The organism is Intrasporangium mesophilum, from assembly GCF_054783095.1.
In genome coordinates this window covers 114,097-171,767 of the sequence record NZ_BAAGRF010000015.1, presented here as the reverse complement: position 1 = coordinate 171,767, position 57,671 = coordinate 114,097, and the positions used below count along the sequence as shown (strand labels likewise).

Here is a 57,671-nt window from a genome sequence, read left to right as displayed (position 1 = left end):
ACCCTGGACCTAGGCCGCACCGAACGCCTCTTCACCCCCGCCCAACGCCACGCCCTGGCCCGCCGCGACCACGGCTGCTCCTACCCCGGCTGCACCATCCCACCCCAATGGACCGAAGCCCACCACATCACCCACTGGGCCGACGGCGGCCCCACCAACCTGACCAACGGCGCCCTCCTCTGCGGCCGCCACCACACCCTCGTGCACCAACGCAACCTCACCGCCACCGTCACCGACACCGGCATCACCTGGCACCTCTAGCTGCACCGCCCCACACCCCGCCCACCGCCGGCGGGGCCCCAGGGCTGCACACCGAGTCGCTACGGTCAAGATGCGCGAGGCCCAAGGTTTCACAGGGATCGGCGACATCACTATCGCCGAGTTGGCCGGCGCGCCCCGGCAACCAAGATCGGGCAGGAAGCCGCGCATCGTGCGCGCCGGCGCCAGCGCCGACGAGGTAGATCGCGCCAAGGGGGCGCGGTTCCGCGCCACGGGTAGCGGCACTCCCTGGCGTAGTTGGTTCGTAGGACGACCGCGCGAGCGACGTCATCGGCGGTCCGGACAGCCAGAACACACCCCGGACGTGTTGCTGCGTGACACAAGGGCTTCGGGGGCGGCGGCTGGTTACGATCCTCGGGTGAGCGCGAAGCCCGCCGTCGTCGAAGCGCCCGGCCCCGATGGGGTCCGCGAGGTCAAGGTGTCGAGCCCCGATCGCGAGCTGTGGCCCGCTTCCGGGATGGCCGACGGCAGGCCCGTCACCAAGCTGGACATGGCCGAATACCTTGTGGCCGTGCGAGATCCGCTCCTGCATGCCCTCGGCGACCGACCTGTGACGTTGCAGCGGTTCCCTGAGGGGATCGAGGGCGAGGAGTTCTTCTCCAAGAACCCGCCCAAGGGCGTGCCCGAGTGGACCCGCACCGTGATGTGCACCTACCCGTCCGGACGACGGCACCCGCAGCTGGTCATCGACGAGGTCGCGAGCGCCGTCTGGGCGGCCCAGATGAACACGATCACCTTCCATCCGTGGCCCGTGCGCACCGGCAACGTCGACAACCCCGACGAGCTGCGGATCGACCTCGACCCCCAGCCGGGGCGCGGTTTCCGCGACGCGGTCGAGGCGGCATACGCGCTCCGGGAGGTGATGGCCGAGATCGGGCTCACCGCGTGGGCGAAGACCTCAGGCAACCGGGGCGTGCACGTCTATGCCCGGGTGGCACCGACGCACGAGTTCCTCGCGGTCCGGCACGGCGTCATCGGGATCGCCCGCGAGCTGGAGCGCCGGCTGCCCGACCTGGTCACCACCTCGTGGTGGAAGGAGGAGCGCGGCGAGCGTATCTTCGTCGACTTCAACCAGGCCTGTCGCGACCGGACGATCGCGTCGGCCTACTCGCCCCGCCCGCTCCCGGGCGCACCGGTGTCGACACCGGTGACCTGGGACGAGCTGCGCGACGTCGACCCTCGCGAGCTGACGGTGCGCACCGTCCCCGCTCTCGTGGCGACCCGTGACGCCTGGGCCGGCATGGACGACGCCGTCGGTGACGTCGCCGCTGCGATCGCCTTGTGGGACAAGGACATCAACGAGCGAGGCCTGGGTGAGCTGAACTTCCCGCCGGACTACCCGAAGATGCCGGGTGAGCCACCCCGCGTGCAGCCGAGCAAGCGCCGCCAGGACAAGTCGGACGAGGAGTACATGGCACCCAAGGCAGAGCGCGACGCGGAGCTCCGCGACGTGTGGGGCCCCGTGGTCCCGCCCGTGCCCCCGATGCTGGCCAAGCCGGTCAAGGACTTCGGGGCCGTGAAGGGCGAGGTGCTCTACGAGCCGAAGTGGGACGGCTTCCGGTCGATCATCTTCCGGTCGGGCGACCTCGTCGAGATCGGCTCGCGCAACGAGAAGCCGATGACGCGGTACTTCCCCGACATCGTCGAGGCGGTCAAGGCGAACTTCCCCGACCGGGCCGTGATCGACGGTGAGATCGTGCTCGTCTCGCCGGAGTCCGGCGACCGGCTCGACTTCGACCTGCTTCAGCAGCGCATCCACCCGGCCGCTTCACGGGTGAAGAAGCTCGCGGCCGAGACCCCGGCGTCGTTCGTGGCCTTCGACCTGCTCTCCCTGGACGGTGAGTCGTACGTCGAGCGGCCGTTCGCCGAGCGGCGGGCAGCCTTGGAGCGGGCGCTCGCGAACGCGAAGGACCCCATCCATCTCACCCCGGCGACGAGCGACCGGACGGTCGCCCGCGACTGGTTCACCCAGTTCGAGGGGGCCGGGCTCGACGGCGTCATCGCCAAGCCGGTCGACGTGCTCTACGAGCCGGACAAGCGCCTCATGTACAAGATCAAGCACGAGCGCACGGCCGACTGCGTCGTCGCCGGCTACCGGGTGCACAAGAGCGGGCCCGACGCGATCGGATCGCTGCTGCTCGGCCTCTACGGCGAGGACGGCCGCCTCGCCTCGGTCGGAGTGATCGGCGCGTTCCCGATGGCGCGCCGCAAGGAGCTCCTCGACGAGCTCCAGCCCCTCGTCGCCGAATGGGACGAGCACCCGTGGAACTGGGCGCAGCCGGAGACCGAGGGTGGCGTGCGCACGCCGCGGTCGTCTGAGTACTCCCGGTGGAACAACCAGAAGGACCTGTCGTTCGTGCCGCTGCGGCCCGAGCGGGTCGTCGAGGTGCGCTACGACCACATGGAGGGCGCGCGGTTCCGCCACACGGCGCAGTTCGTGCGGTGGCGTCCGGACCGCGAGCCGGAGTCGTGCACGTTCGCCCAGCTCGAGGAGCCGGTGAACTACGACCTCGCCGACGTGCTGTCCGCGGGACGCTGAGCATCGCGTCGGGGGACGGCGCTGGAGGCACTGCACGCACATCCCGCCGGACGGCATACAGTGCGGGCAAAGGCGCCCGGACCCGGAGGACGATCCATGCAGAGCAGCACGTTCACCCTCGTCGCCCCCGACGGCACTCCGCTGTTCGTCAACCGCTGGCTGCCGGACTCGACGCCCAAGGCGGTCGTCCAGCTCGCGCACGGGATGGCCGAGCACTCGACGCGCTATGCGCGCTTCGCCGAGCGCCTCACCGCCGGCGGGTACGCCGTGTACGCCGCCGACCACCGGGGGCACGGGCAGACCGAGGGCACCCGCGGCAACTTCGGCGAGCAGGAGGGCTGGCAGGCGGTCATCGACGACCTGCATGCCGTGACCGAGCGGGCACGCGAGGAGCAGCCGGGGCTGCCGGTCTTCCTCGTGGGGCACAGCATGGGCTCGTTCCTCGCCAGGGGGTATGCCGCCCAGTTCGGCACCGAGCTCGCCGGCCTCGTGCTGTCGGGCACCGCGGGCAGCGCCGGGCCGCTGGGCAGCGCGGGCGTCCTCGTCGCGACGACACAGGCGCGGCTGCGCGGGCACGAGCACACGAGCGGGCTGATGGACAAGCTGACGTTCGGTCAGTACAACGCCGCGTTCAAACCGACCCGCACCGACTTCGACTGGCTCTCGCGGGACCCGGCCGAGGTCGACGCCTACATCGCCGACCCCGACTGCGGGTTCGTCTTCACCGCGGGCGGGTTCGTCGACCTGCTCAAGGGCCTCGCCGCGGTGAACAGCGACCGGGTCGTCTCGCGCGTGCCCAAGGACCTGCCGATCCACCTCGCGTCAGGCGACGCCGACCCGGTCGGAAACAAGGGCAAGGGCGTGCACGAGGTCGCCGACCAGCTGCGGCGGCACGGCGTCAGCGACGTGACCGTGACGCTGTGGCCTGGAGCGCGGCACGAGATCCTCAACGAGACGAACCGCGACGAGGTCGAGACCGAGATCGTCGACTGGCTGGACGCCCACCTGCCCTCCTCCTGATCCGCCGGGGCGGGTCGGGTCAGAGGACGTCTGCCGTCCGCCCGGGCGCTCGGGCGAGAGGACCTATGCCGTCCGGCCGGGCTCGGTGGGCCGAGGCGGGCCTACGTGCTGTCACTCGACCCGTGTGACATGACGACCGCGTCTGCCGGTGGTTCTGCCGACGCACCGCCAGCCGCCGGGCCCGGCGGCTGGTGGTGTGTCGTCTCCAGTCCGCCCCCGTCGTAGCGGAACGGCGGGTACACGTCCGTCATGAGGGCGGCATACGCCAGTACTCGGAAGACCCAGCGGTTGAGACCGACGAGGACGTCGAAGAGGCCAGCAGCATACGACCCGGTCACGAGCAGGACGACGCCCGCGACGAAGGCGAGCAGCGAGAGCAGACCGGGCCAGCCGCCGACCACGACACCGTTGTCGTTGACGTGCGACTGGGTGCCGGCGAGCACGGCGAGCACGATCCAGTGGGGCACGAGGAGCAGCCACTTGACGAAGATCAGGCCGCGCGACAGCCGCTCCGGGTAGGCCACGTCGAGGTGGGCGTCGTCGTCAGTCAGTGCCCGGAGGGTGAACGGCGGATACCGGTCGGTGCCGAGGCCACCCCAGCCGACGTAGTAGCCGACCCGCCACGTCCACCGCAGCACCCCGACATTGAAGTCGAACAGGCTGCGCGGGAAGTGGCCGGTGAACAGGATCGCGAACCAGGCGCACAGCGTGGTCACGGCGAACGCGAGCCACAGGAAGGTGAGCACCAGGTAGTGCGGGATGGCGAGGAACCACTTCACGAGCCACTTCCACCGGGACAGGTCCGGCGCCAGCCGTGCCTCGAGGACGAGCGGCCGGTCCGGCGACGGGAGGATGCCGATGTGCGCGGCTGCAGTGGGTGGCCCGCCCGAGGGCGTCTGGCCGGCGCGGCGCTCACCGCGTGCGGCGACGACCACGAGGACGGTCCCCCCGGCGAGGAAGAGGAGCCCGCCGACGAAAGTGGCCACACCGATCGGGAGCAGTGAGCCCGCCCGCACCGCGGCGACGGCGCTGACCGTCACGCCGCTGGTGCCGGACGCGTTGAGGACCGCGAGCGTCCAGCTGCCGGGCTTGAGGGTCCACGTCAGCTCGCGCGCCGAGGCGCCCGTCGTCGAGGCGTCCCAGAAGGGCTGCGTGGCGGGCGGGGCGACGGTGGCCGCTCCGGCCACGTGCCGGTACGTCGGCACACCCTGAAGGCTGAGGTTCGTCACCCGGTCGTGGGCTGCGCCCGAGAGGTAGGAGGCGACGTCGGCCATGGGTCCGACCCCGACGAAGACCGGCTCGGCCGGGTTCGACGAGGTGACGCGCAGCCGCAGCTGCAGGTCGAGGCGGTCCATGACGGTGCTGGGTGCGTCGATCTGCACCATCGCGCCCTCGGACGTGACGGCCACACCCGAGGACGCCAGCCGGTCGATGTCGACCGAGTGCCACCCACCGTCGTCGCGGGCAGCGAGCTCGATCACCCCGATCGCACCACCGCCGACGACCATCCCCAGCCCCAGGAGCAGGAGAAGCGAACCGACAACAAGGGCGACGACGTGACGCGGTTTCATGGTGTGCTCCAGCCAGAACCCCTGACATCTTCGACGCTAGCCAGATGGGTCTGCCCCGGCGGCGCTCTGTGAGCCAGCAGTCATGTGACCTGCCAGACACCGCCCAGCCACGGCCCGGCCCTCGGCCACGGCCACGGCCACAGCCACGGCCACAGCCACGGCCCCAACGCGAAGTTCGTTGGTGCCAGGCCTTCCTGACCGGCCGCGGGGCCGCTACGGTCTCATGATCGGGAGTTCGCCACTGCTTGGGGACACAGATGCCCAGGACACTGAGGTCCGCACGACTACGGCACGGCATACCGTTCGCCGTCGTATGCCGGCCGGTCGCGTCCGCGACCCAGCTCGGTCCGGTGCCCCGCGGATCGGGGTCGCCCTTGGCTGCCTGACGCACGCACCCACCTGGCTAACAATTCCGCTTTCGCCGGACGGAGTTGACGTCCGGCGCGTGACCTTCGGAAGAGAGCAACTCACACATGAACCTCCGAATGCCTCGCCCTGCCGTCGCCGCTGCCGCGGCGGCTGCACTCGTCGGAACGGGCGGTCTCAGCACCTTGGCCGCGTCCGCCGCACCCTCACCCGCCTGTGGCGTGAGGGTCAACAGCACGTCTGCGCTCCTGCAGGAGTGCGTCACGCTCGAGGGCGTGCGTGAGCACCAGGCCGCACTCCAGGCGATCGCCGACGCCAACGGCCACACCCGGGTGTCCGGGTCGCCCGGTTATGACGAGTCGGTCGACTATGTCGTCGGCAAGCTCCAGGCCGCCGGCTGGCAGGTGACCAGGCAGCCGTTCCAGTTCCAGACCTTCGTCTCGCTGTCGCCGTCGGTACTGCAGGAGGTGACACCGTTCCCGGGCGTGCTGGAGCACAACATCATGTCCTACTCGGGCAGCGCTGACGTGACAGCACCGGTCGGCACGCCGTCCGGCGACTCACGAGGGTGCAGCCCCGGCGACTGGGCCGGCTTCGTGCCCGGGAACATCGCCCTGGTGTCGCGGGGGACACCGACCGGCTTCCCGGTCGCATGCACCTTCGCCCTCAAGGCGGGCAACGCGATGGCCGCCGGCGCGGCCGGCCTCATCGTCTACAACAACATCCCGGGTGCGCTCAACGGGACTCTCGGAGCGGACTTCACGGCGGACTTCCCGGCCGTCGGCATCACGCAGGACCTCGGCTTCACGCTCGTCTCGACGCCGAGCCTGGTCGTGCGGCTCAAGACGGACACGCTTCGCGGCATCGCGACGACCGAGAACGTCATCGCGGAGCTGCCCGGCAAGAACCGCAACAACGTCGTCATGGCGGGCTCGCACCTCGACTCCGTCAATGCCGGCCCCGGCATCAACGACAACGGAAGCGGTTCGGCAGCCCTGCTCGAGGTCGCAGAGAACCTCGGCAAGGTGAGACCGCAGAACACGGTCCGGCTCGCTTGGTGGGCGGCGGAGGAGTCGAACCTCGTCGGCTCGACCTACTACGTCGGCCACCTCGCTGTGGCGGAGCTGAACAAGATCGCCCTCTACCTCAACTTCGACATGATCGGCTCCCCGAACCACGCCTTCTTCATCTACGACGGCGACGACTCCGACGCCACGGGTGCCGGTCCTGGCCCAGCCGGGTCGGCGCAGATCGAGAAGACGTTCGAACAGTTCTTCACGGCAAGGGGACTGCCGTTCAAGGGGACTGACTTCAGCGGACGGTCCGACTACGGACCGTTCATCGCCAACGGGGTGCCGTCCGGTGGCCTGTTCACGGGCGCCGAGGGCATCAAGACGGCCGAGGAGGCCGCACTCTTCGGTGGGACCGCGGGGATCGCGTACGACCCCTGCTACCACCAGGCGTGCGACACCTACGCCAACAACAACGACAGGGCACTCGACGCGAACAGCGACGCGGTCGCCCACGCGGTCCTGTCCTACGCGATGAGCACCGCGCTCATCAACGGGACGAAGTCGAAGGGCAACTTCCGCCCGCCCGCCGACGAGCACGCCCCCGCGACGAGCTGATCCCGGTCCCCCGGGCAGCGACTCGTATCCCGACGACCACTCGACCGGCCCTGCCGGTTGAGTGGTCGTTCTCATCCAGGGCGTGCGCACGGGTCGAGAATGGTGGTGACGTTCACGAGGAGGAGATATGGCCAAGCAGAAGTGGTCGGACCTGTCCCCGGCCCGGCAGCGGGCTGTAGTGGTCAGTGGCGTCATCCAGGCGTCGCTGGCCGTGGCGGCCTGGGTCGACCTGGCGCGCAGGGACGCGAGCGAGGTGAACGGCAGCAAGGGCAAGTGGGCGGCCGTGATCGCCATCAACTGGATCGGCCCGATCGCGTACTTCGCGCGCGGCCGACGGCGACCCGCTGACGGGTAGCGGCGGCCCAGCTCGGTCGGATACTGGAGCCCGGCTCGCGCGGCGAGTCCGGGCTCCCAGGACGGTTCACGTACCACAACGGGCCAACCGTCAAAGTCGATGTCGTGCTTCGAGTCTTCACCCGACCACTGACAGTCCAGCGCCGACACGCCGTGCTCGGACGGGCTGACCGCGGTCGGCTACGGGATCCGGTCGAGTGGCCAGAGCCGTCCGTCCGAGGTGTCGATCAGCGCCGCGCGGTCGACCCCGAGCACGAGCGGCAGCATGTCGGAGACCGCGCTCACGACCGCTGCCAGGTCGTCGGCGCGGACCCCGGTCGAGACGGACACGTGCGGCGTCCAGTGCCCGGGATCGTAGTGCCGGTGCAGCGTCGCGCCGGTCTCGGCAAGCGCGGAGGCCACCCGCTCCTGACGGGTCGTCACGTCCGAGGTCACCGAGCACGCCATCGCGGCGCGTCCCCGGGGGAACAGCACCGTCCCCTGCACCGCGACCTCGACCGGTCCGACGTCGGGCAGACCGGCCACGGCCTCTCGGACCGCGGCCTCGTCCCAGTCGAGCAGGACGGCGTACGACAGATGGGGATGATGGTGCCCGTGCGTGTGGGACAGCAGGGTCCGTATGCCGTTCGCCTCCAGCCGCGCCCACAGCTCGCGCACGAGTCGCTCCGTACGTGGGTCGAACAGGAGGCAGAGCGCGAGCGCCATGGCCACATTGTCGCCGGTCGCCTGCACACTCGCTCCGGCCCACAGAACACCTAGGCTGGCGAGGTGGACTCCATCCCGACCGACCTCGACGTCGTCGCCGCGCACCAGTACGTCTCGCTGACGACCTTCAGGCGCAGCGGGGAGCCGGTGGCGACACCGGTGTGGATCGCGCGCGACGGTGACGACCTGGTCGTCATCACCGTCGACCATCAGGGCAAGACAAAGCGGCTGGCCCACACGGCGCGAGTCGAGCTGCGGCCGTGCGACATTCGTGGTGTCGTTCCCGCGGACGCACCCGTCTACTCCGGCACCGGCCGGCTCGACCGCACCCCGGAGGGTGTTGCGGCCGTCAAGCGCGCAATGTCGGCCAAGTACGTCACCGCCCGTCTCGGGAACGGCCTCGAGCGCCTGCTGGGACCGCTGATGCGCCGCAAGCCGCGAGCCGGCATACGGATCACCCTGGACGGGGAGCCCCGGTCGACGTCATGAGCGCGGGCGCGGCGCTGCGAGGAGTGCAGCGGCACCTGGGAATGACCTTGCGCAGCAAGGTCGCCGGTGAGGACGCCTCCGCCCGCGCACAGCGGATCTGGGGTGCCGAAGGCGAACGGTGGTTCGGGCCGAGCGACCCGATCTGGCGGGTGCACGCCGACGCGGCAATGTTCTCGGGGGGTGTGGCCTCGCTCCTGATGCAGTCCCTGCACCCGCTCGCCATGGCCGGGGTCGTGGGTCACAGCGGCTACAAGGGCGACCCCTGGGGCCGGCTGCAGCGCACGAGCAACTACCTCGCGACGACGACCTACGGCACCGTCGAGCAGGCCGAGGAAGCCATCGCCGCGGTCCAGGCCATCCACGAACGCGTGCGAGGTCGGGACCCCGTCGGCCGGCCGTACCGGGCGAGCGACCCGCACCTGCTGCTCTGGGTCCATGTCGCCGAGGTCGACTCCTTCCTGCGGGCATACCGCGCATTCGGGGCCTCGCCCCTGTCCGACGCCGAGGCGGACCGCTATGTCGAGCAGGCCGGGACCCCTGCGCGCCTGCTCGGCGTCGTCGAGCCGCCGCGCACGGTCGCCGGGCTGGCCGAGATCCTCGACCGCTACCGTCCGGAGCTCGAGGCGACTGGCGGCGCGCGAGAGGCGGCCCGGTTCCTGCTGCTCGACCCGCCTCTTCCGGTGTGGGCGCGCCCGGGCTACGGAGTCATCGCGGCGGGCGGCGTCTCGCTGTTGCCCGGCTGGGCGCGGTCGATGCTGAGACTGCCCGTCCCCGAGGTCGTGGCGCGCTGCGTCGGGCGACCGCTCGGGCGACTCGGGGCTGGCACGGTGCGGTGGGGTCTGGCCGGGCTGGAGACTCGGCGACCGTCGGACCCGCATGCGGCCTGACCCGGCGACCGGCCAGCCCGGTGCCGAGCCGGCGACTACCAGCGCGGGTGGATCGCCTCGCGCAGGTGCGTGTCGTAGATCCGAGTGACGCCGGCGTCGAAGGCCGGGCCGAGTGGCGGGACCTTCCCGGCCGCCGCGTTGGATCGTGCCTGGTCGACGTTGCGCGCGCCCGGGATGACGGTCGTGACTGCCGGGTGCTGCCACAGCCAGGCGATCGCGGCCTGTGCCGGCGTGACGCCGTCGGGGGCGTCGCTGGCGACCAGCGTCGAGAACTCTTGCGCCGCAGTCAGACCCGTTGCGTAGTCGACCCCCGAGAACGTCTCGCCGACGTCGAATGCCTCACCGTGGCGGTTGTAGGAACGATGGTCGTCGGCCGCGAAGGAGGTGTCCTTCGTGTAGCGGCCGGAGAGCAGGCCGGAGGCCAGCGGGACACGGGCGATGATGCCGACCCCGGCTTCGGACGCCGCGGGCAGGACCTCGTCGAAAGGCTTGAGCCGGAAGGCGTTCAGGATGATCTGCACCGAGGCGCCGTGGGGTCGACGGATGGCCGCGAGCGCCTCGCCGACCGTCTCGACGCTGACGCCGTAGCTCGCGATGACGTCCTCGTCGACGAGTGTGTCGAGGGCGTCGAACACGGCGTCGTCGGAGTAGACCGCCGTGGGAGGGCAGTGCAGCTGGACGAGGTCGAGCCGGTCTACGCCGAGGTTGCGTCGCGACCGGTCGGTCCACTGGCGGAAGCTGTCGAGGACGAAGTGCTCCGGCTGCTGCTCGACCCGCCGCCCCATCTTCGTCGCGACCGTGATGCGGGGCAGGTCGGCGACTCGCTCACGGAGGAACTCGCCGATGAGCTGCTCGCTCCGGCCGTCGCCGTACACGTCCGCGGTGTCGAAGAACGTGACGCCCGCGTCGGCTGACGCCTGCAGGACGGCGAACGCGTCGTCGCGGCTCACGTTGCCCCAGTCGGCGCCGAGCTGCCACGTCCCGAGACCGACGACCGACACCTCGAACCCGGTTCGCCCGAGCTTGCGCTGTTCCATGACCTCTCCTTCGCCGCTGTCCTCGGGCGCGCCGTCCGCGTCGAGGACCCGTCCCCATCGTGCCGCCCACTTCTCCCCGGCAACACACCGGGCAGCTGCACGGTGCTGCGGTTACTACCGTCGAAGTGTGCAGCTGCTCGGTGTGTTGCGGGGTCAGGATCCCTCGGGCGGGGTGTCGGGCGGGGTGTCGGTGGTGGTCCGGGGACGGCCGCGCTGGGGCAGGGGGCCGGCGTTGCGCGGCATACGGCCCGCGTCCGTGAGCGCGCGACGGAGCAGCACCTCGACCTGGGCGTTGAGGCTGCGGAGCTCGTCGCCCGCCCACCGCATCAGCGCGTCGTGCACCGCGGGGTCGAGGCGCAGCAGCACCTGCCGACGGTCCGTCACGTGTAGAGCGATCCTGCGTTGACGATCGGCGAGGGCGGTTGGTCGCCGCACAGCACGACCATGAGGTTGCTGACCATGCTCGCCTTGCGCTCCTCGTCGAGCTCCACGACGTCGTGCTCGGCGAGCTGGGCCAGCGCCATCTCGACCATGCCGACGGCACCCTCGACGATCCGGCTCCGCGCCGCGACGACGGCGTTCGCCTGCTGGCGTCGCAACATGGCCTGCGCGATCTCCGGTGCGTAGGCCAGGTGCGAGATCCGGACCTCGACGATCTCGACGCCGGCGATCGCGACGCGTTCGGCGACCTCTTCGGCGAGCTGGCCGGCGACGATGTCGGTGGAGCCTCGCAGCGAGGTGCCCCGTCCGGTCGTGTCGTCGTAGGGGTGGCTGGTCGCGACGTGCCGGAGCGCGGACTCGGCCTGGACCGAGACGAAGTTCGTGTAGTCGTCGACGGCGTAGGTCGAGCGGGCCGTGTCGGCGACCTGCCAGACGACGATAGACGCGATCTCGACCGGGTTGCCGTCGGCGTCGTTGACCTTGAGCCGGTTGGTCTCGAAGTTGCGGACCCGGACGCTGACCGAGCGGCGAATGGTCAACGGCAGCACCCACCAGAAGCCCGACCTGAGGACGGTGCCGACGTAGATGCCGAAGAACTGGACGACGGAGGTCTGGCCCGGCGGCACCACGACGAGGGCTGTGGCGACGAGGACGCCGACGAGGATCGGCAGCCAGAGCCAGCCTGAGTGGCTGTCGTAGATCAGGAACCCGACGGCGACACAGATGGCGATGAGGAGGACGCCGAGCCAGCCGTTGACGGCAAGGGCGGGGCGCTGGGCGATCTCGACTCGGGCGCCCTGGTGTCCCACGGGGCCTTCGTTGACGGGGGACTGCATGGCGTTCATGCGCACTCCTTGAGGGAAAAACTGATATCAAATAGATAGCACTTTTCGAACACCGTGGCAACGGTGGTGACCGACTGGCCGAGACCGGCCTGGCGACCCTTGCCGCCGCCGGCTGACGGACGTCGTTGTGACGGAACGCTCAGACGACTTGGGCGACTGGGCGTGCCATCGACGGGCTTCCGGGTGTGCAATCGAGGCAGGTGCCGAACGCTCGAACAACAGAGAGGACGAGGCGATGAAGGCCCTGCAGTACGTGGAGATCGGCAAGCCGCCGCAGCTGACGGAGGTCGACAAGCCCAGCCCCGGACCCGGTCAGGTCCTGCTCGAGGTGACGGCCGCGGGCGCGTGCCACTCGGACGAGTTCGTCATGAGCCTGCCGGCGGAGGCGTACAGCTACGGTCTGCCCCTCACCCTCGGGCACGAGGGGGCCGGAGTCGTCGCCGAGCTCGGCGCCGGAGTGACCTCGGTCAAGGAGGGCGACTCGGTGGCGGTCTACGGGCCGTGGGGCTGCGGCGTCTGCCCGACGTGCGCGACCGGCGCCGAGAACTACTGTCAGGTCGCCGCCGAGCGTGGCATCGTGCCGCCCGGGCTCGGAGCGCCCGGCTCTATGGCCGAGTACCTGCTCGTCGACGACCCCCGGCACCTGGTGCCGCTCGGTGACCTCGACCCCGTCGCGAACGTCGCGCTCACCGACGCCGGCCTCACGCCGTACCACGCGATCAAGCCCAGCCTGCCCGCACTGATCCCGGGCTCCATCGCCGTCGTGATCGGAGCGGGTGGCCTCGGACACATAGCGATCCAGATCCTGCGGGCGATGTCTGCGGCGACCGTCGTCGCGCTCGACGTCTCTGACGACAAGCTCCAGCTGGCCAAGGATGTCGGCGCCCACCACGTCTTCCACTCGGACGACTCGGCGGTCGAGCAGGTGCGGGCGCTCAACGGCGGCCGGGGTGCGACGGCGGTGTTCGACATCGTCGGCATCGAGTCCACGACGTCGCTCGCAGCCAAGCTGACCCACTTCGACTCCGAGATCGTCGTCGTCGGTGTCGGGCCGGGGGCGGTACCGGTCGGCATCTTCACGCTGCCCTACGAGACCAAGGTCCGCGCGCCGTACTGGGGCTCTCGCAGCGAGCTCTTCGAGGTGCTTGACCTGGCCCGCGACGGCCTGATCCACGTCGCGACCGAGCAGTTCTCGCTCGACGACGCCCCCACGGCATACGAGCGGCTGCACGCGGGCACCCTCCGCGGGCGGGCAGTCGTCGTCCCCTGACCCAGCGCCTTCTGCGCCTCGCTTCGCTGCGGCGCGTGCCGCGGCATGCTGTTGGCGCCTCGCTTCGCTGCGGCGCGTGCCGCGCCGCCTTTGAGGCGTTGCCTTCCTCCGCTCCGCTCGCTCGTCCCTCACTCGCTGCGCTACGTCCAGGCAACGCCGGCGGCGCGTCAGGTTTTTGGCGCCTCGCTTCGCTGCGGCGCGTCAGCCGACCGGATCGGCCACGGCTACAACGGTCCACGGCGGGGCGCCGGGCGCGGTGTCCAGCTGGCTGTTGACGACGAGATAGCGGTCGCCGGACCGCGCCACCGTCGTCGGCGTGCTGAACCCCGCGTCCGTCACCCGAGCGACGACTGACCCCGAGCGCCAGTCCTCACTCAGCCGGGCCGCATACAGCCCCTGCCCCGTCTCGGGAGCGCCGTAGTTGAGCACGCCGCGCACGACGTCTCCCGTGAGCAGCATCCCGTCGGGGCCGAAGTTCCCGAAGATGCTGCCGTCCGTCACAACGAAGCTCGCGTCCCCGGTCGCGACTTCGACGCGGATGAGCGCTCCGAGACCCTGGGCCGAGACCAGCAGTCGCCGCCCGTCGGGCGATGCGACGATGCCGTTGAGATAGAACCAGCCGGGCTGGAAGTCGGGGCGAAGGGCGCCCGCGTCAAGCCAGGGCTCCAGCTCACCGATCCTGTTGCCCACCAACGACGCCCGCCACACGATGGCCTGGTTGGAGTCAGTGACGTAGACCGCGTCGTGGGTGATCGCAAGGTCGTTCAGGTATGCCGCACCGACCCGGTCCGCTGGCACGGTGCGGCGTGCGACCAGCGCACCGCTCGCGTCGAGCACGTCGAGCCCGTCCGGGTGGGCGACGAACACCCGCCCGCGCGAGTCCACATGCACACCAAGGGCGCTCGTTCGGCCTTGCTCCGACCCCGATGCCAGGATGCTCAGGGTCGGGGTGGCGACGTTGCCCACGAAGACGTCGCCGTTTGCCGATGACGTGACCAGGATGCGCCCGGCAGGCGTGACGTCGATTCCCTCGGGCAGCACGCCTTCAGACGTGCTCACGACATACGTCCCTGGCAGGTCGGACCGTCCTTTGCCCCCGTCAGCCCATGCGGCCTGCGAACCCAGCGTCGCCACCGTCACCAGCGCCGCGACCGATGCACGGCGACCCCCGCCTGTGCGAACTCTCACGCCACGCCTCCCTGTACGAAATACTTCGGGCCCGAACCACTATGACCGGTCGCGGCCGTCCTGAAAATAGTTCGGATCCGAAATATCCGTGATCGCGTCCCAATCGTGACCTGACGGCACGCCAGTCCCGCGGAGGAGCCTGGGACCAAGCGCTCACCCAACCCGGTCCGCTGTCCCGAACTGGTCGAGTGAGCGCTTGGTCCCAGGGGTCATTCGTTGCCGAGGCGTGTCAGGCGGGGTCGACGCCAGACTCCAGTGCAGCGATCACCTCGGCGAGGACCTCGCGCGCGTGCGGGATGTCGACGTTCCGCGACAGGCGTCGCCACATCTTCCTGACCTCACGCACTGCCGCCTCGTGCATCCGCCGTCCGTCGACCGTGAGCTCGAGATTCACCGACCGTCCGTCCCGGCCCGGCGTTCGGGCCAGGACACCGTCCTTGACCAGGGTGGCCAGGTGCGCCGTGAGCGTGGACGGCTTCGAGCCGATCATCTCCGCGAGCTCGGTAGGGGTCGTCGTGCCGAGCGCGTAGACGAGGCTCGTCACGGCATAACCGGTGGGCGTGATGCCCGTCCCGCTCAGCGCTTGCCGCAGCACCGCCGACATGAGCTCGTTCGCGCGCAGCAGGTCGAACAGGAGCCCCAGCTCGGGGGTCGGACGCGTCGGCATGGAGCCAAGAATGCACCAGGGAGCCACCCGGCGACCGGGGCGCGACCAGAGCGCGGCCGAGTCGCGAGTCAGGCCCGACCGGCTCACCTGGCGCGGCGGCATACGCGTGCGGTTGGTGCTCGCCGGGGCCGACGCTGATCAGGGGACGAGGCTGTGCGTTGCTCCACGCGATGGAGCAACGCACAGGCTGACAGCCGTCCTCAACGAGCCAGCGAGGTCAGATCCTCGACGTCCTGGGCGAGCGGCGACGCGAGCACGAGCCGGTCGCCCTCCCAGGTGGCGACCACGGGGTCGGAGATCGCACCGACGAAGCGCCCCTCCACCACGTTGACGAAAGCCATGAACTTCGACTCCCCTGTCTTGCGGTCGTCGATGAACTTGCCCACATACCAGCGGTCGTCGGCCACCAGCTGCGCCTCCGCGAGGTCGTAGGGTCCCAGGGGCGAGGCCACCTCGGTCACCCAGACCCCGCCCGTCGTCCCGGAAGCCCGGGCCGCAGGCGACATATCGCCGGCCATGCAGTTGAAGACCAGGACGAGACGCCCGTCGACGACCGCAGTCTGCAGCACCTCGAGCTGGCCGAAACCCGTGCCCGGCGCCGAAAGGGGCGGCCGCAGCTCCCACCGCTCCAGGTCAGGCGACCACGCGTGCCCGACGACCGCCCGGTCCACCGAGTCGTCCGGGTCGGTCGCCGGGCCGACGTTCGAGCGCGCTGTGATCAGCATGTGCCACCCGTTGCCCGTCGGGTCCGCGAACACCCACGGGTCCCGGAACGCCTCGTCATGCCAGTGACCCGCTGGGCCCGGCTCGTACTTCTCGTACCACCGCGGGTCGGCTTCCAGCACCGGGCCGGGCGCCTTGTCCCAAACCATGAGGTCGGACGACGTCGCATAGCCGACCGACTGGATGTTGGCCCCGGACGCATCGAGCGAGGCCCCGGTATAGAACATGAACCAGCGCCCGTCCGGATGCCGCACCACCGACCCGGTCCAGGTCGCGAGGTCGTCGAAGGCCGGCGCGTCCGAGTGCACCAGCGCATCCGAGACCCGTTGCCAGGTGACGAGATCCGGCGACACAGCGTGCCCGATCGACGCCCGGTTGTGCCGGGTGTCCGGGTCGTGCAGCGCCCGCGAGGCGTAGAGAAAGAAGAGGTGGTAGTCCGTCCCGTCGTCGACGAGCCAGAAGTCCCACACCCAGGCCTCGGGCAGAGAGAACACAGTCAGCCTTTCACGCCGGATGAGGCGATGGAGTTGATGAACGCGCGCTGGAACGCGATGAACAGGACGAGCACGGGAGCGGTGATCATCGAGGCATACGCCATGATCTGCCCCCACGAGGTGTTGAGCTGCTTGAAGTAGTCGATCCCGACCATGACCGGCCGTAGCTCCTCCGTCTGCACCGCCATGAGCGGCCACAGGTACTGGTTCCATGTCGGCAGGAAGGTGAGGATCGCGACCGTGGCGACCGCCGGTCCCGACAGCGGCATGACGATGCTGCGGTAGATCCGGAACCATCCCGCCCCGTCGACCTTCGCCGCCTCGTCCAGCTCCTTCGGGATGCTGTCGAAGTACTGGTAGAAGAGGAAGATCGAGAAGGCGTTCGCGATGAACGGGATGATCTGGACCTGGTATGTGTCGAGCCAGCCTTCGCTGATGCCGTCCGGGCCGACGAAGGGCAGCTTGTTCGACCACCACAGCAGCGGCAGTGCGAGCGTCTCGAAAGGCACGATGAGCGTCGCGAGGATCACGCCGAGGACCGCGCCGCTGCCCCGGAACTTGATGCGCGCCAGGGCGAACGCCGCCATCGAGTTGACCACGATGCCGAGCACGACGGTCACCACAGAGATCACTACCGAGTTGATCATGAACTGCGAGAACGGGACCCGGTCGAAGACCCCGGTGTAGTTGTCGAGGGAGAGGTTGCCACTGGGCAGGAACGCATCGATGCTGCTCAGGTCGGAGAAGATCTGCAGGTCCGGCTTGAAGCTCGACACCAACATGAACAGCAGCGGCAGCCCGAACACCAGGCAGAGTGCAGCCCGCAGGAGGATGCCGAGGACGCGACGGAGACGATGCCTGCCCTGGTTGGCCCGGTGCGCCTCGGGCTGGGCGGTCTCCGCGACATGGGCAAGCGTGTCGATGGCGCTTCCCGGGTCGCGTGCGGCGCCGCTGCCGAGTCCGGTGGTGGTGGCGGTCATCGCGTGGCCTCCTTGTCTCGAGTGAGGTAGCGCTGCACGAGCGTCACGATGAGGACGAGCACGAAGAAGACGAGGGAGATCGCCGACGCGTAGCCCGTCTGCTGTTGCTGGAATCCGGTGCGCACGGCCATCAGCACGACCGTCGACGTCGAGTCGAGCGGGCCGCCCTGGGTCATGATGTTCACCTGCGTGAAGAGCGCGAACGCGGCGATGGTGATGGTGATCAGGATGAACGTCCGCGTCTGCCGCAGGCCGGGCCACGTCACGAAGCGGAACCTCTGCCACCGCCCCGCGCCGTCGAGCTCCGCCGCCTCGTAGAGCTCCGCCGGGATGGTCTGGAGCCCGGACAGCCAGATGACCATGTGGAAGCCCATGGCCTGCCACGCCGACATGAGGATGATCGCGATCAGCGCCGTGTGCGGGTCACCGAGCCAGTCGGGCCCCTGGATGCCGAACCGGGCCAGCACCTGGTTGATCAGACCGTTCGGCTGGTACATGAACATCCAGAGCATCGACACGACGACCATCGAGGTGACGACCGGCAGGAAGTAGACCGTGCGGAAGAAGTTCGTCCCGCGCAGCTTGACGTTGACGAGCACCGCCAGCCCGAGCGCACACGCCGACTGCACGGGCACGATGACGATCGCGAAGACGATCGTGTTGCGCAGCGACGCCCAGAACGTGTCGTCCTGGAAGAGGCGCACGAAGTTGTCGACGCCGATGAGCTCCGCCGGCCGGGGCGAGATCAGCCGGGCGTTCGTGAACGCGAGGCCGAACGTGAGGCCGATCGGGATGATCAGGAACGTCACGAGCAGCACGGCCGCCGGCAGCAGCATGAGCAGAGCGACCGTCGTCGACGAGCGGGAGGTCTTGGGAGTGCTGGGAGTTCGCACCCGCGTCGCCGAGGTGTCCTCGGCAGCAATGATGGTCGTCATGTCACTGGAAGTAGCCGTTGGACTTCTGGTTGGCGTCGATGTCCTTGACGGCCTGGTCCAGAGCGGTCTTCGGGTCCGCGCCGTTGATGATGTCCTGCGCCGTCTTGGTGAACTCCGTTGCGATGAAGGGGTATCCGGGCGTCACCGGACGCAGGACGGCGAACTTCTCGGAGTAGTCGCGGAAGATCTGGTTCGGCTGTCCGGGGCCGTAGCCGTCGACCGTGGCGGCGGCGGCCTTCGTCGCGGGGATGTTCTTCGTGTCACGCGAGACGCTGGCGACGTACTTGTCCTGGGCGGCGAACTTCATGTAGTCGGCGGCCCCGGCGGGGTCCGAGCAGTTGGTCGACATGCCCCACTGCCACGACGCGCCACCGATCTTCGGGCCCGTTCCGAGGTCCGGCGGAGGGAGGAAGAGGGTGTCCTTGCCGAAGGCGTTGCGCGTGTCGGTGGCGGTCCACGTGCCGTTGTACAGCATGGCGGTCTTGCCGTTGATGAAGTCCTTGGCCGGGTCGGCGCCTGACTTGAGCGGGACGAGCTTGTCGGTCACGAGGCCGCGGAGCCACGTTGCCCACTGGACTGCCTTGTCGCCGTTGAGGACTCCCTCGGCGGACTTGTAGTCGGTGCGGTTGATCAGGTCGCCGCCGAAGCTCTGCAGGAAGGGCGAGTAGGCGTACGGCCACCACTCACCGGTGAAGCTGGTCGCGAGGTCGAGGGGGTACTGGTAGCTGCCCGACGCCTTGATCTTCTCGAGCGCGCTGGTGAACTCGTCCTTCGTCCACGGCTTGTCGGCGGTCGGGACGCGGATGCCGAACTTGTCGAGGATCGACTTGCGGGACACGACGACGAGCGCGACGTCGTAGTAGCCGTAGGAGTACGTCTTGCCGTCGAACTTGCCCACGGTGCTCGGCAGGTAGGCGGCAAGAGTGTCGTCCATCCCCTCGAGCGGCGCGAGGTATCCGGCCCAGGCCCAGTTCGGCACGTTCGGGCCGTCGATGTCCAGGATGCACGGGAGCTTCTTCGAGGCCGCAGCCGCCACGACGGACTGGTTGTAGGAGTCCTGCGGGAAGGCCTGGATCTTGACCTTGTACTTCTTCTGGCTCGCGTTGTAGTCGTTCACGATCTGGGTGATCGCGGCGAGCTCAGCCTTGTTGCCGGCGTTGTGGGTCCACATCGTCAGCTCGCCGCCGGCGCCGCCGGACGACCCGCCGCTACCGCCCTTGGTGCAGGCGGCCATGGACAGGGCGAGGGCTGGCGCGAGCAGGCCGACGGCGAGGCGCTTGGTCGAGGTGAGCTTCATTGGTTCCTCCGGGTGATCTGGTCTCAACGGGATGCTAAAACCATTCAGCACGAGACGGTAGCGGCTCACCACGAGCGCAGGCAATAGCTTGCTAAAACCTTTTTACCTGCGGATATGCTCCACCAGCCCGGCTACTGTGCGGTACGCTGACGCCGGGCCGGGCTCGACGGGGCGCGGACCCGCCGAAAGGGGTAGCAGTGGACAAGCGACCGACGCTCGCCGACGTCGCCGCGCGCGCCGGCCTGTCGAAGACCGCCGTCAGCCTCGTGCTGAACAACCGGCCAGGCTCGCGACTGTCCGCAGACGCGGTCGCGCGGATCCACGAGGCAGCGCGCGAGCTGGAATACCGCCCCAACCCGGCCGCCAGGTCCCTGCGGCTCGGACGCACCGGCACGTATGGCTTCATCTCCGACGAGGTCACCGTCACCCGGTATGCGTCCGCGATGATCCGCGGCCTGCTCGACGTCGCCGACGAGCAGGACCATGGCGTTCTCATCGCCGAGACCGGCAACCACCCCAAGCAGCTCGCCAAGGCGCTCGCGTTCATGGTGGACCGTCAGGTCGACGGCCTCATCTTCGGCGCACTCACGGCCCGCCGGTTCACCATCCCGAAGCTGCCTGGGTCCATCCGCATGGTCACCGCCAACTGCGTGATCCCGAGGACGTATGCCGCCGTGCTGCCCTCCGAGGAGGAGGCGGGCTACCGCGTGGCGCGGTCGCTGCTCGACGCCGGGCACCGCGACGGCATCGCCGTGATCGGCCATGCCCCGAAAGCCATTGCCGACCAACGGATCTCGGTCACCATCGGACGGCGGTTCCACGGCATACATCGGGCACTGGACGAGGCCGGGGCGAGGCCGGTGGCGGTTGCGGAGTTCGAGATCTGGGAGCCGTGGAACGGCTATGACGGCACGATGGAGGTGCTCGAGTCGGGTGCGCCCGTGACCGCGCTGATCTGCCTCAACGACCGCGTCGCCCTTGGTGCCCAGCAGGCCTTGGCGGAGAAGGGTCTGCGCGTGCCGGACGACGTGTCGATCGCGTCGTTCGACGACGACGAGATCGCGGCCTACCTCCGGCCCGGGCTGACCACCGCGCGACTGCCCTACGAGGAGATGGGGCGTCGTGCGATGGAGCTGCTCATCGACACCGACGCACCAGGCGGCGAGCAGCTCGTCGAGATGCCGCTCCAGGTGCGCGGCTCGATCGCTCCCCTCCCCTGATCACGCCCACCATCCGGACGTACATCGTCCGCAACGCCGCGTACGGTGCGGTCCATGGCTATCGCACGCTTTCCCAGCTTCGTCATCGACTGCCCCGACCCCATCACCCTCGCCACGTTCTACGGGACCATGCTCGACTGGAAGGTCGAGTCCACGCCGGACTGGGCCGACATCCGCGCGGAGAACGGGAACTGCATCTCCTTCCAGCAGGTGCAGGACTACACCCCGCCCCAGTGGCCCAGCCAGTCCGTGCCCCAGCAGATGCACCTCGATGTCATCGTCGATGACCTCGATGCCGGCGAGGCAGCCGTGCTCGAGCTGGGCGCGACCAAGCACGAGCACCAGCCGGGGACGACCTTCCGCGTGTTCCTCGACCCGGCCGGGCACCCGTTCTGCCTCTGCGTCGAGTGATCCGAGACGCGGCCGGCCCGCGAGTGGCGGCCTCCCGGCGTGCCACCCCCGCACGAAGGCGAGGGTAGGCGCTAGGGAGCCGGCACTAGCGAGCCGGCACTAGCGAGCCGGCACTAGCGAGCCGGCACTAGCGAGCCGGCACTAGCGAGCCGGCACTAGGGAGCCGGCACCGTGGTCGCGGGCTCGCGGCGCCCGAGCACGAACTGCAAGGCGGCCTCCAACCCGCCCGGGACCTGTTCGCGCAGGTCGTAGCGTGCCCGCACCACCGGCACCGGCACCGAGAGCACCTGCGTGAGGTCGATGGGTGTGCCGGCGACGACGGCCTCGCACTCGCCGGCGTCGACCGCGGCTCGGATCGTCGCCTCGAGGTCGCTCACCTGAGCCGCACCGTAGCCCATTGCCGGAAGCACTCCCCGGGCGTTCGGGTACTTCGCGTACGTCTGCGCGAGGGACCCGACGGCATACGGGGACGGGTCCACGATGGCGGCGGCACCGGACGCGCGGGCGCCGACCACCCCGGCGCCGTATGTCATCGAACCGTGCGTCAGCGTCGGCCCGTCCTCGACCGCGATCACCCTGCGCCCGCGCAGCGCCCCCGGATCCTCAACCGTCACAGGGCTGTCGGCCCGGAGCAGGAGAGCCGACGGGTTGAGCCGACGGACCGCCTCCTCCACGGACTCGATGTCCTCCGCCCTCGCGGAGTCGCACTTGGCGACGATGACGAGGTCCGCCATGCGGACATTCGCCTCCCCGGGGAAGTAGGTCGACTCGTCTCCGGGCCGCAGCGGGTCGGCAAGGACCAGGTGCAGGTCCGGTGCATAGAACGGCAGGTCGTTGTTGCCGCCGTCCCACAAGATGACGTCGGCCTCCTGCTCCGCCTCGCGCAGGATGCGCTCGTAGTCGATCCCCGCGTAGACGACGCCCCCGGCGTCGATGTGCGGCTCGTACTCCTCGCGCTCCTCGATCGTGCAGTCGTGCGCGTCGAGGTCCGCAAGGGTGGCGAACCGCTGGCAGGCCTGCCGGCCGAGGTCGCCGTACGGCATCGGATGCCGCACCGCGACGACGCGCAGCCCCATCCCGCGCAGCAGACCGGCGACGTAGCGCGTCGTCTGGCTCTTGCCGACGCCCGTGCGCACCGCCGTCACGGCCACGACGGGCTTCGAGCTGCGCACCATCGTGTTTCGGGCAGAGAGCAGCCAGAAGTCGGCGCCCGCGGCGACACACGTCGACCCGAGGTTCATGACCCTCTCGTGCGGAACGTCGGAGTACGCGAAGACCACGACATCGACCTCGTCCCGGATCACCAGGTCGACCAGCTCGCTCTCATCGAGAATCGGAATCCCTTGGGGATAAAGGGGGCCCGAGAGCTCCGGCGGATACCGGCGCCCCGCGATGTCAGGAATCTGCGTGGCCGTGAACGCCAGCACCTCGTATGCCGGGTCGTCGCGGAACACGACGTTGAAGTCGTGGAAGTCGCGTCCAGCGGCTCCGAGGATGACGACGCGTCGGGTGTGACGCGGCAGGTTCGTGGTCATGTCAGACTCCACGGCTGAGGTCGACCGCGGGGACCGACACACCCTGCTGCGGGTAGTCCTGGCTGCGGGACCCGCCACTGACATTCTGCCGCGGCCACCCGGCATACCGGGCGGCTGTGTCGTCGATCTCTCATGACGCCCGGCGTGCCGCTCCACGCGTGTCACCATCGAGGTGTGAGCGACACCGCAGCACGCCCGCGCCCGGACGGCCACGCCACCGACGCCACCGACGCCACCGGAACCAACGGAACCACCGGCACCGAGCAGCACCTCGCGCTCGCCGAGCAGTGGCTCGCGCAGAACTACCATCCGCTCCCCGTCGTCATCGCCTCGGCAGACGGCGCCTGGGTCACCGACGTCGACGGCCACAGGTACATCGATGCGCTTGCCGGCTACTCCGCCCTCAACTTCGGGCACCGCCACCCCGTCCTGGTGGCGGCCGCCCGCGAGCAGCTCGACCGCCTCACCCTGACCAGCCGGGCTTTCCACAGCGACCGGCTCGGGCCGTTCTGTCGCGACCTGGCACGCCTCGCCGGGAAAGAGCTCGTGCTGCCCATGAACACCGGCGCCGAGGCGGTCGAGACGGCGATCAAGACGGCCCGCAAGTGGGGGTACGAGGTCAAGGGCGTCCCCGACGGGAATGCCCGGATCATCGTGATGGCCGGCAACTTCCACGGCCGCACCACGACGATCGTCGGGTTCTCAGACGACCCGGTGGCCCATGACCACTACGGCCCGTACGCACCCGGCTTCGACCTCGTGCCGTACGGCGACCTCGCCGCCCTCGAGGCCGCGATCACCCCGGACACCGTGGCCGTGCTGGTCGAGCCGATCCAGGGCGAGGGTGGCGTCATCATCCCTCCGGACGGGTGGCTCGCCGGCGTGCGGGAGCTCACCCGGCGCCGCGATGTGCTCCTGCTCGCCGACGAGATCCAGTCGGGCCTCGGCCGGACGGGGAGCACCTTCGCGTGCGACCTCGAGGGAGTCGTGCCCGATCTCTACATCCTCGGCAAGGCGCTCGGCGGCGGGATCGTCCCGGTCTCCGCCGTGGTGGGTGACCGTGACGTGCTCGGTGTGTTCACCCCGGGCAGCCACGGCTCGACGTTCGGAGGCAACCCGCTGGGCGCGGCCGTCGGCCAGGCTGTGGTCGGGCTGCTCGAGACGGGCGAGTTCCAGGAGCGGGCCCGCCTGCTCGGCGAGGTCCTCGCCGACGGCCTCCGTTCCCTCGTCGGGCGCGGTGTCGACGCGGTGCGGTGTCGTGGGCTGTGGGCCGGAGTGGACATCGACCCCGGTCTGATGACCGGGCGGGAGGCGTGCGAGCGGATGCTCGAGCGGGGTGTGCTCATGAAGGACACCCACGGCTCGACGGTCCGCCTCGCCCCGCCTCTCGTCGCGGACCATGCCGACATCGAGCAGATCGTCGCGGCCTTCGGCGCCATCCTGCGCTGACGACGGGGAGGGTCGCGTCAGGGCGTCGAGCGCGCCGGTGGCGGGGCGTCCGGGGTGAGCGTGGGTGCGTCGGTGCTCGACAGGGTGATCATCGCCCGCTCGATGACGTCGGACTCCTCGAAGTGCCGGCCGAGTGCCGCGAGACGGTTCGCGACCGTCGCCTCGTCCTCGTTGCCCACCAGGTCGACCGCAGCCACGAGGAAGACGCGCCCGGGCCCGACGAACTCCAGGTGAAGGAACGTCACGCGCTCCACCTCCGGGCTCGAGACCAGCTCGTCGTACGCCCGCCGCCACGCCTCCGGGTGCGCCGCCTGCCCGACGAGGAAGTCGCTGTTGCGGCGGATGAGGAAGATCGCCACGACGCCGAGCAGCAGCCCGACCGCGATGGATCCGGCGGCGTCCCAGACGGCGTTGCCGGTCACCTCGTGCAACGCGATTCCGGTCCCGGCGAACACCAGCCCGACGAGTGCCGCGGAGTCCTCGAACCACACCGCCCGGAGTGTCGGGTTGGACGTGTTGGCGATGAACCACAGCGAGTGCATGCCCCGCTGACGGGCGGCCGCACGCGTCTGACGGCTCGCCTGGAGGAAGGACACGCCCTCGAGCACGAAGGCGATGCCGAGCACGGCATACGCCCAGCCGTACGAGGTCTCGCTCTCACCCGAGCTGAGCGCGGTGATGCCGTGCCACACGGACACGACGGCACCTGCGCCGAACAGGCCGAAGGCGGCGAACATCGACCAGACGTAGGCCTCGCGGCCGTAGCCGAACGGGTGTGCGGCGTCTCGCGGCTTGGCCGACTTCCGCTCGGCGATGAGCAGGAACACCTCGTTGCCCGCGTCCGCCCACGAATGTGCGGCCTCGGCGACCATCGACGCCGATCCGGTGATGACCGCGACGACCGACTTCGCCACCGCGATGAGGGCGTTCGCCAGCAGCGCGACGATGACGGTCAGCAGGCTCTCGCTCCCAGGCTGCTGCTCGCCCTGCTGCTCGCCCTGCTGCTCGCCCTGCTGCTCGCCCTGCTGCTCCGCGTCACCCTGGGTCCCGTCGCCTCCGTCTCGAGCCGTCACACCCGCCAGTCTTGCCGCGCGCGGGAGGACCCACAAGGAGAGCCGGGAGCCAGGCGTGCCAGGTGCGTATGCCGTCAGGCCGGGTGCTGCACCACCGTGAAGTCCGTGCGCCGGTGCCCGTCGTATGCCGTCCCGGACGTCTCGTGCGCCACCGCGGTCTCGCCCGCGGTGCGCGTGAGCGCGAGCGTCGTCGTCAGGCGTCCGGGCGCAGCCGCACCGGCAGGTGCGGGGCTGGACGTGAGACCGTCGTCCTCGACGAGGATCGACTCCCACCGGCCGTCGGAGGCCGGCGCGAAGGCGTGCAGCTCGATGCTCTCGGGGGCATAGCCGTCGGTGGACAGCGGCGCCTCGGGCCACATCGGGATGACGGCGCCGGCCCGCACGAAGATCGGGATCCGGTCGAGCGGTGTGTCGACGGTGACGGTCTGCCGTCCGGACAGCACCTCTCCGGTGTGCCAGTCGTGCCAGTCCCCCTCCGGGAGGTAGACCTCGCGCGCCCTCGTGCCGGGCTCGGTGACCGGGGCCACGAGCAGGTCGCGGCCGAAGAGGTACTGGTCGTCGAGATCGACGACGGCCGGGTCGTGCTGGTAGTCGAAGACGAGCGGACGTTGGACAGGCTCGCCCGTCTCGGACGCGCGGACGAAGGCTGTGTAGAGGTAGGGCATGAGGCGGTAGCGCAGCCGGATCGCGTCCCGGGCGAGGGCGTGCATCTCGTCGCCGAACGACCACGGGTACTGCTCGATGCGTCCGATCTCGGAATGGTTGCGGCAGAAGGGCGTCAGGGCCCCCATCTGCATCCAGCGCACGAAGAGCTCGGGGTTGGTGTCTCCCTGGAACCCGCCGATGTCGGCTCCGACGAAGGGCTGGCCGGACAGGCCGAAGCCGCAGGCCATCGGGACGCTGACCCAGAGGTGGTCCCAGCGGGCCTGGTTGTCACCCATCCAGTTGGCGGCATAGCGCTGGATGCCGGCGAAGCCTGCGCGGGAGAGGATGAAGGTGCGCAGCTCCGGCCTGGCCTGGCGCAGACCCTCCATCGTGCCCATCGCCATGAGCAGCGCGTACTGGTTGTGCAGCCGCTCGTGCGACACCCTCCCCCGATCGAACAGCATGTCGTGCCAGGGGATCTCACCCGTCGCAGGCTCGTTCATGTCGTTCCAGATCCCGGCGAGGCCCGACTCGACGTGGCGGGCGTTGAGGTCGCCCCACCAGGCTCTCGCCTCGGGGGTGGCGAAGTCGGGAAAGGCGGTGTTGCCCGGCCAGACCTGGCCGATGTACGTGTCGCCGCCTTCGGTGCGGCAGAAGACGTTGCGAGCGACACCGTCGTCGTAGACCTCGTAGCCGGGGTCGTGCTTGACGCCGGGGTCGACGATCGAGATCGTCCGGAAACCATTGGCGGACAGCGACTTCAGCATGCGCTCCGGGTCGGGGAAGCGGGCCGGGTCCCAGGTGAACACCCGATAGCCGTCCATGTGGTCGATGTCGAGCCACATTCCGTCGCAGGGGAACTCGTCATCGCGGTAGCGCTGGCCGATGCGTTCGACATCGTCCTGGGAGTACGCGTGCCACCGGCACTGGTGGTAGCCAAGGGCCCAGATCGGGGGCAGCTGCGCGCGACCTGTGAGCCACGTGTACCGCTCGAGGACGGTCGGCATCGACGGGCCTGCGAAGACGTACTCGGTCCACTGCCCACCCTGGAACGACACGCGGTGCTCGTGCGTGTGGCTGAGCTCGTACTCGCCCCGGTACCCGTTGTCGGTGAAGAAGCCGGCGACGTCTCCGGTCTCGCTGTCGCGGCGGTAGAAGAAGGGAATGTTGACGTAGTACGGGTCGAACTCGACGCTCGTCAGGTCAGCGCGCGGGTCGTCCTCCGCGCGGCCCGCCCGGAACTCCGCCGTGGCGTGCTCGTTGAGGACGTCGACGTTCCACATGGTGAAGTCGCGCCCTCGCCGGTTGTGCCGACCGCCCTTCTCACCCAGCCCGTAGATCGCGTCAGCTGCGCCGATCCGCCGCCGGGTGGTCCAGGCGTCGTTGAGGGTCGCATACGTCCAGTAGCGCCCCTCCTCGTCGGCTGCCGACTCGAGCACCACGGAGCCGTCCGTGCGGTGCACGTCGAGCCGGAACGGGTCCAGCCAGAGGGTGACGACCAGGTCGGCCGTCCTGAGCCGCCACGCGGCGGCGGCCTCTGCCGCCTCTGCCACCCACTCGACCGGACGCTGGAACGGATCGACGCAGACGGCATACGTGGGCTGGTCGTCGAAGGCTCCGCCGCGGCTCAGCTGGATCCGCACGACGTCGTCGGCGACCGGCTCGACCCGCAGGCTCTCGCCGTGGAGCGTGGCCAGCAGGCCACGCCCCGTGCGCTCCACGGAGTCGACACGCTCGAACCGGATGAAGTGGTCGGTCCTCATGCGTCCACCCTGCCAGTTCCGGCCGGGCGCCCGGCCGCCTCGAAGACGGGAGCGAGTGACGTCCACGACTCGGCGCGGCACCAGACGGGCACGATGTCGATCGGCACGTCGCGCTGGACGACCCGGCCACCCGCCTGCACCTCGCCGGTCCAGACGTCGACCCAGTCACCCGGTGGCAGCCACACCGGCCAGGTCGTGACGCCGGGCGCGGTCACCGGACTGACGAGCAGGTCGTCTCCGAGCATCCAGTCATGCGGATGCTCCCAGGCCGCAGGCTCCCCCGCGTGGTCGAAGAAGAGAGGGCGCATCAGCGGCCGGTCGGTGCTCACCGTGACGGCCGCGGATCGGGCCAGGTACTCGACGAGTCGCTCCCGCAGCAGGGCGAGCTCGCGGAAGACCGGCACCACCCGCTCGTCGCCCGTGAGCTCCGCGACGTGCCACGGCGTGCGGTCCCGGAGGGGCTTCTGGTGGTGGTTGAACTCCGAGTGGTACTGCATGATCGGCATGAAGGCGGACGCCCCGGCGGCCCGCAGGTAGAGCTCGGCGTCCGGACCGGGTCCGGAGAATCCGGCGAGGTCCCAACCCCAGTAGACGATGCCGCACGACGCCGCCGTCAGCCCCGCCGTCACCGAGCTGCGGAACGCCTCCCAGGTGGAGTCCTCGTCGCCCGCCCAGAAGATGCCATGAGCCTGGGAGCCGGTGAATCCGCTGCGAGAGAACGTGATCGGTGCCTTGCCGTGCTTGCGCAGAAGGTCGCCGAAGGCGCGCGCATAGTGCACGGGGTAGAGGTTGTTTCCCTCGTCCCCGCGTCTGCCGTCGCCGTAGCGCAGGTCGTGTCCCCACGCGTGCTCGCCCCCGTCGGTCTTGAACCCGTCGACGTCGAGGTCGCGCACGAGGTAGTCGCGCTTGGCCGTCCACCAGTCGCGGGACCGCTGCGTCGACAGGTCCGGCATCAGCGACTTCGGGAACCACCACCCACGGTTGAGGTATGCCGTCCCGTCGGCTTCGCGGACCGCGTGCCCTTCGCGGACCATCGCCTCGCCCTCGTGAAGGACCTGCTCGTGAAGTCCGTCCTCTGAGAGGGCGGTCTTGAGGAGTGGGATCTGCCAGAGCACCACCTTGATGCCACGCTCGTGCAGGTCATCCACCATTGCCTTGGGGTCAGGCCACGCGCCTTCCGCCGAGAACGCGAAGTCGTCCAGGCGGAAGGGAGACCCGTCGGGTCGGGGCGCGTAGGCCGCGTCGCGGAAGAGCATGATGCCCTCCTCGTCGCTCCAGGCCTCGATGACGACGACACCGACCGGGATGTCCAGGTCGCGATGCGAGTCCATCCGCTCCGTGACGAGCGCCTGAGTGTTCCACTCGTTGCCGGACGCCCAGAGCCTGAACACCCAGGACGGCAGCCCCTCCGCCCGGCCCGCCTCGTCGAGAAAGGCGGACAGGACCTGCGTCGGCGACCCTTCGTAGATGCCCACGTCGACCGCCTCGCTCGTGGTGCCGCCGAGGGCCACCTCTACGCCGAGGCGACCGGGTTCACCTGCGCCACAGTCGAACCAGGTGCGACGTGACGTGCGGACATGGAAGCCCCAGCCATCGCCACCCGTACCGACGACGTGCGCGAACGGCATGGGCAGGTACGTGCGTCCGTGCGCGCCCTGGGACTTGTACTGCTCGAAGACCACTGCGTCGAGCCTGCGTCCCGCTTGGTCCAGCCGGTCATAGCGCTCACCGAACCCGACGACGTGGTCGCCCTCCGCGAACGCGAGGGCGAAACCCGCGCGGTGGATGCCGTCCGCGGACACCAGCCACCGCACCGACCCGTCCACGAGACGCCCCTTCAGCCCGTCCACCGACGCGGACATCCCGGACGGGAGCTCGGTCGTCCAACGCACGGGAGCGACCTCGAACCACTCGGTCGCCTCGCTGCGCCCGCCGACGGTGGTCGCGACGAAGCGGTAGGCGTAACCAGCCGGGTCCTCGAGCGCGGGCGACTCGACCGCCCAGCCGCCGTCGCCGCCCACGGACGCTGCCTGAGCCTCAGCGAGATGCCCTTCGCCGCCGGCCAGCGCGGCCGTGTCGGCCGCGCTGGACTCCACCCGCGCCAGGTCCAGGACCGCGACATCGGAACCCACTGCGCGGGAACGCCATTCGCAGACGATCGCCTCGACGGCAGGTCCGGCCTGCACGCCCAGCGTCGTCGTCCCGCCCACCTCGGGCAGGACGGGGACGCGCTGGTCGGGCGACACGGCATACGGGTGCTCGATGCCGTAGGGACGGTGGCTGACAAGGCTGCTGGTGGTCACGGGATCTCTCGTTCGGGGCTCTGTGCGACGGGTGGGGCCGGGCGCTCACTCGACAGGAGGTCGAGTGAGTCGCCCGTCCCACTGGTCACGCGACGTGCAGGGGATCTGCTACTTCAGGAGTGCGTCGACGGACTGCTGCGCGTCGGCAAGGGCCTGGTCGACGGTCTTGCGGCCGGCCGCGGCGGCGGTGAGCTCCTTGGTCACGGCGTCCTGCATCTCCTGCTGACGCTCGATGACCGGCGGCAGGACCGTCGCGTCGAGCGAGTCGAAGACGGCCTGGCGGTTCTGCGGCTTGCCCGCCGTGAGGTAGCTGCTCAGCTTGCTCTCGTCGGAGATGGGCGGCAGCTCCCAGCTGGTCTTGAGCCGGATGTCGGTCATGACGTCAGAGCTCGTGAGGTAGCTGACCCACTTCTGGGCGGCCTCCTTGTTCTTGCTCGTGGACGACACCACGGCGCCGTTGGTGAACATCGCGGACGCCTTGGCCGTGTTGCCCGGCTCGACGACGACGTCCCAGCCGAACGGGGCGTCAGCCATGCCGGAGAACATCCAGATCCCGGTGTGCCACATCGCGAGCTTGCCGCTCTTGAAGAGCTTGGAGTCGAAGTCGGGCGTGCCGGCGCCGTCGGCCTCGGTGGGCATCGTCTTGCCGGACTTGCTCACGAGGAAGGCGGCCGCCTGCTTGCCGGCGTCGGAGTTGAACGCCGACGCGGTCTTGTCGGCGTTGAAGAACTCGCCGCCCGACTGCGCCAGGGTCTTGTAGAACTCGAAGAAGGAGATCGGCTGGTAGTCGCCCCAGGCCCCGGAGCCCTTGTTCGTCAGCTTCGTGGCGGCGTCCTGCTCCTGCTTCCACGTCCAGTCCGCCGTGGGCGCCGCGACGCCCGCCTTGGTGAAGAGGTCCTTGTTGTAGAACAGCACGACGTTGCTGAACGACTCGGGTAGCCCATACTGCTTCCCACCCGCCTGGAAGGCGTCCAGCAGGGACTTCTTGTAGGCGGAGCCGTCGACGCCGCTCAGCTCGGCGAGGGACCCGCTCTTCTGGTAGGTCACGAAGTTTTCGTAGTTGAGCTCGAAGGCATCGCCCGCGGTGCCACCGGCGACAGCGGTCTGCAGCTTGGTGAAGTAGTTGTCGTAGGGCGTCGTCTCGATCTGCACCTTGATCGTCGGGTTCGCCTTCTCGAAGGCGGCCTTGATCGAGTCGAGGTCCTTCTCGTGACCACCGTTGGCCGAGAAGTTCATGTAGCGGATCGTGACGGGACCACCCGGGGTGGCGGCGGCGTTGTCGGTCTTCGTGGCGGACCCCTGCGCGCAGGCGCCGAGGGCCAGCACGACGCCGGCGATGACAGGCGCAACGCTGCGCCTGGCGGTGATCTTCATGTGTGTGCCTTTCGGTGCCTGCCGAGACCGGGTGTGGCGCTCGGACGGAGGTGATGGATCGCGTTGTGACAGAAGGATGTTCAGTTGCCCGCGGCGAGGGCCGCGGTCACTTGAGGCCGGAGTGGGCGACGCCGGCGATGATGTGGCGCTGGGCCAGCAGATAGACGATGGCGATGGGGATGACCGAGAAGACCGACCCAGCCATGACGACGTCCCACTCGGTGGTGAACTGTCCATGGAGGGTGGACAGACCGAGCGGCAGCGTCATGAACTCCGGGGAGCGGATGACGACGAGCGGCCAGAGGAAGCTGTTCCACGAGCCCATGAAGGCGAAGACCGCGACCGTCGCGAGCCCCGGGCGGATGAGGGGGACGATGATCGTCGCGAAGATCCGCAGGTGCCCTGCGCCGTCGATCGTCGCCGCCTCGTCGAGCTCGCGCGGGACGCCCTCGATCGCCTGCTTGAGCAGGAAGACCCCGAACGCCGAGGCGATCGACGGCGCGAGCAGCGCCATGTAGGTGTCCTGCAGGTTGAGCGCCTTCATCTCGATGAACAGCGGCACGACGAGCACCTGCATGGGCACCATGAGGGTCGCGAGGTAGAGCCCGAAGACGATGTTGCGTCCCCGGAAGGTGAGCCGGGCGAAGCCGTATGCCGCCATGGAACCCGTGATCAGCTGCAGCAGTGTCGACACGATGGCGATCCAGAAGGAGTTGAGCAGGATCCGCCACATCGGCAGCGTCTCGAGCAGCTTCGTGTATGCCGCACCGGTCGGGTTGTCGACCCACAGCGTCGGTCCACCGGCGAGCGAGCCCTCGGGAGTGATGCTCGTGACCACCGTCCAGAGGAACGGGAAGAGCATGACGACGGCACCCAGGGCGACGGCGGCATACCGGAGCCAGGTCAGCCAGCCGGAGCGGCCGCGAGCGGACGGGACGGACTGAGCCGCAGCGGCATACGGACGCTCGTCGCCGGCTCCGGCGCTGGTGGGCGGGGTGAGGGTCAGCTGGTCAGGCATAGTGCACCCACCGCTTCTGGCCGCGGATCTGGACCGCGGTGATGATCAGGATGACGGCGAAGAGGATCCAGGAGAGCGCGCTCGCCTCGCCGGCGCGCCCGTAGCGGAACGTCAGGTCGTAGACCTGCCCGACCACGACCTGGCTCGCGCCCTGCGGGCCGCCGCCGGTCATGACGTAGACCTGGTCGAAGACCTGGAAGCCGTTGATGAGCGAGATCACGACGACGAAGAACGTCGACGGGGTGAGCAGCGGCAACGTGATCCGCCAGAAGCGCTGCCACGTCGAGGCGCCGTCGACGGTCGCCGCCTCGAGGATGTCGCCCGGGATGGCCTGCAGGCCGGCGAGCATGATGACCATGACGAAGCCGAGGTCCTTCCAGGCCGAGCTGAGGATGACGGCTGGCAGCGCCCACGTCGGGTCGGTCCACCAGCCCGGCTGAGGGAGCCCGACCGCACCGAGGATGGAGTTGACCAGGCCGTTGGACGGGTTGAGGAGCCACTTCCACACGAGGGCCACCACGACCCAGCTGGTCACGACCGGAAGGAAGTAGGCGGCGCGGAAGAACGAGCGACCCGGCATGCGCTGGTTCAGGGCGAGGGCCAGGCCCAGGCCACCGACGAAGACGAGCGGGAGGTAGCCGGCGCAGTAGATCACGGTGTGGAGGAAGACGTCCCGCGTCTGGTCGTCGGTGAGCAGGTCCTTGTAGTTGTCGAGGCCGACCCACTTCATCGCCGAGATGAGGTTCCACTCGTGCAGGCTCACCCAGACCGAGCTGACCATGGGCGCGACAGTGAACAGCAGCAACGGGATGGCGCTCGGGGCGAGAAAGAGCAGCACCCACGCCCGGTTGCGCCAGCGTCGGGACCAGGGGCGCGAGGACGTCGGCCGGCTCGAGCCGGGGCTCATGCCGCCGGGCCGAGCGACTCCGGCTGGTTTCGGGGCGACACCGGTGCCTCGTGCGCCTGACCGCGGCTGCGTGAGGGCGCTCATGACCCGCCACCTGCGACCGACTGAAGGCGGGCCCGGACCAGCTCGCCCTGCTCTCCGCCGAGGGCCGCGTCGAACGGCGTAGCGAGCACCAGCGAGGCAGCTCCGACCGCCCACTGGTCCTCGGTCCACGGCTCGACGATGCAGCGGATGTCGCGCCGCGTCGGCATGAGGTGGCGCCGGAAGGCCTCCTCGAACCCGTCGTGCCAGTGCTGCCAGTCGCTCATGCCCTCGCCCATGAGGACCACGCATTCCGGGTCGAGGGTGTGAACGACTCCGGCGAGCGCCCGTCCGAGGAAACGGCCCGCCTGCTCGTAGACGGCGAGCGCCTGCTCGTCACCGTCGGCAGCCGCGCGCGACACCGCCTTGATGGAGCCGCGGCGGCCGACGACCCCCCGGCGGACTGCTTCGGCGACGAGGCCCGACTCACCGACATAGGCCTCGAGGCAACCGACGTTGCCGCAGCCGCAGGTCGGTCCGTCGTCGGTGACCGGGACGTGCCCGATCTCGCCGGCGCCGCCGTGGGCACCCCGGTTGACGACGCCGTGCTGGACGATTCCGCAGCCGACGCCGCGCCCGATCGTGACGACGATGTAGGAGTCGTGCTCGCGGCCGACGCCGTAGACGCTCTCGGCGGCAGCGAGCGTGTTGACGTCGTTGTCGACGAGGACCGGCACGCCCAGACGCTCGCGCAGCCGCGGCCCGACCGGCGCCCGCTGCCAGCCGATCGTCGGGGCGTCGACGATGCCGGACGCCTGGGAGTCGACCGCGCCGGGGATCCCGACACCGACGCCGAGCAGGTTGCCTTCGTGCCGCGGGACGGCGCCTGCGACGACGTCGCACAGGACGTCGAGGGCGTTGCGCGGGCTCGGGTCGAACGGCACGGACTCCGATGAGAGAGCCGTGCCGTCGAGGCCGACGGAGACGATGGCGATGTGGTCGGCTGTCACCTTCGCGCCGATCGCGTAACCCGCGGCCTGGTCGAGCCCGAGGAGCCGAGCCGGGCGTCCGCCCGCGCTCGGGACCGAGTCGAGCTCGGTGATGAGCCGGCGCGCGAGCAGCTCTTTCGTGGTCTGGGTGACCGTCGCGGGGCTCACGCCCAGGATGCGGGCGATGTCGGCACGGGACGACGGTCCCCGGGTGCCGAGCAGGCCGAGCACGCTGGCTCGCACGAGGTCGCCGCGTCCGGCAGCGTGACCGTTGGTCGTCATCGTCGACTCACCCATCGTCAGGGTCCCGACTCCTCGGTTCGTTCAGGAGTAAATTCAGGACTAAATTTAGGGTGAAAGGTAGCCCCGTCGCCGCCGCCCGTCAACCCCCTTTCTCTCCTTCAGTTCGAGTGAGCGCCCAACCCCACCAGCCCCACCAGGCCACCCCCCGCCCCCAGTCGAGTGAGCGCCCAACCCCACCAACCCCACCCGCCCCACCCGCGCATCTGGAATCTCCGGGACGAGTGAGCGCTCGACCTCAGCAGTCCCACCAGCCCCGAGGCGCCAGACAGCTGGTGGGACTGGTGGGACTGGTGGGACGGGGCGCTCATTCGACCGTGGTGGGCGGCGGCCCGACTGGCGGGGCTGCAGGGACGGGGCGCTCACTCGATCCGTGGGGTGCTCGTGGCGCTCAGGCGGGCGGGGGGTCTCCGACGCGAGGATGCCGGATCACCTCACCGGTGACGACGGGTGAGCGACGCGCGCTCACCAGCACACGCGCCACGGTCGACGGACGCGCCAGCGCGGCCGGCCGGTCGGCGAGCTGGACGACCCGGTTGAAGGCCCGCGCCACCTCGACCGACGAGTGGGTTGCGCGGATGACGCGCTGCACGTAGCCGTTGAGCTGAGCCGTGCCGAGTGGCCTCGGTCCCACCGTCGCAGGGTGGCTGAAGTCACCTCCGACAGCGATCCGCCATGGCGCGTCAATGACGCGAGCTGCCATGCGGTGGAAGCGAACCGGGAGTGTCGGATCTCGCAGTGAGCTGTTGCGGACGGCATACTCGAGGGCGGCCGCCTGAAGGGCGGACGACGTCATACCCTGCCCGTAGATCGGGTCGAAGCTGCTGGACGCGTCGCCCAGCGTGACCAGCCCGACCGGCAGGCGCCGGAGCCGCTCGTAGTGCCGCCGCTGGCTCGAGGGGAAACGGTAGGTCGCCACTGGCGAGACGCGCTCGCAGTGCTCGACGAGGTCGGCCACCGTGGGCGACGGCAGCCCCCTGGCGAACTCCACCAAGTCACGGTCGTCGGCCGGCGGCACATCCCCATGCACGCCGGCGATCGTCACCTGCCAGCGGTCCGCCTCGACCGGAAGGACCGCACCGGCCCGCAGGGTGCGCTGGTCCTGCACCACGACGAACGATCCGTCCAGGTCGCCCGGCGACCGCCGCAGGAAGCAGGAGGCGTAGCCGATGTCGATCGCCACCCGCGACATCGGCGGCACGAGGAGGTGGCGCTCGGCAAGGTCGTGGGCGATGCGCGAGCTGCGGCCGGACGCGTCGACGACGAGGTCGGCCGGCACCACCTGGCCGTCGACGAACACGCCCGTGACGGCGCCGTCCGACAGGGCAACACCCTCGACCGTGACGCCCGAGCGCACGGTGACCTGAGGCAGCTGCGCGACCCGGCGCCGCACGACCTGCTCGAGAAGCGGCCGCGTCATCGACAGGACCCAGCGCCCCCAGTTGCCCTGCTGCCGGTACGCGCCGCCCTGGTGCACCCACGCGCGCTGCCCGTCGAGACGGACGGCACCTCGACCTTCCAGCTCGTCGGCGACGCCAGGGAACCAGTCGACCAGCCGGTCCAGTCCTGCCGACAGGAGCAGGTGCAGATGGCGAGCCTGGGGGACCCGGCCCCGCGGCTCCGCCCGGTCGACCAGTCCCTCGCGCTCGAACACGACGATCTCCTCGACGTGATCCGCGAGCGCCCGCGCGGAGAGCAGCCCGGCCATGCTCGCACCGACGACCACCACCCGCCGGCGGTCCTCGCGTCGCGACCCCATCCGTCGCTCCGTTCCCGGGGCGTCGCCCCGTTTTGTGCGGTTCTCCCGTGAAGCCAGGCTAGGACCGCGGCGCACCCCGGTTCCGACGTATGCCGCATAAAGCCTTCGGGACGGCCCCACCAGGGACTCCGCACCGGCCACCAACGGCCCGCGCCCCTCCAGTCGAGTGAGCGCCCCACCTCAGGAGCCCCACCAGCCCCTCTGGGTCCTCCTGCGTCCCATCTGTCCGCGCGGCTGCACCTGTGACGGGTGGGACGGAGCGCCCACTCGACTGTTTGGCTGGCGCGAAGGTCGCGGGGCCCGTGGGGCTGGTGGGACGGAGCGCGCACTCGACTGTTTGGCGGGCACCAGGATCCGAGGCGCCAGTCGGTGCTCGTGGGACGGAGCGCCCACTCGACTTGGGGACGTCGCTCGCGGGCGGGTCACCAGGCCCTCGACGTCCAGTGGCGGGCGCAGTTTGATGAGACATGCCTTTCGCCCCCGATCCCGCCCAGCCCTGTACCCGTGTCGGAGGCGACGAGCTCGCCCCAGCCGACCCGACCCCCGGCATGAGCCGGCAGGTCGCCCTGCAGACCGAGACGATGTGGTCCGGCACCGTCGACACCGAGGCCGGCGCGGTCTCCGGCTGGCATCACCACGGTGACCACGACACGACCCTCTACATCGTGTCGGGCCGGATGCGGCTCGAGTCGGGGCCGAATGGGCAAGAGGTGGTCGAGGCCGGACCTGGCGACTTCCTTCGGGTGCCGGCGGGGGCCATCCACCGCGAGTCGAACCCGGGTGCCCAGGCATCCCGCGCCGTCATCGTCCGGTGTGGCAGCGGGACCCCGACGGTCAACGTCGAGGGCCCAGCCCCTGCGTCCGCCGACGGACTCCCCGGCTGAGACCCCCACCGGTACACCCGACCCACCGGATCCGCGCCGTCACCCGACAGCCGTCACCCGGCCAGCCGTCATCCGACTGGCGCCTCACCCGGCGGGCCCGACCCGCCCGACCCGCCCGACCGGCCCGGCGGGCCCGGCGGGCCCGGCTGGGACGGCGGGGACGGCGCGGACGGCGGGGACGGCGGAGGTGCCATCGCTGTCCGACAGGCCGCGACGATCTCGCGGAGGGTGCCGTCGACGTCGGCGGCCCGGTCCAGCGCGGTCACCTCACGCTCTGGTCCGTTGATGCGGAGCCCGTGCGGCGCGGCCGATTTGGCCACGAGCGGCAGCGGATCTGCGTCGGGGTGTCGCAGCGACACGTCCTCGCGGTCGAGCGTGCCGACATAGACCGGCTCGACCGACCTGCCGTTGCGGCTCGGGCGGACGACGACGACGTTGACATCGTCCGCGGCGGGGGCGACGCAGTCGACCTGCTTGGCGGCGGCGAGGATCGCAGATGCGAGCCCGGCGGCATACAGCCCGTTCCGCTCGAAAGGGGTCCGCGCGCGCCAGACAGGACGGCCGGAGGCGCTCTCCTCGACCCCGTCGTCGGCGATGACGATCATGGGTGCGAACCGGACGAGCACGGTGACGTAGGCCCGCTGGTTGGTCGGGTTCACGCCGGCGTCGAGGCACGTGACGTCGCTCCCCGAGAGCCGCAGTGCCTCGTCGACGACGGCCACGACGGTGGCCGGGTCGTGTCCGGCGAGCAGCAGCCAGCCGCCCTCGGCCAGCGCCTTGCGGCGGCCGGCGAACACGGTCCGCGCCACGGTCATCGCGCGGACGAGCGCCTCGACCCGGTCGGCGGCCGCCGTTCGGCGGGCCGCCAGCTCCGGCTTCGACAGGCCCGGCTCGTTGGCCCCGACCGCCTCGAGGGCCTTGCGATGGATCGGGGCCTGCTCCTCGGCGGTGACCAGCTGCAGCGGTGCGGGCGTCGGTGGCCGCAAGGGCGTGAAGGGGTAGCGATGCATCGTGCACAGCGCCGCCTCGACCGAGGCCGCCTCGGCGAGATCGTTCGAGCGCCGCGCAGCGACGGACCGCTGGACGAGGTCCGTGATCGACAGTGGGCTCGACGACGCGCGCCCCAGCGGGCCGCCGGCATCGCCGGCCTCGTCGCCGCGCCGGCCCATGCGCAGGAACCCCAGGCGCCCGGCCCGGCCACCGCGACCGCGGGACTGCTCGGCGACCCGTCCAGCCTGGAGCACCGAGGCCTCGATGGCCGGGATCATCACCTCGGCCAGCGCTGCTGCGACCGGCCCGCCGACCCGGAACTGCGCGCGCAGGCCCGATGTGTGCGGGACCAGCCGCAGGATGGGCGACAGCCGGATGCCGTGCGCGCCCCGGTCCGAGGTGACGTCGATCTCGGCACCCGGCCCATCGGGCTCGGGCAGCACGGTGGGGTCGATCGCGGTGCCCGCGACACCGAGGTCCGGCACGGGAGTGCCGTCCTGGTCGCGCATCGGCCCGGACCCGTTGAGGACGGACCCGATGCGCGCCTGTCCGGGCCCCCCGGCGCCGCTCCGGTCAGCCGCGCCGCGTCCAGCATCGCCTCCAGCACCGCCTCCAGCACCGCCTCCAGCACCGCCTCCAGCACCGCGTCCAGCATCGCCTCCAGCATCGCCGGACCCACGGTCGGCGCCCTCGCCGTCGCCGTGCTGGGATCCCCAGCCTCGCGGCCGGTAGTACGCACGGCCGGCCTTGGTGGGGACGCCCTCCGGCGGCGAGTCGGGCACTCCGGTGGTGCCGTAGCCGCCGAACGTGGGGCTCTCGTAGCGCCCGCGCTCGGGAAATAGGGCAGCGAGCGAGACGGTCGACTGGGCGGCGGCCGTCGCCACGGGGAACGACACCTTGGTGCCCTTGCCGGACTTTCCGGAGGGGTCCGACCTGGTCGGGCGCACCGTGACGGTCCAGAAGCTCCAGCCCGCGGGCGGGTCCGGCCACGAGGGGTCGGGCAGCCACTCGTCCTGCGGCACCCACGTTGCGGGCGGCGTCGGCCAGCCCGGCGGTGGATTGAATCGAATGGTCACGGTCAGCCCCCTCGGCCACCTCTCGTGGCCCTCCCCGCGGGGCATCATCGCTCATTGACGGGGCCCGCGGAAGAGAGATGGCGATAACCACCCGCGAGCCGTTGACGCAGCGTAGCGGCACTCGGCGCCCGAGGCGCCCCGAGCCGATCCGCAGATTCGCCGGCGCCCTGTCCGGAGCTGGCCCCGGGTCTCCGGCAACCCTGCCGAGGCGTATGCCGCGGACGCCGCCTCAGTCGTCTCCCCGGAGACCCGACCGGCGGGCTACCGTCGCGAGGCCGGTGGCCAGGATGACGCACACCGGCACGGCCACGAGCGCGACGGCTCCGGCCCTCGCCTGGTCGGTCGCGAGGTCGTGGTCCCAGCCAAGCGCCATCCGCGCGAAGAGGTCACCGGCCAACAGGCTCGTGGTCCGGCTCAGCCAGTAGGCCGCAGCGAACGCCGCGAGCACGACGACGACCAGGCACGCGAGCACGGCGCGGGACCACCCGCGGCCGGGGACAGCGGCATACCCGTCGGCCGGCGCACGCGCCGTCGAGGTCACCCGCGCCGAGGGTCGCGCCGAGCCGATGATCGCGCTGGACCAGAGCACGCCCACTGCGAGGGTGACCACGACCATGACGAGGTGGCCCGGATGGGTCGTGAGCGCCAGGTCGAGCAGTCCCGAGCCGTGGAACCCCACGAAACCACCGACCAGCAGCACCGTCGCCACCCATGGTCGGGTCAGCGCCCGGATCGTCCGGGAGTCGGCGACGCCGAGCACCAGCTCCCGCGGCCCCAGGGTGCCATCGGCTCGCGGACGCAGCGCTCGCCGGGCCAGCTCGACCGGAGCACCGAGCACGACCAGAGGCGCGACGACGAATGCGAGCACCAGCTGCAGCGCGAGGTGCCACGAGATCGCGACCCGCCCGTAGATGCCGATCGCGCCGCAGGTCGCCCACACGAAGACGAGCCAGCCGAGCACCCAGGACACGACGCGCCAAGCGGGCCAGTGCCGCATCGAGCGGGCCACCGGCCGCGCCACCGGTCGCGGGCGGTGACGCGTCGGACCCGCGTCGCCCGGTCGCTCGCGATCGGCCTCCGCGGCGCCGTGTGCAGCGACGAGGCTCTGGGCATCGGCCACGCGCGCGCCGACGATCCCTGCGGCATACGTCAGCAGGGCTACGACGGCCACCGCGAGCATGAGCCAGTCGACCCGCCACTGCGTCCACAGCGATGCCAAGGTCGGCGCCGGCGGTGCCGGAAAGCCCGTGATCGACAGGGTAGGCGTGGGGTCGGGGAAGTCCTCGGGCTCGGGCGGAGCGCTGCGCGACAGCGCCGTGGCGACCCCGAAGGTCACCCCCATGACGATCGCCTCGCCCACGGCGAGCCGGAAGAACGGCCGTCCGCTGATGCCGGCCTGAAGGTCCGAGATCGTCGATCGGCGATGCCACCACCCCGCCGCACCGAGCGCGACGAACGCGGCGATCTTGACCACGATGAGCAGGCCGTACGGCGTGCCGAAGTCGCTCCACGTGACCAGGCGCGTGGTGGTCGCGAGGCCCCCCGAGAGACCGACGGTGACGAACGAGACAAGCGCGAGAGTCGAGTAGCGGGTCGCGACGACGGCGAGGCTCCGGGCGAACGTCCGGTGGAGGACGATCAGGGTGAGGAGGCCGCCGACCCACATCATCGCCCCGATCAGGTGCAGCCCCATGGCGTTGACCGACGTCTCGTGCTCGTCGGACGTGCCCGTGTGGCTCGCCAGGCCGAGGACGACGATGCCGAAGCCGGCCAGAGCCGCCAGCCACGCCGCCGCAGCGCGACGCCGGGCGAGCGCCGCACCGGTCGTCACGACCACCGCACAAGCCGCGCTGATGAGGCCGACTCGCGTGCTGTCCAGCTCCCAGACAAGCGCCCCGAACTGCCCGGCGAGGGCCGGGCTGGTGAGCGGCAGCCCGGCGGCTTCGGCGAACGACAGCACGACCCCCACGAGCGCGGTCAGCGTCCACGCGAGGCCCGCGATCGTGGCCAGGCGCAGGGCGCGCCCAGGGCCCAGCCCCGGCTCGTCGTATGCCGTCCGGCCGGGATCCCGGGGCGCACCGCCGGCCGCGCGGGCCGCGCGGGCTGGGCGGGCCGGGTCGGGCACGAGCGACGCGGCGAACACGAGCGCCGCGAAAGTCATCGACGCGGCGACGTCGTGCCCGACCCGCAGCAGCGGCGCGGCCCAGCGGACCAGTGGTCCGGCATCCTCGACGAAGACGAGGGGGTTCATGGCACCGGTCGACCAGGCGGCGATGGCCGACGCGAGCACACCGGCCAGCACGGCCAGCCATGGCACGGCCCCGGGCGGGACCGCGACCCGTCGACGGGTCGGGGGCGGCGTCATGCCGGCATCATGTCTGCATCATGCCCGCATCGGACAAGCCCAGGGACGAGGCAGGGCCAGGCAGAGCTACGAGGCAGGGCCACAGGCCGGGTCACGAGGCAGGGCCAGCGGCCAGGGTCGCCGGGTGCGCCTCGACGTCACGTCGAGGAGTTGATGAAGCCGATGATGATCGCACCCCACCAGCCGATCTGCGAGATGACGGTGGCCGTCATGAGCATGGCCCAGTCACGGACCGGCAGGTCGGTGGGTTTGATGTAGGGCGGCAGCTGAGCCATGCGCCGACGCAAGGTGGACATGGCGGCGCCGTTCCAGGCCACCATGAGCACGAGCAGCATCTTCACGACGGTCAGCGGTGACGAGATGTTCGGATGGAGCAGCGCACCGGAGGCGATGAGGCCGAACAGCCCGCCCCAGATGAGCGGGCCCGCGGCAGCCGCGAGCCGCGTCGACTCCGTGAGCCCGCGCCGGCCGAAGAGCCACAGCAGCCCGTGCCAGTCGATGACGAGGACCGCCCCGAAGGCGATGACGAGCGAGATGATGTGGAGCGCCAGGGCAACCGGGCGCAGCGGATAGTCGACCGGCACGAACCGTGACACTCCGATGGCACCGAGCAGGAACGCCAGGATGATCGGGAAGCGGTATGCCGGGACCAGCGCCGACAGACCGGGAAAGATGTCGTCGCCGGGGTGCAGCGGGATCCGGTTCGACGGGGGTTCGGCCGCCCGATGGGCCGCTGGGGACGGCTCCGTGAAGTCCGTGGCCTGCTGCGCGGCCAGGTGCTTGGGGAACATCTCCAGGATCGCGTCGAGCATCGCGAGGACGTTCGGGTCCTCGGGCCGCACGGCGGCTTGCTTCTCTGGACCGTCGTCCCAGACGCCGTCGTCACCGTCGGCCTTCTCCTTCTGGTCGCCCCCTCGCGGGCCACCGGCTGCGGCGCTCGTGTCGGCCTTCTGGGGGCCTGCCGGGTCTGCGGGGGCGCCTGCACGGGGGGTCTGACGCGGCCGGCGGGGCTTCGGGTCGGAACTGTGGTCGGTGGAGAGAACGTCGCCCGTCGGGTCGGAGGCCAGCGGGTCGCGGGTGGGTGCGGCTCCGGACCCTTCCATCGATGGTTCGTCGAACAAGGGGTTGCGTCTGTCGGCGTCGCTCACGGTCGGCTCGCGTCCTTCTACGAGAGACCCGGTCTCGACGTCGGACGGCGGGGTCGTGCCGTCTTCGCTGGGAGGGCCGGATGGAGGGGATGCTGGGGGCGGCTTCGACGACACCGGCTGAGCCTGCGAAGCCACGGGGGGCTCGGGGTTGGGACGCTCGGTCTCGGGCGGCTCGGTCTCGGGCGGCTCTGGTTCGCGCGACGGCTCGGGCCGGCTCGCGTCGGGCCGCTCTGTCTCGGTTCGTTTCGTATCGCGTCGGTTCGCGTCGGCGCGCACCCAGCGGCGCAGCGTACTCGCACTGATCTCGAGCTCGGCGGCGATGTCCGCGATGCGCGCACCGTCCGCTGTTGCCCGCTGCACGGCTTCCCGGCGAAAGGAGGCGTCGTACGACCGACGGCGCGGCTCCGGGTCGTTGACGGCAGGGCTGTTCGGCTCCGACCCGCCCCGCACCGCCGATGAGGCAGGAGTGCCCGGAGCTTCCGGTGGGGCCTTCGGTGCGGGTGTGGCGGGTGTGCGGGGTGTGCCGTTCGCGCCACTAGAGCCCTCGTCAGGCGGCAGCACACGCAGAGCACTCACCCCGCCCTCACTCCCATCGTGTCGTCGACGAACCATGGTCAGAACAGGATTCGCAGGGAGGATATCGCCGATATCGGTGCTCGCATCACCCCATGGGACGACCCGGACCCAATCGGCGCGCATACGGATGTAGGTCGCTTCACCCGTTATGCCCGTATCACCCAGCGCCGACGGAACGTTTACGCTCGAGTAGCCGTTATCGTTTCTCCCGAAGTCATCTGGTCGATGGGGGTCGACCTGTTTCAGTCCGTGGGGGACACAGTCAATGGGCGATCAGCCGCAGACACGACGCGAAGCGCGCGAGGCACAGCGCACGTCGCGCTCAGCCATGCCCTTCGTGATCGGCGCTCTCGCGATCATCGTGCTCGGGGCCGCCGTGTGGTTCGGCAAAGGGCTGTTCACCGGCTCGCCGACCGGCTCACCCTCGGTGATCCAGGGCGCGGCCGGCTCGAGCGCTCCACCCAGCACCCCGTCCGCCACCGACCCCAGCACCCAGCCGACCGACACCGCGACGACCGAGGCCGACCCCATGGCCGCCGCGCTGGCATCGTGCCGCACCAAGTGGGGCCTGCAGATTGCCGCACGTGACGACGCGGCACGCTCGCTGGCGCAGTGGGACCACCACCTGGCCATCATGAACGACCTCCAGGCGGGCAAGATCGACCTGGCGACCGCCAAGCAGCAGTGGCCGATCACGACAGAGAAGGCCGCGGACAACATCGTGGCGTTCCGCCAGGCCGACGCAGCGCTGCAGGCCTCCAAGGATGCCTGCGCCGTCGACGCGGCCGCGACCGGAGCCAACGCCGACGCGATCCGCCAGTGCGCCGCGTCGATGAAGACGATCGACGAGGTCCTCGTCCCGGCGCGCACCGCGATCACGCCGTGGGAGACGCACCTGAAGGACCAGTCGCACTTCAAGGCCGGTGAGATGACTCCGGCCTCGGCCGAGTCCAAGTGGCGGGCGCTGTGGCAGAAGGGCCTGCAGACGTTGCCGGCCTACAAGGCGGTCGCGCCCAAGGGCCAGTCGGCCGCCTGCAACCTTCCCGCCTGACCCGCGGCAGCTTGCTGCGGACAGTCGGTCGCCCGCGTCTCCCCGGGTGGCCTCAGGGTCAGTGAGGGGTTCCCTGAGGGTGCGTTCGGGGTCGTCCCCGATGTGCCGCCGAGCCTGCGGCGACGACCCTGGACGCTATGACGAGCACCCTCAGCCCACACCCCGGCCGCGTTGCTCCTCGACCGCGCGCCATCGCACCCGCCCTCACCGACGTCACCAGGCCCACGGGCCCCAACCTCACCGACCCGACCCGCGCCGGCGCCGGCAGCACGGTGAGCAGTGTCGACGCGGCCGATGCTGCCGGTCGTGGGCGCATCCTGGCCTTCGCGGCGCCGATGGCCCTCTTCGCCTACGGGATCCTGCGCTGGGTCGACAGCCTCGACAGCCGGTCCGGCTCGGGTCCCCTCGCGGTCGCCGCGGGAGCGATGCTCGTCGTCGCCGTGGCGGGGCTCGCCTGGCTCACTACCGCTCTCGCATCGCGTGCCGAGCACCTGCCGGTCGCGGTGCCCGCTGGGCTCCTGGCCGCATTCGGCGCCGGAGCGACCGGTGCGGTCTGGCTGGGTCACACCGTCGGCCTCTTCGACGACGCCATCCCGTCCGCCCTTGCCGCAGGCGGCCCGGTGCTCGTCGGCATCGCCCTCGCGGCCGTTCTCGGCGCTCTGACCATCGAGGCCCGTATGCCGGTCGGCTCCCTCGCGCTCGCCGGCGCGGCCGCCGCCGTGCTGATGCTGCCGTTCGACCTGCTGCCCCTCGGCGCCCTGCTCCTGCTCATCGCCCTCGCACCCCTCGGCCGCCAGACAAATCCCGGTTCGATGTAATTCGGCGTCACATAGAACACGCAGATACATCGACCGGCGAACGGATCCGGAGAATTTCTCCGGTCGTTTGCCCCACAACCGGCCCTTCCCGAGGTCAGGATGGGGATTCGTGTGCCCGACACGGGCACCCGAGTCACCATCCCCACCCAAGGGAGCAACTTCATGAGGAAACCAATCAGGAGGCGGGGCGCCACCGTCGTCGCCTCGCTCGCGCTGGCCTCGACCGCGGTCCTCGGCAGCACGGCATACGCGACGGCGTCGCCGACCGTCGAGCCGGTGTCGACGCCGGTGCCGATCTCCACGCCGGACGGCCAGCTGATGAGCTACGTCCTCAACGTGGACGTCGCGAACCCGGGCCACACCACGGTCGTCGAGAACGCCGTGCGCGCCGCCGGCGGTGTCGTCGTCCAGTCGTGGCCGCAGATCGGCGTCGTCATCGCGCACTCGACCAGCGGGACCTTCCGGGCCGACGTCGCGGCCCAGGGCGGCAAGTTCATCGAGTCGGTCGGCGCTACGCGTTCCGTCGCCGTCTCGGAGGGCACGCCGACGGCGCTCGGGCGCAACTGGAACGGTGCATCCGACTACAAGCAGGGCGCCAAGAAGGCGTGGAACGGCGACATCGAGGCCGAGACCACCCCTGCCGAGTCGACCGATCCAAACGAGTCCCTGCAGTGGAACATGCAGATGATCAAGGCCGACCAGGCCCACAAGATCACTGACGGCTCCCGCAACGTGCTCGTCGGCGTTCTCGACAGCGGCATCGACCCCGACCACCCGGACCTCGTCGCGAACCTCGACACCGCCAACTCGGTCAACTGCACCGACGCCGGCCGCCCGTCGACAACCGGCTGGGAGCCGACGACGAGCGACCACGGCACCCACGTCGCCGGGATCATCGCGGCGGCACGCAACGGCGTCGGCCTGGTCGGCGTCGCGCCCGGCGTGCGGCTCGCATCGGTGAAGGTCGTCAATGACGCCGGCTTCATCTACCCCGAGTACGCCGTCTGCGGCTTCGTCGAGGCCGGCCTCAAGCACATGGACGTGACGAACAACAGCTACTACGTCGACCCGTTCGAGTTCTACTGCGAGGACCAGCCGGACCAGTACGCCGCCAAGGAGGCCGTGCGTCGCGCGGTCAACTGGTCGACGAGCCAGGGTGTCGTCCACGCTGCCGCTGCCGGCAACTCGGCCCACGACCTCGCGGACAAGTCGTCGTTCAAGGACAACGGCAGCCCCGATGACGGCACGGCGGTCAGCCGCACGCTGAACAGCGGCTGCCAGGACATCCCGACCGAGCTCGACGGTGTCGTGACCGTGTCGTCGATCCAGCGCTTCCCGGCGGGAACGCTGAACAGCCGCCTGTCGAGCTTCTCGAACCGCGGCCTCGGCGTCATCGACGTCGCAGCGCCCGGCTCGACGATCCTGTCCACGATCGTGGCGAACAACGGCTACGGCACCAAGAGCGGCACGTCCATGGCGTCGCCGCACGTCGCGGGCGTGCTCGCGCTGATGAAGTCCGTCCACCCGACGTGGACGCCGGCGCAGATGATCGAGAAGCTGCGCCAGCAGGCCGACGACAAGGCGTGCAACACCACGCCTGGCGTGCCCGCCTGCTCCGGTCCGGCCGAGGACAACAGCTACTTCGGCGAGGGCGTCGTCGACGCGCTCGACGCGGTGAGCTGAGGACCACGGCGGCGGGTCGCCACGGGTGACCCGCCGCCGCACGGCCGAGCGGTCACGTCCAAACGGGTCATCCCGCCCGGACGTGGCCGCTCTGCCGTTCGTGGCGGCGGACCGTGCTGACGAGCAGCACGAGGGCAACGGCCTGGCTCACACCCACGGTGACGACGAGCGCGGGCAGCGACCTTTCATAGAGCCAGCCGGCCACGAGCCCGCCGACGATCGCGAACACTCCCTGGATCGCAGCGAAGACGCCGTATGCCGTCGCCCTCCTCGGTGCCTCGACGACCTCCGCGACGAGCGCCTTGATGGTCGAGTCCTGGACGCCGTACGCGAGCCCCCACACGGCGACGCCGAGAAGGACCGCCCAGAGGGTGCCCGAGAGAGCCAGGGGCGGCACGAGGGCGACGAGGACGGGAACGGCGAGCAGGACTGCAGCACCGCGGCGGTCGTAGACGGCACCCACCACCAAGGCAGCGAGCGCCTCGACGGCCATCGCCCCGGCATACACGACGGGCACTGTCGCGACCGGCACGAGCCCGTCGACCGTGAGGTGGTAGCCGATGATCCCGAACGTGACCAGGCCTCCCGTGGTCAGGGCGGCTGCCGTCGCGTAGCGGAAGAACTCCCGTGGCAGGCCCGCGCCCACGGCGTCGGCGAACCAGCCACGGAGGCCACCTCCGCGTGAGCTCGCGGCATCCGAGCCCGTTGCATCGCCGGCTGCGTCGACGGCAGAGTCGACGGCTGCGGAGGAGGCCACGGACGGCGCCGTTGCGACGAGGGGCGACGACTGGTCGCCCCCCGGGTCGGCCGGGGCGTCGTAGACGCCGGGGTCCGGGACGTGGGCGCGGATGACGAAGAGCAGCACCATCGCGGCCGCGCCGGGGATGGCGAGGACGAGCATGCCGGGCCAGATCACTCCGGTCACGCCGACGACCCCGGCCACGAGCAACGGGCCGGCGAAGGCGCCGACCTGGTCAAGCGCCTTGTGCACGCCGAAGCCGCGGCCGCGTCCGACCGCGGTCGCCACATGGGCGAGCAGCGCGGACTTCGACGGGCTCCGGACGGCCTTGCCGGCACGCTCGAGAAGGATCAGCACCGAGGCCAGGGCGACCCCGGCCGCGCCGACGAACGGCGTGACCGCCAGGAGCGGGACGCAGACCGCGGTGAGGCCGTAGCCGATCGTCGTCAGCCCCCAGTAGCGCCCGGTGCGGTCGGCGAGCGGCCCGAAGACCAGGCGCAGCACGAGGGCCATCGCCTCGCCCGCGCCTGTCACAAGCCCGACCACGACCGCGCTCGCACCCAGCGAGGCCAGCAGCGGGCCGTACATCGACCGTGCGCCCTCGTAGACCATGTCCGCGGCGAGGCTGACGAAGCCGAACCACCACACCACCCGCCAGGCGGTCCAGCGGGCGGTCGGCGTCGCAGTCGACGTGGGTATGCCGGTCACCATCGCAACCTAGCAACGCAGGCTGGTCGGAGCTCGCCCACGCCGCCCCCGGACCCCCAAAGAGGAGTGCGCGCCCAAACCCCCAAGTCGAGTGGGCGCTCAGTCCCACCCGTCACAGCTCCCGGGCGACCGGCCCGCCCCGCTCACGACCCGAGCCCGCCCGGTCCCCTCCGTCGAGTGACCGCTCAGTCCCACCCGTCACAGGTGCAACGGTGACGTGGGGCGGGGCGCCCACTCGACCGGTCGGCGGGACAGTGCCCGGCTGGGGCGCGTGGGACGGGGCGCTCACTCGAGCAGACTGGGGCGGCATGCGGTGAACCACGCGTGGGCGCGGGGGTGCCGGGACGGCATACGGCGGCATAGCCTGATCCCGATGAGCAACCCGGACCGCACCCCCTCTGAGCTCACCTGCGAGCGCCGCGACGACGACGCCGGCGACCCGGTCGTGCTGCCCTATCGGCACGTGCCTCTCGGTGGGCCGCGGGCCATGCCGGTGCGGCGGAGCCTGCCGCAGCGCGAGCGGTCCCTCATCGGGGCGTGGTGTTTTGTGGACCACTACGGCCCCGACGACGTCTCGCAGACCGGGGGAATGGTGGTCCCCGGCCACCCGCACACCGGGCTACAGACGGTGTCGTGGCTGTTCTCGGGCGAGGTCGAACACCGCGACACGACCGGTGCCCACGCGTTCGTGCGGCCCGGCGAGCTGAACATCATGACGGCCGGCAACGGCATCGCCCACTCGGAGTACTCCACCCCTGGCACCACGGTGCTGCACGGTGCGCAGCTGTGGGTGGCGCTTCCCGAGGCGACGCGCTTCGCCGAGCCGGGGTTCGAGCACTACGCGCCGCCGACGGTCGACGTCGACGGCTGCCGGGTGCTCGTCTTCCTCGGGACGCTCTTCGGGCAGACGTCGCCCGTGACGATGCACTCGGACCTCGTGGGCGCCGAGGTGACGGTCCCAGCCGGTGCAACACTCGCCGTCGATCTCGACCCGAGCCACGAGCACGGGTTCCTTTGCGACACAGGCACGCTCACGGTCGGATCTGCCACAGCCAAGCCCGGAGAGATCGTCTTCCAGCCGCTCGGTGCGACCCGTGTCATCCTGGAAGCCGGCGATGAGGACACCCGTGTGCTCGTCCTCGGCGGCGCGCCCTTCGGCGAGCGGATCGTCATGTGGTGGAACTTCATCGGCCGCAGCCACGAGGAGATCGTCGAGTTTCGCGAGCAGTGGCAGCGCGAGCGTGGAGAGGGCGCCACCGGCGAGAGCGCCACCGGCGAGCGCCGGTACGGCCAGTTCCCCGAGGCCTGGGAGCACACGCTGCCGGCGCCGGAGCTGCCCAACCTCCGGCTGCGTAGCCGCGGCTGACGCCGCTGCTGCTGGTCGAGTGGGCGCCATCGATACGCCCTGACCTCGTACCAGGACGACCCCTCGACAAGGGAGGATGGTCGCCATGCGCGCGACGACGATCCACGCCCCTGGTGACATCCGGCTGTCGGAGGTGCCCGACCCGACGATCGAGGAGCCGACCGACGCGATCGTCCGCGTCGTCGCCGGCTGCATCTGCGGCTCCGACCTCTGGCCCTACCGCGGCGCCAACAAGATCCGTCCCGGCACCACGATCGGCCATGAGGCCGTCGGCATCGTCGAGGAGGTCGGCGCCGAGGTGCGTGGCTTCCGCGCGGGCGACTTCGTCATCGTGCCGTTCTGTCACAGCGACAACACCTGCCCGCACTGCCGGGCCGGGTTCACGTCCGTGTGCGAGCGGCAGGGTTGGACCGAGAGCGGCCAGGCCGAGCTGACCAGGGTCAACCAGGCAGACGGCACGCTCGTCGCGACGGACGGCGTCCCCGACGACGCCCTCGTCCCGTCGCTCCTGACGCTGTCGGACGTCATGGCCACGGGCTGGCATGCGGCGGTGGCGAGCCGGGTCAGCCCGGGCGGCACGGCGGTCGTCGTCGGTGACGGCGCGGTGGGCCTGTGCGGGGTGATCGCTGCGAAGGAGCTCGGCGCCGAGCGCATCGTCGTCATGTCGCGGCACGAGCCACGACAGCGGCTGGCGATGGAGTTCGGGGCGACCGACATCGTCGAGGAGCGCGACGACGAGGGGGTCGCCGCGCTGCGCGAGCTCACCGACGGGGTCGGGGCGGACTCGGTCCTCGAGTGTGTGGGCACCGACCAGTCGATGAAGACCGCCTTCCGGATCGCCCGGCCCGGCGCGATGGTCGGCTTCGTCGGAGCCCCCCACGGCGTCGAGCTCCCGGTGCGCCGGATGTTCGAGCGCAACGTCGGGCTGGCAGGCGGCATGGCGCCGGTCCGCGCGTACCTCCCGCGGCTTCTCGAGCTCGTCCTTGCCGGAGACATCGACCCCGGTCGGGTCTTCGACCTCGCCCTCCCGCTCGCCGACGTCGCCGACGGCTACCGGGCGATGGACGACCGGCGCGCCATCAAGGTGCTGCTGCGCCCCTGACGGGACGACATCGCGCAGGGTCGAGGTGACCACTCGACACCTTCCTGACGTCGAGTGGGGTTTTGCTGAGGGGCTGCACGACCTGCGGTCTATGACCCGAAATGCCCGCCTGGCCGTGCCGTCGAATGCCCCATAAGGTCGAAGACATCCCTCACAAACCGGTCCCGAACCGAAATGAGGCCCGATTGACGCCGAGATTCGAGTCCGTCGACGACTACATCGACTCCTACCCCGAGGAGACCCGGGCGCAGCTCGCCCAGGTCCGCACCGCCATCCAGGAGACCGCCCCGCAGGCCCACGAGAAGATCAGCTACGGCATGGCGACCTTCACCATGGACGGCCGCCCCCTGGTCTACTTCGCCGGGTGGAAGAACCACATCGGGCTCTATCCGGTCCCCACGGGTGACCCTGCGTTCGAGGCCGCGATCGGGCCCTACCGCCGCGCGAAGGACACCGTGCGCTTCCCGACCAGCCGGCCGGTCCCGCTCGACCTGGTGGCCCAGATCACCGAGCTGTGCCTGCGCCGCCACGCTGAGCGCGAGAGCGAGAAGTCCTGATCCCGGCGGCTCGTCAGGACCGTTCGCGGAGCGCCTGCTCGACCGCCTCGCGGTCGCGATCGTCCATCGCACGGGTGTCCCGAGGCTCGGCGAAGGGCTCCACCCGGTCGGGCATGCCCCCCTCGATGGCCCGGCCGCGATCGAGCTCGGCGTTGACCTCTGAGCCGAAGAGGATCGCGAGGTTCGTCAGCCAGAGCCACACGAGGAAGATGATGACGCCGGCCAGGGAACCGTAGGTCTTGTCGTAGGACGCGGCCACCGCGACGTACACCGCGAAGAGAGCGGAGACGACGATCCAGCCGAGCACGCCGACGAGCCCGCCGGGGCTCAGCCACCGTATGCCGCCCTGCCGCGCGTTGGGCGCGGCCCAGTAGAGCACGGCAAGCAGCGCCGCCACGATGACGACGAGCACCGGCCACTTGACGATGTTCCAGACCAGGACCGCGGTGTCCCCGAGCCCGACGACATCGCCCACCGCGTGCGCGACAGGCCCGCTCAGCACGACGATGGCCGCCGCTACGGTGAGCACGACGACGGCAAGGATCGTCACGCCGATGCGGATCGGGACGGTCTTCCAGATGGGACGTCCTTCGGGAATGCCGTAGATGGTGTTCGAGGCGCGCATGAAGGCCGCGACATAGCCGGAGGCCGACCACACCGCCACGACGATGCCCAGGACGGCTGCGACCCCCGCGCCGGAGCGGCTGCCCTGGGCCTGCTCCACGAGAGTCTTGATGACGTTCGCCGCAGAGCCCGGGGCAAGCCGCTCGGCCTGGCTGACTACCTCACCGGCCGCGCTGGGTCCCAGCAGGCCCAGCACCGAGAAGAGCACGATGAGCCCGGGTAGGACGGAGAGCACGCCGTAGTAGGTCAGACCGGCCGCCAGGTCGGAGAGGTTGTCCCGCTTGAACCCGCGCAGCGCCCGCTTCGTCGTGGCGACGAGCTGGCCCTTGGGAAGGTCGGTGGGGCGGTTCGGCTCGGCGCGGCTGCTCGGCCCGGGCGAGCTGCCCGGTTCCGTGACCTCGCCCGGCCGCGCAGGTCGACCGTCGGTCGCTCCGGCGTCAGCGACGCCTGTGTCCGGCGGCGCCGTCGAGCTGGGTCGCGTCGTGTCTGCCATGTATGCCGCATACCCACCGGCGTGCCGCGCGTCCCGCGCGCGTGGTCACTCCGTGGTCACCCCGCGGTCACCCCGCGGTCACTCCGCGGTCACCCCGGGGTCAGTCTGCGATCAATGCCAGCGGTCGCTCCCCCCGGTCGATACCACCGGTCACTCCCCCGGGCCGGGCGCCTCGATGACCGACATGATGTTGCCGGACGGGTCGGTGAACCACGCGATGAGCGGACCGCCGCCTCGGAAGATGCCCTTGGCGTCCGTCTCGGCGGGCGTGCCTTCGTAGTGCTCGAAGGCGACTCCACGAGCGGTCAGCTCGTCGACAGCGGACTCGATGTCCTCGACCGGGAAGTTGAGGATCGTGTACGTGGCCGGCGTGTGGTCCGGCTTCGGGTAGACGATCGTGGGTCGGCCGCCGGCGAGCCGCAGCGTCAGCATGCCGTTCTCCTCGGTCACCTCGAGGCCGAGCCGGTCGGTGTAGAAGGCCTTGGCGGCCGCGACGTCCTTCACGGCGAAGCCGCTGAAGGCCATGGAGCTCTCGAGCATGGCGCGGGTCCCTTCATCGTCATCGGTACAGCAACCCTCAAAGTGTGACCCATGTCTCAGCCAGCGGAAGGTAAAGCGCGAGTAAAGCCTAATCAACCGCCCAAAACCGGGCGAACGCCGCGTGTCGTCGTTACCGGGACGTGACATCGGTCAGTTGATTCGTCTACAGTCACCAGGGTCCGGCCAACCCTGGTCGGGCGCTCGCGAGATGGACCGCCTAGTCCTGTCACCGCCTTGCGAGGTCTATGGACACCTTGTGGCAGGAGCGGAGGAACCAACCGTTTCTCCGGGCGTCAGGCGACTCGTCGCCCGACGCCCTTGGGGTGAAGTCCTCGCCCGAGTCGCGACCACGTTCGCGAAGCGGGAGAGGCCCGGGCATCAACCTTTCCGCCCGAACCCGACAGCTAACTTCGTAGGCGCGGAGAGGTAAAACGTGAAGAACGAGAGCATCCGCGGCCGCCATCGCGTGCCAGGACGACATAACCCCCTCAACGAACTCAAGCTCCTCGCCCGAGAGTCGGCTCAGCCGGCCATGAAGGGCGCAGCAGTCGTCGCGGCCACCGGTGGTCTGGTTGCGACGTTTGCCAACCCCGCGAGCGCCGACACGCAGGCGTCGCACAGCGGTGTCGTCGCGGCCGGCGTCGGCTCCGCGCCGGACGCAGCCGTGCAGGCGGCCCCCGCCATCGCCCCGGCAGCCACCGCGACAGTGGCCGCGCCGAGCGCGCTGAGCAAGATCGGCTTCGCGCCCGCGGTTCAGCAGGCCATCACGCAGCGCGTGCCCGCCAAGCCGCGCGTCATCGAGGACGTCACCGTCAAGCAGGCTCGCGCCGCCGCTGCCGCTCGCAAGGCCGCGGCCGCGCGAGCCTCACGCGACACGACCCGCCGGACCCTGACGTCGAGCACCTACGCCACGAAGTCGAGCACCAACTCGACCTCGCCGCGTGCGTCCTCCGGCACCCGCTCCTCGCACAACTGGGCCACGCCCGGGCAGTGCACCTGGGGCGCCCTCAACAAGTGGTACCAGTCCGAGGGCTACTACCCCGGCGGCTGGACCGGCAACGCCAGCGCGTGGGCCTACGGCGCCGCCTCGGCCGGCTACACCGTGAGCGGCGTGCCGCGCACCCGTTCGATCATCGTCATGCAGCCTGGCGTGTACGGCTCCTCGAGCGCGGGCCACGTCGGATGGGTGACGGGCGTCAGCGGCGACCAGGTCACGTTCATCGAGATGAACGCCCTGGCCGGCGCGTACAACTACAACACGCGCACGATCACCGACATCGCCGGGATCAAGTACATCTACGCGCCGTGACCTGACCCGTCTCGCGCTTCGCAAGGGGCGGTGGTGATGCCGAGTGCATCCCACCGCCCCTTCGCATCTATTCGGGGTCGCGAGGAGGGGCCAGTCCGTTGCCAGGTCCGTCGCCCGGTCCGTCGCCAGGTCCGTCGGCCGGTCCGGCGCCGAGGGGGCGCTGGACCCAGGTGACGTCGTGCCAGTGCCCGGACTTCCAGCCGATCCTGCGATACGTACCGACCAGCTCGAACCCCATGGCCGCGTGCAGCCTGGCGCTCGCCTCGTTCGGCTGGGTCATCCCGGCCGCGGCCATCCGGTAACCGCGCGCAGCGAGCCGGTCCAGCAGGACGGCATACAGCTCCTGCCCGCCCCCACGGCCGCGATGCGCCGGGTCGAGGTAGACCGAGACCTCACAGGACCAGCGGTAGGCCGCTCGCTCCTTGAACGGACGCCCGTAGGCGTAGCCGACGACCTGGCCGTCGTCCTCGAGGACGAGCCACGCGTGCGTCCGTGCCGACTCCTCGATCCGCTGGGCCATCTCCGCGGCGCTCGGCACCTCGGTCTCGAAGGTGATCGCGGTGTCGGTCACGTAGGGGGCGTAGATGTCCGCGCACGCCTGCGCGTCGGCCGCCGTCGCGTCGCGGACGCGGCGCTGCCGCGGGCTCTGCTCCATCCGGCGATAGTAGGCGGCGGCCGACCCGCGCCGGACCAGCCGTCATGGGTCGGACGGAGGCGGTGGCCGCTCGGATTCGGACCCCGCCTCGACTCTCGCCGATACGCCCGAGGCCGATACGCCCGAGGCCGGGGCGGCCTCGGGTGTGCCGGCGGCCTCCGCTGCCCTGGCTTCCTCGTCCGCCTCGAGCTCGGCGTCCGAGCGAGTGCCGGTGCGCGGCTGCCGCGCGGCGAACCGCGCGACGATGAGCGCGACGAAGGTGACCAGGAAGACCTGTCCCACCACGGCCTCGCTGCTGGCGACGAGGCGGCCCAGCGCGGTCGCCGGTGTGTAGTCCCCGAAGCCGACCGTCGTGATCGTGATGAGGCTGAGTAGGTGTACGTCGTCGTGGAGACGTCCTCGCCGAAGAAGCTGGCCCCAGGGGTGAACGCGTCGATGGTCTGGTACGCGTAGGTGTACGCCACGGCGATCTGGAGGTATGCCGCTACCGCCCCCATCACCGTCTGCAGCGTGACCTCGGCGTGCTGGACCAGCCGCCGAGCGACGAGGACCGGCGTCAGCGCGGCGGCGAAGAACCAGAGGGTGGCCGGCGGAACACCGTGGCTCGCATCGTTGGACCGGATGAACGCGACGAGCACGATCGAGACGGCACCGACACCGATGACGAGGGCGTCGACGGCCTGCCGCCACCGGCGACCGGCGCCGGCGGCCCGCGCGGCGGCGATCAGCGCCAGGCCGCTGATGGCGTGCGTGAGCAGGCCGGCCAGGAACGACGACCGCACGTCGACGAGGGCCTGCACGATGATCGTGGCCAGCACCAGCGCCAGGACGATGCCGAACCGGTCGAGCATCGGCGGCGGCTTCGGCAGCCGGGCCGGAAGGCCGGTCGGCAGCGCGGGCCTGCGCAGCCGGGACGCGCGCGAGGGCTCCGTCATCGACTCCTCCTTCGGCGAGCAGGACCGTCGCACGGTCGGCCGTGACACGGGACGACCGGCGTGGTTCGAGGATAGGGGGGCCCGTGGCCCCGCCTGCGAGCCGCGCACCATCTAGCCTGAAGAGGGTGAGTGGCCAGCCCAGCGACGCTCCGCAGCGTCGCCCCAACATCGTGTTCCTGCTCAGCGACGACCACGCCGCCCACGCGATCAGCGCGTACGGCTCGGCCGTGAACCGTACGCCGCACATCGATGCCGTGGCCGCGGCCGGGGTCCGCCTGGACAACCTCTTCGCGACGAACTCGCTCTGCTCGCCGAGCCGGGCCTCGATCCTGACCGGCACCTACAGCCACGTCAACGGTGTCACGACGCTCGACACACACATCGACGCGTCGCAGCCGACGTTCGTCACGGCCCTTCGAGCGGCCGGCTACCGGACGGCATTCCTCGGGAAGTGGCACATGGGAGACGGCGTCAGCGGCGGGGTCGGCCACGACCCCCAGGGCTTCGACGCCTGGCACGCACTCATCGACCAGGGCGAGTACCACAACCCCCGGTTCCTGTCCGCCGACGGGCTGCGGCGTGAGCAGGGCTATGCGACCGACGTGATCACCGACCTCGCCATCGACTGGGTCGAGTCGCTCGAAGGAGACGCTCCGTGGTGTGTTCTGGTGTGGCACAAGGCTCCCCACCGGCCCTGGGAGCCCGATGACGCCCATGCCGGCCTCTATGCCGATGCGTCCCACGGAAGGCTCCCGGTCCCGCCCACCTTCGGAGACGACCTCGCGACGAGGTCGGAGACGGCGCGTCGCGCGGAGATGCGGATCGCCGACCACCTGACCGAGGAGGACCTCAAGCAGCCGGTCCCCGAGGGCCTGACCGCTGAGGAGGAGGCACTGTGGAAGTACCAGCGCTACATGGAGGACTACCTCGCGTGTGTCGCCTCGGTCGACGACAACGTCGGGCGGATGACGACCTGGCTGCGCGAGCGGGGTGAGCTGGACGACACCGTGGTCGTCTACTCGTCGGACCAGGGGTTCTTCCTCGGCGACCACGGGTGGTTCGACAAGCGGTTCATGTACGAGGAGTCGATCCGGATGCCGTTCGTGCTGGCCTACCCTCGCTCGGTCGCGCCGGGTCAGGTGCATGACCGGATCGTCACCAACGTCGACATCGCCGCGACCCTGCTCGACGCGGCGGGCGTCGCGGTGCCCGAGCGCATGCAGGGACGGTCCTTCTGGAGCGACCTCACCGGTGACGCCTCGAGCACCGACATCCCCTCTCCGACAAGTCCGCCCAACGCCGGCCGCTCCGCGGAGGAAGGCTTCTACTACCGCTACTGGATGCACGACGACCGCAGCCATCACGTCGGTGCGCACTACGGCTACCGGACGCGCCACCACACGCTGATCTACTTCTACAACGACGGGCTCGGCGTGCCCGGGTGCTCAGACCGGCGCTTTCCATCCGAGTGGGAGCTCTACGACCTCGACGCCGATCCCGAGCAGCTCGTCAACGTCTCGGACCAGCCGGCCTACGCGCAGGTGCGCGAGGAGCTGGAGGCGCGGATGTG

Annotated in this window: 49 protein-coding genes, 2 pseudogenes and 1 riboswitch (2 of these 52 only partly in view); of the genes and pseudogenes, 22 read left to right on the top strand and 29 right to left on the bottom strand. The window is 70.5% G+C overall.

Annotated features, from left to right (window positions below; genetic code table 11):
• From ACYVLP_RS14500 to ACYVLP_RS14485, 4 genes and pseudogenes are all read left to right on the top strand, one after another.
• Positions 1-57, top strand: a pseudogene (locus ACYVLP_RS14500) (DUF222 domain-containing protein); its annotated part reaches 243 nt to the left of the window's first position; the annotation flags it as partial.
• Positions 55-261: an HNH endonuclease signature motif containing protein gene (locus tag ACYVLP_RS14495; protein ID WP_460628152.1), complete on the top strand. Its 207-nt coding sequence runs from the start codon at positions 55-57 to the stop codon at positions 259-261. The pseudogene ACYVLP_RS14500 and the gene ACYVLP_RS14495, both read left to right, overlap by 3 nt.
• Before the next feature lie 376 nt (positions 262-637).
• On the top strand, positions 638-2,818 hold the full coding sequence (locus ACYVLP_RS14490; protein WP_460628045.1) for an ATP-dependent DNA ligase: 2,181 nt from the start codon (positions 638-640) through the stop codon (positions 2,816-2,818).
• Positions 2,819-2,914: 96 nt separating this feature from the next.
• Positions 2,915-3,838 (top strand): lysophospholipase, encoded by a 924-nt coding sequence (locus tag ACYVLP_RS14485; RefSeq protein ID WP_460628044.1) that lies wholly within the window; start codon positions 2,915-2,917, stop codon positions 3,836-3,838.
• A gap of 101 nt (positions 3,839-3,939) precedes the next feature.
• On the opposite strand, the gene ACYVLP_RS14480 is transcribed toward ACYVLP_RS14485, so the two are convergent.
• Entirely contained in the window at positions 3,940-5,409 is a 1,470-nt protein-coding gene (locus ACYVLP_RS14480; RefSeq protein WP_460628043.1) for a DUF4389 domain-containing protein, read from the bottom strand.
• A 485-nt stretch (positions 5,410-5,894) separates the two neighbouring features.
• Here ACYVLP_RS14480 and ACYVLP_RS14475 point away from each other — a divergent pair, with 485 nt between their 5' ends.
• Both ACYVLP_RS14475 and ACYVLP_RS14470 read left to right on the top strand, forming a co-directional pair.
• On the top strand, positions 5,895-7,403 hold the full coding sequence (locus ACYVLP_RS14475; RefSeq protein WP_460628042.1) for a M28 family metallopeptidase: 1,509 nt from the start codon (positions 5,895-5,897) through the stop codon (positions 7,401-7,403).
• A 127-nt stretch (positions 7,404-7,530) separates the two neighbouring features.
• Positions 7,531-7,758: a PLD nuclease N-terminal domain-containing protein gene (locus ACYVLP_RS14470; protein ID WP_452272014.1), complete on the top strand. Its 228-nt coding sequence runs from the start codon at positions 7,531-7,533 to the stop codon at positions 7,756-7,758.
• A 179-nt stretch (positions 7,759-7,937) separates the two neighbouring features.
• On the opposite strand, the gene ACYVLP_RS14465 is transcribed toward ACYVLP_RS14470, so the two are convergent.
• On the bottom strand, positions 7,938-8,462 hold the full coding sequence (locus ACYVLP_RS14465; RefSeq protein ID WP_460628041.1) for a 2'-5' RNA ligase family protein: 525 nt from the start codon (positions 8,460-8,462) through the stop codon (positions 7,938-7,940).
• Between the two features lie 63 nt (positions 8,463-8,525).
• Here ACYVLP_RS14465 and ACYVLP_RS14460 point away from each other — a divergent pair, with 63 nt between their 5' ends.
• Both ACYVLP_RS14460 and ACYVLP_RS14455 read left to right on the top strand, forming a co-directional pair.
• A complete protein-coding gene (locus tag ACYVLP_RS14460) occupies positions 8,526-8,951 on the top strand; it encodes a PPOX class F420-dependent oxidoreductase (RefSeq protein ID WP_460628040.1) in 426 nt (141 codons plus the stop codon).
• Positions 8,948-9,838, top strand: a complete 891-nt coding sequence (locus ACYVLP_RS14455) for an oxygenase MpaB family protein (RefSeq protein WP_460628039.1) — start codon at positions 8,948-8,950, stop codon at positions 9,836-9,838. The genes ACYVLP_RS14460 and ACYVLP_RS14455 overlap by 4 nt, the downstream gene beginning before the upstream one ends.
• A gap of 35 nt (positions 9,839-9,873) precedes the next feature.
• Here the strand turns inward: ACYVLP_RS14455 and ACYVLP_RS14450 are convergent, their stop codons facing one another.
• The 3 genes from ACYVLP_RS14450 to ACYVLP_RS14440 form a co-directional block, all read right to left on the bottom strand.
• Positions 9,874-10,875 carry an aldo/keto reductase gene (locus ACYVLP_RS14450; protein ID WP_460628038.1) on the bottom strand — a complete coding sequence of 334 codons (1,002 nt, stop codon included), beginning with the start codon at positions 10,873-10,875 and terminating at the stop codon, positions 9,874-9,876.
• A gap of 153 nt (positions 10,876-11,028) precedes the next feature.
• A complete protein-coding gene (locus ACYVLP_RS14445) occupies positions 11,029-11,259 on the bottom strand; it encodes a type II toxin-antitoxin system antitoxin (protein ID WP_460628037.1) in 231 nt (76 codons plus the stop codon).
• Positions 11,256-12,161, bottom strand: coding sequence for an SPFH domain-containing protein (locus ACYVLP_RS14440; protein ID WP_460628036.1), 906 nt, complete (start codon positions 12,159-12,161; stop codon positions 11,256-11,258). Before ACYVLP_RS14440 ends, ACYVLP_RS14445 begins: the two co-directional genes overlap by 4 nt.
• Positions 12,162-12,396: 235 nt before the next feature.
• Between ACYVLP_RS14440 and ACYVLP_RS14435 the strand changes: the two genes are divergently transcribed.
• Positions 12,397-13,431 carry an NAD(P)-dependent alcohol dehydrogenase gene (locus ACYVLP_RS14435; protein WP_460628035.1) on the top strand — a complete coding sequence of 345 codons (1,035 nt, stop codon included), beginning with the start codon at positions 12,397-12,399 and terminating at the stop codon, positions 13,429-13,431.
• Positions 13,432-13,632: 201 nt separating this feature from the next.
• Here the strand turns inward: ACYVLP_RS14435 and ACYVLP_RS14430 are convergent, their stop codons facing one another.
• From ACYVLP_RS14430 to ACYVLP_RS14405, 6 genes are all read right to left on the bottom strand, one after another.
• Positions 13,633-14,490: an SMP-30/gluconolactonase/LRE family protein gene (locus ACYVLP_RS14430; RefSeq protein WP_460628034.1), complete on the bottom strand. Its 858-nt coding sequence runs from the start codon at positions 14,488-14,490 to the stop codon at positions 13,633-13,635.
• Positions 14,491-14,848: 358 nt separating this feature from the next.
• A complete protein-coding gene (locus ACYVLP_RS14425; protein WP_460628033.1) occupies positions 14,849-15,286 on the bottom strand; it encodes a MarR family winged helix-turn-helix transcriptional regulator in 438 nt (145 codons plus the stop codon).
• A 200-nt stretch (positions 15,287-15,486) separates the two neighbouring features.
• The gene (locus ACYVLP_RS14420) at positions 15,487-16,503 is read right to left on the bottom strand and encodes a glycosyl hydrolase family 32 (protein WP_460628032.1); all 1,017 of its coding nucleotides are present in this window, start codon (positions 16,501-16,503) and stop codon (positions 15,487-15,489) included.
• A gap of 2 nt (positions 16,504-16,505) precedes the next feature.
• Entirely contained in the window at positions 16,506-17,483 is a 978-nt protein-coding gene (locus ACYVLP_RS14415) for a carbohydrate ABC transporter permease (protein WP_460628031.1), read from the bottom strand.
• Positions 17,480-18,319 (bottom strand): carbohydrate ABC transporter permease, encoded by an 840-nt coding sequence (locus ACYVLP_RS14410; protein ID WP_460628151.1) that lies wholly within the window; start codon positions 18,317-18,319, stop codon positions 17,480-17,482. Before ACYVLP_RS14410 ends, ACYVLP_RS14415 begins: the two co-directional genes overlap by 4 nt.
• A gap of 100 nt (positions 18,320-18,419) precedes the next feature.
• On the bottom strand, positions 18,420-19,715 hold the full coding sequence (locus ACYVLP_RS14405; protein ID WP_460628030.1) for an ABC transporter substrate-binding protein: 1,296 nt from the start codon (positions 19,713-19,715) through the stop codon (positions 18,420-18,422).
• A gap of 197 nt (positions 19,716-19,912) precedes the next feature.
• On the opposite strand from ACYVLP_RS14405, the gene ACYVLP_RS14400 reads away from it, so the two are divergent.
• Entirely contained in the window at positions 19,913-20,935 is a 1,023-nt protein-coding gene (locus tag ACYVLP_RS14400) for a LacI family DNA-binding transcriptional regulator (protein WP_460628029.1), read from the top strand.
• A gap of 54 nt (positions 20,936-20,989) precedes the next feature.
• Positions 20,990-21,346 carry a VOC family protein gene (locus tag ACYVLP_RS14395; protein ID WP_460628028.1) on the top strand — a complete coding sequence of 119 codons (357 nt, stop codon included), beginning with the start codon at positions 20,990-20,992 and terminating at the stop codon, positions 21,344-21,346.
• Positions 21,347-21,501: 155 nt separating this feature from the next.
• Here the strand turns inward: ACYVLP_RS14395 and ACYVLP_RS14390 are convergent, their stop codons facing one another.
• The gene (locus ACYVLP_RS14390; RefSeq protein ID WP_460628027.1) at positions 21,502-22,881 is read right to left on the bottom strand and encodes a cyclic 2,3-diphosphoglycerate synthase; all 1,380 of its coding nucleotides are present in this window, start codon (positions 22,879-22,881) and stop codon (positions 21,502-21,504) included.
• 174 nt (positions 22,882-23,055) lie between these two features.
• On the opposite strand from ACYVLP_RS14390, the gene rocD reads away from it, so the two are divergent.
• On the top strand, positions 23,056-24,330 hold the full coding sequence (gene rocD / locus ACYVLP_RS14385) for an ornithine--oxo-acid transaminase (protein WP_460628026.1): 1,275 nt from the start codon (positions 23,056-23,058) through the stop codon (positions 24,328-24,330).
• 17 nt (positions 24,331-24,347) lie between these two features.
• Here the strand turns inward: rocD and ACYVLP_RS14380 are convergent, their stop codons facing one another.
• The 8 genes from ACYVLP_RS14380 to ACYVLP_RS14345 all read right to left on the bottom strand — a co-directional run bounded on the left by ACYVLP_RS14380 (position 24,348) and on the right by ACYVLP_RS14345 (position 36,482).
• Entirely contained in the window at positions 24,348-25,403 is a 1,056-nt protein-coding gene (locus ACYVLP_RS14380) for a cation diffusion facilitator family transporter (RefSeq protein ID WP_460628025.1), read from the bottom strand.
• A 74-nt stretch (positions 25,404-25,477) separates the two neighbouring features.
• Positions 25,478-27,811: a glycoside hydrolase family 31 protein gene (locus tag ACYVLP_RS14375; protein ID WP_460628024.1), complete on the bottom strand. Its 2,334-nt coding sequence runs from the start codon at positions 27,809-27,811 to the stop codon at positions 25,478-25,480.
• The gene (locus tag ACYVLP_RS14370; RefSeq protein WP_460628023.1) at positions 27,808-30,114 is read right to left on the bottom strand and encodes a glycoside hydrolase family 31 protein; all 2,307 of its coding nucleotides are present in this window, start codon (positions 30,112-30,114) and stop codon (positions 27,808-27,810) included. The genes ACYVLP_RS14375 and ACYVLP_RS14370 overlap by 4 nt, the downstream gene beginning before the upstream one ends.
• A 108-nt stretch (positions 30,115-30,222) precedes the next feature.
• Complete coding sequence (locus ACYVLP_RS14365; RefSeq protein WP_460628022.1) at positions 30,223-31,488, bottom strand: ABC transporter substrate-binding protein; 1,266 nt, start codon at positions 31,486-31,488, stop codon at positions 30,223-30,225.
• A 106-nt stretch (positions 31,489-31,594) separates the two neighbouring features.
• Positions 31,595-32,506, bottom strand: a complete 912-nt coding sequence (locus ACYVLP_RS14360) for a carbohydrate ABC transporter permease (RefSeq protein ID WP_460628021.1) — start codon at positions 32,504-32,506, stop codon at positions 31,595-31,597.
• A complete protein-coding gene (locus ACYVLP_RS14355) occupies positions 32,499-33,497 on the bottom strand; it encodes a carbohydrate ABC transporter permease (RefSeq protein WP_460628020.1) in 999 nt (332 codons plus the stop codon). The genes ACYVLP_RS14360 and ACYVLP_RS14355 overlap by 8 nt, the downstream gene beginning before the upstream one ends.
• Positions 33,494-34,720, bottom strand: a complete 1,227-nt coding sequence (locus ACYVLP_RS14350; RefSeq protein WP_460628019.1) for an ROK family protein — start codon at positions 34,718-34,720, stop codon at positions 33,494-33,496. Before ACYVLP_RS14350 ends, ACYVLP_RS14355 begins: the two co-directional genes overlap by 4 nt.
• 394 nt (positions 34,721-35,114) lie before the next feature.
• Entirely contained in the window at positions 35,115-36,482 is a 1,368-nt protein-coding gene (locus ACYVLP_RS14345; protein WP_460628018.1) for an FAD-dependent oxidoreductase, read from the bottom strand.
• A 467-nt stretch (positions 36,483-36,949) separates the two neighbouring features.
• On the opposite strand from ACYVLP_RS14345, the gene ACYVLP_RS14340 reads away from it, so the two are divergent.
• The gene (locus tag ACYVLP_RS14340) at positions 36,950-37,366 is read left to right on the top strand and encodes a cupin domain-containing protein (protein WP_460628017.1); all 417 of its coding nucleotides are present in this window, start codon (positions 36,950-36,952) and stop codon (positions 37,364-37,366) included.
• A 68-nt stretch (positions 37,367-37,434) separates the two neighbouring features.
• Here the strand turns inward: ACYVLP_RS14340 and ACYVLP_RS14335 are convergent, their stop codons facing one another.
• The 4 genes and pseudogenes from ACYVLP_RS14335 to ACYVLP_RS14320 all read right to left on the bottom strand — a co-directional run.
• On the bottom strand, positions 37,435-39,432 hold the full coding sequence (locus ACYVLP_RS14335) for a hypothetical protein (protein WP_460628016.1): 1,998 nt from the start codon (positions 39,430-39,432) through the stop codon (positions 37,435-37,437).
• A gap of 229 nt (positions 39,433-39,661) precedes the next feature.
• Positions 39,662-41,797 (bottom strand): cytochrome c oxidase assembly protein, encoded by a 2,136-nt coding sequence (locus ACYVLP_RS14330; RefSeq protein ID WP_460628015.1) that lies wholly within the window; start codon positions 41,795-41,797, stop codon positions 39,662-39,664.
• 137 nt (positions 41,798-41,934) lie between these two features.
• Positions 41,935-42,945, bottom strand: coding sequence for a hypothetical protein (locus ACYVLP_RS14325; RefSeq protein WP_460628159.1), 1,011 nt, complete (start codon positions 42,943-42,945; stop codon positions 41,935-41,937).
• Between the two features lie 261 nt (positions 42,946-43,206).
• A pseudogene (locus ACYVLP_RS14320) lies at positions 43,207-43,557 on the bottom strand (transposase); the annotation flags it as partial.
• 292 nt (positions 43,558-43,849) lie between these two features.
• Here ACYVLP_RS14320 and ACYVLP_RS14315 point away from each other — a divergent pair.
• The 3 genes from ACYVLP_RS14315 to ACYVLP_RS14305 all read left to right on the top strand — a co-directional run bounded on the left by ACYVLP_RS14315 (position 43,850) and on the right by ACYVLP_RS14305 (position 47,073).
• Positions 43,850-44,572, top strand: coding sequence for a hypothetical protein (locus ACYVLP_RS14315; protein WP_460628014.1), 723 nt, complete (start codon positions 43,850-43,852; stop codon positions 44,570-44,572).
• A 137-nt stretch (positions 44,573-44,709) separates the two neighbouring features.
• On the top strand, positions 44,710-45,390 hold the full coding sequence (locus tag ACYVLP_RS14310) for a hypothetical protein (RefSeq protein WP_460628013.1): 681 nt from the start codon (positions 44,710-44,712) through the stop codon (positions 45,388-45,390).
• A gap of 162 nt (positions 45,391-45,552) precedes the next feature.
• Positions 45,553-47,073, top strand: coding sequence for a S8 family peptidase (locus ACYVLP_RS14305; RefSeq protein ID WP_460628012.1), 1,521 nt, complete (start codon positions 45,553-45,555; stop codon positions 47,071-47,073).
• A gap of 67 nt (positions 47,074-47,140) precedes the next feature.
• On the opposite strand, the gene ACYVLP_RS14300 is transcribed toward ACYVLP_RS14305, so the two are convergent.
• On the bottom strand, positions 47,141-48,520 hold the full coding sequence (locus ACYVLP_RS14300) for an MFS transporter (RefSeq protein WP_460628011.1): 1,380 nt from the start codon (positions 48,518-48,520) through the stop codon (positions 47,141-47,143).
• 373 nt (positions 48,521-48,893) lie between these two features.
• Between ACYVLP_RS14300 and ACYVLP_RS14295 the strand changes: the two genes are divergently transcribed.
• The 3 genes from ACYVLP_RS14295 (at position 48,894) to ACYVLP_RS14285 (ending at position 51,545) form a co-directional block, all read left to right on the top strand.
• A complete protein-coding gene (locus tag ACYVLP_RS14295) occupies positions 48,894-49,886 on the top strand; it encodes a pirin family protein (protein WP_460628010.1) in 993 nt (330 codons plus the stop codon).
• 85 nt (positions 49,887-49,971) lie between these two features.
• Positions 49,972-50,988 (top strand): zinc-dependent alcohol dehydrogenase family protein, encoded by a 1,017-nt coding sequence (locus ACYVLP_RS14290; protein ID WP_460628009.1) that lies wholly within the window; start codon positions 49,972-49,974, stop codon positions 50,986-50,988.
• 185 nt (positions 50,989-51,173) lie between these two features.
• Positions 51,174-51,545 carry an iron chaperone gene (locus ACYVLP_RS14285; RefSeq protein WP_460628008.1) on the top strand — a complete coding sequence of 124 codons (372 nt, stop codon included), beginning with the start codon at positions 51,174-51,176 and terminating at the stop codon, positions 51,543-51,545.
• A 13-nt stretch (positions 51,546-51,558) separates the two neighbouring features.
• Here the strand turns inward: ACYVLP_RS14285 and ACYVLP_RS14280 are convergent, their stop codons facing one another.
• Complete coding sequence (locus ACYVLP_RS14280; RefSeq protein WP_460628007.1) at positions 51,559-52,662, bottom strand: YihY/virulence factor BrkB family protein; 1,104 nt, start codon at positions 52,660-52,662, stop codon at positions 51,559-51,561.
• Positions 52,663-52,812: 150 nt separating this feature from the next.
• Positions 52,813-53,202: a VOC family protein gene (locus tag ACYVLP_RS14275; protein ID WP_460628006.1), complete on the bottom strand. Its 390-nt coding sequence runs from the start codon at positions 53,200-53,202 to the stop codon at positions 52,813-52,815.
• 240 nt (positions 53,203-53,442) lie between these two features.
• A riboswitch (cyclic di-AMP (ydaO/yuaA leader) is annotated at positions 53,443-53,633 on the top strand.
• A gap of 101 nt (positions 53,634-53,734) precedes the next feature.
• On the opposite strand from ACYVLP_RS14275, the gene ACYVLP_RS14270 reads away from it, so the two are divergent.
• Positions 53,735-54,511: a CHAP domain-containing protein gene (locus ACYVLP_RS14270; RefSeq protein ID WP_460628005.1), complete on the top strand. Its 777-nt coding sequence runs from the start codon at positions 53,735-53,737 to the stop codon at positions 54,509-54,511.
• Positions 54,512-54,578: 67 nt separating this feature from the next.
• Here ACYVLP_RS14270 and ACYVLP_RS14265 read toward each other — a convergent pair whose 3' ends face one another.
• Both ACYVLP_RS14265 and ACYVLP_RS14260 read right to left on the bottom strand, forming a co-directional pair.
• The gene (locus ACYVLP_RS14265) at positions 54,579-55,166 is read right to left on the bottom strand and encodes a GNAT family N-acetyltransferase (protein ID WP_460628004.1); all 588 of its coding nucleotides are present in this window, start codon (positions 55,164-55,166) and stop codon (positions 54,579-54,581) included.
• 42 nt (positions 55,167-55,208) lie between these two features.
• Complete coding sequence (locus tag ACYVLP_RS14260) at positions 55,209-55,523, bottom strand: potassium channel family protein (RefSeq protein WP_460628150.1); 315 nt, start codon at positions 55,521-55,523, stop codon at positions 55,209-55,211.
• Positions 55,524-55,619: 96 nt separating this feature from the next.
• On the opposite strand from ACYVLP_RS14260, the gene ACYVLP_RS14255 reads away from it, so the two are divergent.
• Entirely contained in the window at positions 55,620-56,216 is a 597-nt protein-coding gene (locus ACYVLP_RS14255) for a hypothetical protein (protein WP_460628158.1), read from the top strand.
• 10 nt (positions 56,217-56,226) lie between these two features.
• Positions 56,227-57,671: the 5' portion of a sulfatase family protein gene (locus ACYVLP_RS14250; RefSeq protein WP_460628003.1), read on the top strand. The gene runs 91 nt beyond the window's last position; only the first 1,445 of its 1,536 coding nucleotides appear in the window; the start codon lies at positions 56,227-56,229; its stop codon lies beyond the right edge, outside the window.

Coding starts and splice junctions, on each gene's coding strand:
- ACYVLP_RS14485 (WP_460628044.1), top strand. CDS start 2,915: ATGCAGAGCAGCACGTTCACCCTCGTCGCCCCCGACGGCACTCCGCTG.
- ACYVLP_RS14480 (WP_460628043.1), bottom strand. CDS start 5,409: ATGAAACCGCGTCACGTCGTCGCCCTTGTTGTCGGTTCGCTTCTCCTG.
- ACYVLP_RS14475 (WP_460628042.1), top strand. CDS start 5,895: ATGCCTCGCCCTGCCGTCGCCGCTGCCGCGGCGGCTGCACTCGTCGGA.
- ACYVLP_RS14470 (WP_452272014.1), top strand. CDS start 7,531: ATGGCCAAGCAGAAGTGGTCGGACCTGTCCCCGGCCCGGCAGCGGGCT.
- ACYVLP_RS14465 (WP_460628041.1), bottom strand. CDS start 8,462: ATGGCGCTCGCGCTCTGCCTCCTGTTCGACCCACGTACGGAGCGACTC.
- ACYVLP_RS14455 (WP_460628039.1), top strand. CDS start 8,948: ATGAGCGCGGGCGCGGCGCTGCGAGGAGTGCAGCGGCACCTGGGAATG.
- ACYVLP_RS14450 (WP_460628038.1), bottom strand. CDS start 10,875: ATGGAACAGCGCAAGCTCGGGCGAACCGGGTTCGAGGTGTCGGTCGTC.
- ACYVLP_RS14440 (WP_460628036.1), bottom strand. CDS start 12,161: ATGAACGCCATGCAGTCCCCCGTCAACGAAGGCCCCGTGGGACACCAG.
- ACYVLP_RS14435 (WP_460628035.1), top strand. CDS start 12,397: ATGAAGGCCCTGCAGTACGTGGAGATCGGCAAGCCGCCGCAGCTGACG.
- ACYVLP_RS14425 (WP_460628033.1), bottom strand. CDS start 15,286: ATGCCGACGCGTCCGACCCCCGAGCTGGGGCTCCTGTTCGACCTGCTG.
- ACYVLP_RS14415 (WP_460628031.1), bottom strand. CDS start 17,483: ATGACCGCCACCACCACCGGACTCGGCAGCGGCGCCGCACGCGACCCG.
- ACYVLP_RS14410 (WP_460628151.1), bottom strand. CDS start 18,319: ATGCTGCTGCCGGCGGCCGTGCTGCTCGTGACGTTCCTGATCATCCCG.
- ACYVLP_RS14405 (WP_460628030.1), bottom strand. CDS start 19,715: ATGAAGCTCACCTCGACCAAGCGCCTCGCCGTCGGCCTGCTCGCGCCA.
- ACYVLP_RS14395 (WP_460628028.1), top strand. CDS start 20,990: ATGGCTATCGCACGCTTTCCCAGCTTCGTCATCGACTGCCCCGACCCC.
- ACYVLP_RS14390 (WP_460628027.1), bottom strand. CDS start 22,881: ATGACCACGAACCTGCCGCGTCACACCCGACGCGTCGTCATCCTCGGA.
- ACYVLP_RS14375 (WP_460628024.1), bottom strand. CDS start 27,811: ATGAGGACCGACCACTTCATCCGGTTCGAGCGTGTCGACTCCGTGGAG.
- ACYVLP_RS14365 (WP_460628022.1), bottom strand. CDS start 31,488: ATGAAGATCACCGCCAGGCGCAGCGTTGCGCCTGTCATCGCCGGCGTC.
- ACYVLP_RS14360 (WP_460628021.1), bottom strand. CDS start 32,506: ATGCCTGACCAGCTGACCCTCACCCCGCCCACCAGCGCCGGAGCCGGC.
- ACYVLP_RS14355 (WP_460628020.1), bottom strand. CDS start 33,497: ATGAGCGCCCTCACGCAGCCGCGGTCAGGCGCACGAGGCACCGGTGTC.
- ACYVLP_RS14350 (WP_460628019.1), bottom strand. CDS start 34,720: ATGGGTGAGTCGACGATGACGACCAACGGTCACGCTGCCGGACGCGGC.
- ACYVLP_RS14345 (WP_460628018.1), bottom strand. CDS start 36,482: ATGGGGTCGCGACGCGAGGACCGCCGGCGGGTGGTGGTCGTCGGTGCG.
- ACYVLP_RS14340 (WP_460628017.1), top strand. CDS start 36,950: ATGCCTTTCGCCCCCGATCCCGCCCAGCCCTGTACCCGTGTCGGAGGC.
- ACYVLP_RS14330 (WP_460628015.1), bottom strand. CDS start 41,797: ATGACGCCGCCCCCGACCCGTCGACGGGTCGCGGTCCCGCCCGGGGCC.
- ACYVLP_RS14315 (WP_460628014.1), top strand. CDS start 43,850: ATGCCCTTCGTGATCGGCGCTCTCGCGATCATCGTGCTCGGGGCCGCC.
- ACYVLP_RS14310 (WP_460628013.1), top strand. CDS start 44,710: ATGACGAGCACCCTCAGCCCACACCCCGGCCGCGTTGCTCCTCGACCG.
- ACYVLP_RS14305 (WP_460628012.1), top strand. CDS start 45,553: ATGAGGAAACCAATCAGGAGGCGGGGCGCCACCGTCGTCGCCTCGCTC.
- ACYVLP_RS14295 (WP_460628010.1), top strand. CDS start 48,894: ATGAGCAACCCGGACCGCACCCCCTCTGAGCTCACCTGCGAGCGCCGC.
- ACYVLP_RS14290 (WP_460628009.1), top strand. CDS start 49,972: ATGCGCGCGACGACGATCCACGCCCCTGGTGACATCCGGCTGTCGGAG.
- ACYVLP_RS14280 (WP_460628007.1), bottom strand. CDS start 52,662: ATGGCAGACACGACGCGACCCAGCTCGACGGCGCCGCCGGACACAGGC.
- ACYVLP_RS14275 (WP_460628006.1), bottom strand. CDS start 53,202: ATGCTCGAGAGCTCCATGGCCTTCAGCGGCTTCGCCGTGAAGGACGTC.
- ACYVLP_RS14270 (WP_460628005.1), top strand. CDS start 53,735: ATGAAGGGCGCAGCAGTCGTCGCGGCCACCGGTGGTCTGGTTGCGACG.
- ACYVLP_RS14265 (WP_460628004.1), bottom strand. CDS start 55,166: ATGGAGCAGAGCCCGCGGCAGCGCCGCGTCCGCGACGCGACGGCGGCC.